Below are 57,671 nucleotides of genomic sequence, written 5' to 3'. Positions count from 1 at the left end.
CCGCCCCGCCACCCGCTGCTGCGCGCCCTCGCCCCCACCGTCGAACGCTGCGCCCTCCCCCCGGAGCCGTTCCTCGGCCTCGTCGCCGCCAACCGCCAGGACCAGCAGGTCCGGCGCTACGAGACCTACGACGACCTCCTCGCGTACTGCGAGCTCTCCGCCAACCCCGTCGGCCGGCTCGTCCTCGGCATCACCGGCACCGCCACCCCCGAGCGGATCCGCCGCTCCGACGAGATCTGCACGGCGCTGCAGATCGTGGAGCACCTCCAGGACGTCGCCGAGGACCTCGCCACGGACCGGATCTACCTGCCCGCCGAGGACCTCAAGCGCTTCCACGTCACCGAGGAGGACCTGGCCCGGCCCACCGCCGGCGCCTCGGTGCGCGCGCTGATCGCCTTCGAGGCCGACCGGGCCCGGGCCCTGCTCGACGCCGGACTGCCGCTCGTCGGCAGCGTCCACGGCCGGCTGCGCCTGCTGCTCGCCGGCTTCACCGGCGGCGGGTACGCGGCGCTGGACGCGATCGCCGCCGCGGGCTTCGACGTCCTGCCCGGGCCGCCCAAGGCCACCAAACCGAGTCTGATGCGCCGGGCGGGCGCCGTCCTGCTCACGGCGCGGAGAGAGGGGTGAGCCGGACAGTGGAGGGACAGCCGCAGCCGTCCGCGCCGGTCCAGGCCGCGTACAGCTACTGCGAGGCCGTGACCGGACAGCAGGCGCGCAACTTCGCCTACGGGATCCGGCTCCTGCCGACCGAGAAGCGCCAGGCCATGTCGGCGCTCTACGCGTTCTCGCGGCGGGTCGACGACATCGGCGACGGGTCGCTCGAGCCCGCCGAGAAGAAGGAGCGCCTGGAGGCCACCCGCGCGATCCTCGGCCGGGTCCGCGCCGGACAGGTCGCCGAGGACGACACCGACCCGGTGGCCGTCGCCCTCGCCGACGCCGCCCGCCGCTTCCCGATCCCGCTCGGCGGGCTCGACGAGCTCATCGACGGCGTCCTCATGGACGTGCGCGGCGAGACCTACGAGACCTGGGACGACCTCAAGGTCTACTGCCGGTGCGTGGCCGGCGCCATCGGCCGCCTCTCGCTCGGCGTCTTCGGCACCCAGCCCGGCGCGCAGGGCAGCGAGCGCGCCTCCGAGTACGCCGACACCCTCGGCCTCGCCCTGCAGCTGACCAACATCCTCCGGGACGTCCGCGAGGACGCCGGCAACGGCCGCACCTACCTGCCGGCCGACGACCTCGCCAAGTTCGGCTGCGCCGACGGCTTCGCGAGCGCCACGCCGCCCGCGGGCGCCGACTTCGCGGGCCTGGTCCACTTCGAGGTCCGCCGGGCCCGTGCCCTCTTCGCCGAGGGCTACCGGCTGCTGCCCATGCTCGACCGCCGCAGCGGCGCCTGCGTCGCCGCCATGGCCGGCATCTACCGCCGCCTCCTCGACCGGATCGAACGCGACCCCGAGGCCGTGCTGCGCGGCCGGGTCTCGCTCCCCGGCCGCGAGAAGGCCTACGTCGCCGTCCGCGGCCTCTCCGGCCTCGACGCCCGTCACATCTCCCGCCGCACGGTCAGGAGGCCCGCGTGAGGCCCGTACGGACAACCCGGAGCGCCCGTTCCGCGTCCCTGACGACGACGTTCCGAGGGGAGGGCGCATGACCACCGACGACACGCGGCTCACGGGGCCCGTGTCCCGGACCGGGCACGGGGGCCGTCCGCCGCACGCTGTCGTCGTCGGCGGCGGCCTCGCCGGTGTGACCAGCGCGCTCCAGCTCGCCGAGAGCGGTGTACGGGTCACCCTGCTCGAAGGCCGGCCCCGGCTCGGCGGCCTCGCCTTCTCGTTCCGCCGCGGCGACCTCAGCGTCGACAACGGACAGCACGTCTACCTGCGCTGCTGCACCGCCTACCGCTGGTTCCTCGACCGGGTCGACGCCGCCCACCTCGCGCCCCTGCAGCCCCGGCTCGACGTGCCCGTGCTCGACGTCGGGCACCCGCGCGGGCCCCGGCTGGGCCGCCTGCGCCGCACCGGCCTGCCCGTACCGCTGCACCTGGCGCGCAGCCTCGCCACCTATCCGCACCTGTCGCCCGTCGAGCGGGTGAGCGTCGGGCGGGCCGCGCTGGCCCTGAAGAAGCTCGACCCCGCCGACCCGGCCCTCGACGGCATCGACTTCGCCACCTGGCTCGGCCGCCACGGGCAGTCCGCCCGCGCCGTCGAGGCCCTGTGGGACCTGGTCGGCATCCCCACCCTCAACGCCAGTGCCCCGCACGCCTCCATGGGCCTCGCCGCGATGGTGTTCAAGACCGGGCTGCTCTCCGAGAAGGGCGCCGCCGACATCGGCTGGGCGCACGTCCCGCTCGGCGAGCTGCACGACACCCGGGCCCGCAAGGCCCTCGACTCCCTCGGCGTCCGCACCGAACTGCGCACCAAGGCCGAGCGGATCACCCGCACGGCCGACGGGCGCTGGACCGTCCAGATGCCGGGCGAGATCCTGGAGGCAGACGCGGTCGTCCTCGCCGTACCGCAGCGGGAGACCCGCGAACTGCTGCCCGACGGCGCCCTCGACGACCCCGACCGGCTCCTCGACATCGGCACCGCCCCCATCCTCAACCTGCACGTGGTCTACGACCGCAAGGTGCTGCGGCAGCCCTTCTTCACCGCGCTCGGCAGCCCGGTCCAGTGGGTCTTCGACCGCACCGACTCCTCCGGTCTGACCGGCCCGGGCCAGTACCTCGCGATCTCCCAGTCCGCCGCCCAGGACGAGATCGACGAGCCCGTCGCCGCACTCCGCGAGCGCTACCTCCCCGAGCTGGAGCGGCTGCTGCCCGCCGCCCGCGGCGCCGGGATCCGGGACTTCTTCGTCACCCGCGAACGGACCGCCACGTTCGCCCCGACCCCTGGCGTCGGCCGGCTCCGCCCCGGCGCCCGCACCCACGCTCCCGGCCTCTACCTGGCCGGCGCGTGGACCGCCACCGGCTGGCCCGCGACCATGGAGGGTGCGGTCCGCAGCGGCTTCAGCGCCGCGGGCGCCGCGCTCTCCGCCCTCGGCCGCCGCTACGAACATCCGCTGCAGGAGGCGGCATGAGTGTGAGTACCGGAACTAGAGGAGAGACCGTGCCGACTGTGCCCCCGGGAAATCCGGCCGTCGACACCGCGGACGTCGCCGCACTGCTGGAACGGGGCCGGACGCTGTCCACGCCCGTCATGCGGGCCGCCGTCGACCGCCTCGCAGCGCCCATGGACACCGTCGCCGCCTACCACTTCGGCTGGATCGACGCCCAGGGCAACCCGACCGAGGGCGACAGCGGCAAGGCCGTCCGCCCCGCGCTCGCGCTGATCTCCGCCGAGGCGGCGGGCGCCGCCCCCGAGGTCGGCATCCCCGGCGCCGTGGCCGTGGAGCTCGTGCACAACTTCTCGCTGCTCCACGACGACCTCATGGACGGCGACGAGCAGCGCCGCCACCGCGACACCGTGTGGAAGGTGCACGGCCCCGCCCAGGCCATCCTGGTCGGCGACGCCCTCTTCGCCCTCGCCAACGAACTGCTGCTGGAACTCGGGACCGTCGAGGCCGGCCGCGCCACCCGCCGGCTGACCACGGCCACCCGCAAGCTCATCGACGGCCAGGCCCAGGACATCTCCTACGAGCACCGCGAGCGGGTCACCGTCGAGGAGTGCCTGGAGATGGAGGGCAACAAGACCGGCGCCCTCCTCGCCTGCGCCGTCTCCATCGGCGCCGTCCTCGGCGGCGCGGACGACCGCACCGCCGACAAGCTGGAGGAGTACGGCTACCACCTGGGCCTCGCCTTCCAGGCCGTCGACGACCTCCTCGGCATCTGGGGCGACCCGGACGCCACCGGCAAGCAGACCTGGAGCGACCTGCGCCAGCGCAAGAAGTCGCTGCCGGTCGTCGCCGCCCTCGCGGCCGGCGGCCCCGCCTCCGAGCGGCTCGGCGAACTGCTCGCCGCCGACGCCAAGAGCATCGACTTCGACTCCTTCTCCGAGGAGGAGTTCGCGTTCCGCGCGGCCCTCATCGAGGAGGCCGGCGGCCGCGAGTGGACCTCCCAGGAGGCCCGCCGTCAGCACGCCGTGGCGATCGAGGCGCTGCACGAGGTGGACCTGCCGGCGCACGTCCGCGCCCAGCTCACGGCACTGGCCGATTTCGTCGTCGTACGGAAGAGATGATCACCATCGCTCTGATATGAGTTCGCAGTCGCCGGCCGGTGCCACCGGGCACCGGCCGACGGCAGACCCGAAGAAGCAGAAGTAGACCTACTGCACGAAGGGGAAGCCATGACAGCGACGACCGACGGAAGCGCCGGGGCCGTGGGCCCCCGGGCAGCCGCGGCCAGCGAAACGACCACCGTCAGCACCGGAGCGCTCGACGAGGCCGCCGCCAAGGCGGCGGAACGCTCCGTCGACCACCTCCTCGGCCGCCAGGACCCCGAGGGCTGGTGGAAGGGCGACCTGGAGACCAACGTCACCATGGACGCCGAGGACCTGCTGCTGCGCCAGTTCCTCGGGATCCTCGACCCGGACACCACCCGCGCCGCCGCCCTCCACATCCGCGGCGAACAGCGCGAGGACGGCACCTGGGCCACCTTCTACGGCGGGCCCGCCGAGCTCTCCGCCACCGTCGAGGCCTACGTCGCCCTGCGGCTCGCCGGAGACCCCCCCGACGCCCCGCACATGGCCCGCGCCGCCGCCTGGGTCCGCGAGCAGGGCGGCATGGCCGGGGCCCGCGTCTTCACCCGGATCTGGCTCGCCCTCTTCGGCTGGTGGAGCTGGGACGACCTGCCCGAGCTGCCGCCCGAGCTGATCTTCCTGCCCAGCTGGTTCCCGCTCAACATCTACGACTTCGGCTGCTGGGCCCGGCAGACGATCGTGCCGCTCACCGTCGTCTCCGCCAAGCGGCCGGTCCACCCCGCCCCCTTCGCACTGGACGAGCTGCACACCGATCCGGCCCGGCCGAACCCGCCCCGGCCCCTGGCCCCCGCGGCCAGTTGGGACGGCTTCTTCCAGCGCGTCGACAAGGGCCTGCACCTCTACCGCAAGGTGGCGCCGCGCCGACTGCGCGAGACCGCCATGGCCGCCGCCTCCCGCTGGATCGTCGAACGGCAGGAGAACGACGGCTGCTGGGGCGGGATCCAGCCACCCGCCGTGTACTCGGTGATCGCCCTCCACCTCCTCGGCTACGACCTCGGGCACCCCGTGATGCGGGCCGGCCTGGAGTCCCTCGACCGGTTCGCCGTGTGGCGCGAGGACGGCTCCCGCATGATCGAGGCCTGCCAGTCCCCGGTCTGGGACACCTGCCTCGCCACCATCGCGCTCGCCGACGCGGGCGTCCGGCCCGACCACCCCGCACTGGTGAAGGCCGTCGACTGGATGCTCGGCGAGGAGATCGTCCGCAAGGGCGACTGGGCCGTACGCAGGCCCCGACTCCAGCCCGGCGGCTGGGCGTTCGAGTTCCACAACGACAACTACCCCGACATCGACGACACCGCCGAGGTCATCCTCGCGCTGCGCCGGGTGAAGCACCCCGACCCCGAGCAGGTCGAGGCGGCCGTGCGCCGCGGCGCCCGCTGGACCGCCGGGATGCAGTCGCGGAACGGCGCCTGGGCCGCCTTCGACGCCGACAACACCAGCGCCTTCCCCAACCGGCTGCCCTTCTGCGACTTCGGCGAGGTCATCGACCCGCCGTCGGCCGACGTCACCGCCCACGTGGTCGAGATGCTGGCGTACGAGGGCAAGGCCGATCACCCCCGCACCCGCCGGGGCGTCGACTGGCTCCTCGCCGAACAGGAGCCCAGCGGCGCCTGGTTCGGCCGCTGGGGCGTCAACTACGTGTACGGCACGGGCTCGGTGGTCCCCGCCCTCACCGCGGCCGGCATCCCGCGCAGCCATCCCGCGATCCGGCGGGCCGTCGCGTGGCTGGAGTCCGTGCAGAACGAGGACGGCGGCTGGGGCGAGGACCTGCGCTCGTACCGGATGCGCCAGTGGATGGGGCACGGCACCTCCACCGCCTCCCAGACCGCCTGGGCGCTGATCGCCCTGCTCGCGGCCGGCGAGCGGGAGTCCGACGCGGTCCGCCGGGGTGTCGCCTGGCTCGTGGCGACCCAGCGGGAGGACGGCTCCTGGGACGAGCCGTACTTCACCGGCACCGGATTCCCCTGGGACTTCTCCATCAACTACCACCTCTACCGGCAGGTCTTCCCGCTCACCGCGCTCGGCCGCTACGTGAACGGCGAACCCGTGCTGCACGGCCGGGAGCGCGGCTGATGGCCCGGGACCCGGCCAGAGCGGCCGCCGTACCGCCGCTGCTCGTGGCCTGCGCGCTCGGCATCGAGAAGCTGGCCCTGCGCAGCGGCGACCGTGGCGGGGCGCCCGCGCCCGTCACGGTGGTGAGGACCGGGATGGGCCCGGCGCACGCGCGCCGGGCCGTCTCCCACGCCCTCGACCGGGAGCCCTGGCGGGACGCGGCCGTCATCGCCTCCGGCTTCTGCGCGGGCCTCGCGCCCGGGATGCACCCCGGCGATCTGATCGTCGCCGAGGAGACCCGCGACGCCGAGGGCGCCACCCCCTGCGTGGGCACCGAACTGCTCGTCAAGGCGCTCACCCGGGCGCTGCCCGGGCGCACCGTGCACACCGGCCCGCTGACCGGCTCCGACCACGTGGTGCGCGGCCCCGAGCGGGCCGCGCTGCTGGCCGGCGGGGCCATCGCCGTCGACATGGAGTCCGCCGCCACCCTGCGCACCGCCACCGCCGCCGGAGCGCGTCCGGTTGCGGCCGTACGAGTGGTCGTGGACGCTCCGGAACATGAACTGGTCCGGATCGGCACGGTACGCGGGGGAATATCGGCCTTCCGCGTCCTTCGTGCCGTCCTTCCCGCATTCTTCGAATGGCACCGTTCTTTGCTGCTCCCCAGGAGGTGAGCGAGTTATGGCCATGCCGCTCCGTCAGTCCATCCGGGTCGGGACCTACCTCTTCGAACAGAAGCTCCGCAAGCGGGACAAGTTCCCGCTGATCGTCGAGCTGGAGCCGCTGTTCGCCTGCAACCTCAAGTGCGAGGGCTGCGGCAAGATCCAGCACCCGGCGGGGGTGCTCAAGCAGCGCATGCCGGTCGCCCAGGCGGTCGGCGCCGTGCTGGAGTCCGGGGCGCCGATGGTCTCCATCGCCGGTGGCGAACCGTTGATGCACCCCCAGATCGACGAGATCGTGCGCCAGCTCGTGGCCAAGCGGAAGTACGTCTTCCTTTGCACCAACGCGATGCTGCTGCGCAAGAAGCTCGACGACTTCACCCCCTCCCGGTACTTCGCCTTCGCCGTGCACATCGACGGACTGCGTGAACGGCACGACGAATCCGTCGCCAAGGAAGGCGTCTTCGACGAGGCCGTGGCGGCGATCAAGGAGGCCAAGCGGCGCGGGTTCCGGGTCACCACCAATTCGACGTTCTTCAACACCGACACCCCGCAGACCGTCATCGAGGTGCTCAACTTCCTCAACGACGACCTCCAGGTCGACGAAATGATGATCTCGCCCGCCTATGCCTACGAAAAGGCCCCGGACCAGGAGCACTTCCTCGGCGTCGAGCAGACCAGGGAACTCTTCAAGAAGGCGTTCGCAGGCGGAAACCGGCGGCGCTGGCGTCTCAACCACTCGCCGCTCTTCCTGGACTTCCTCGAAGGCAAGGCCGATTTCCCGTGCACCGCGTGGGCGATCCCCAACTACTCCCTCTTCGGGTGGCAGCGCCCCTGCTATCTGATGAGCGACGGCTACGTACCGACGTACCGCGAGCTCATCGAGGAGACGGACTGGGACAAGTACGGCCGCGGCAAGGACCCGCGCTGCGCCAACTGCATGGCGCACTGCGGCTACGAGCCCACCGCCGTCCTCGCCACCATGGGCTCGCTCAAGGAGTCGCTGCGCGCGGTCCGCGAGACCGTCAACGGGAACAACGGGTGAGCGAGCGCGCCATGACCGGTGAGTTCGACCTGCGGGCGCTGCTCGCCGAACGCGGCGGCGAGCGCTACGAGCTGCACGCCCGCCACCTCAACCACCAGCTGCCGCGGATGCTGCACACCATCGGCTTCGACAAGGTGTACGAGCGGGCCGAGGGCGCCCACTTCTGGGACGCCGACGGCGCCGACCACCTCGACATGCTCGCCGGCTTCGGCGTCATGGGCCTCGGCCGGCACCACCCCGTCGTGCGCAAGGCGCTGCACGACGTCCTCGACGCGCAGCTCGCCGACCTCACCCGCTTCGACTGCCAGCCGCTGCCCGGTCTGCTCGCCGAGCAGCTGCTCGCCCACAGCCCCCACCTCGACCGGGTCTTCTTCGGCAACAGCGGCACCGAGGCCGTCGAGACCGCGCTCAAGTTCGCCCGGTACGCCACCGGACGTCCGAGGATCGTCTACTGCGCGCACGCCTTCCACGGGCTCACCACCGGCTCCCTCTCGGTCAACGGCGAGCAGTGCTTCCGGGAGGGCTTCGCGCCGCTCCTGCCCGACACGGCGATCGAGCTCGGCGACCTCGACGCCCTGGAGCGGGAACTGCGCAAGGGGGACGTGGCCGGCTTCGTCGTCGAACCCATTCAGGGCAAGGGGGTCCACGAGGCCCCGCCGGGCTTCCTGCGCGCCGCCCAGGAGCTGCTCCACCGGCACGGCGCCCTGCTGATCGCCGACGAGGTGCAGACGGGCCTCGGACGGACCGGCGACTTCTACGCGTACCAGCACGAGGACGGCGTCGAGCCGGACCTGGTCTGCGTCGCCAAGGCGCTCTCCGGCGGCTATGTGCCGGTGGGGGCGACCCTCGGCAAGGACTGGATCTTCAAGAAGGTCTACTCGTCGATGGACCGGGTGCTCGTCCACTCGGCCAGCTTCGGGTCGAACGCGCAGGCCATGGCGGCCGGGCTCGCGGTGCTCTCGGTGATGGAGGCCGAGGACACGGTCGCGCACGTGCGCCGGATCGGCGGCCTGCTCGCCGGGCGCCTGCGCGAGCTCGTACCGCGCTACGAGCTGCTGAAGGAGATCCGCGGCCGGGGGCTGATGATCGGCATCGAGTTCGGCCGGCCGACCTCGCTCGGCCTGCGCAGCCGCTGGACGATGCTCCAGGCGGCGCGCAAGGGGCTCTTCGCCCAGATGGTCGTGGTGCCGCTGCTCCAGCGCCACCGCATCCTCACCCAGGTGTCGGGGGACCATCTGGAGGTGATCAAGCTGATCCCGCCGCTGATCATCGACGAGGCGGACGTGGACCGCTTCGTGACCGCCTTCACGGCGGTCATGGACGACGCCCACGGAGGCGGCGGACTGATGTGGGACTTCGGAAAGACGCTGGTCAAGCAGGCCGTCGCACAGCGCTGAGGGCCGGCTGTCCGAATCCGCCCCCATGGTTTTGCCTCTGAGGCAAGAAACTTGCCTCAGAGGCATGACCCTGGCGGAATGGACGCATGGACCACGTCCCCGGGGACCCCGCCCCGGAACCCGCCGCCCCGGACGTCCTGCCGGACGTCGCCCCGCAGCTGCGGGCCCTGCGCCGCCGCAGGGGGCTCACCCTGGAGGCCGCCGCGCAGCGGGCCGGTCTCTCCCCGGCCCACCTCTCCCGGCTGGAGACCGGGAACCGGCAGCCCTCGCTGCCGATGCTGCTCGCCCTCGCCCGTATCTACGGTACGACGGTGTCCGAGCTGCTCGGCGAGCTGCCGCCCGAGCGTGACCCCGTGGTGCGGGCCGGCCGCTCCGAGCCGGTCGAGGCCGACGGCTGGATCTACCGCCAGGCCGGCGGCGCCGGGCGCGCGATGCAGTGCCTCCGCGTCCACGTGCCGTACGCGACCCGCGCGGACATCGTGCGGGTCCACCCCGGCGAGGAGTGGATCCACGTCATCGAGGGCCGGGTGCGGCTCGCGCTCGGCGAGGCCGTGCACGTCCTCGATCCCGGCGACAGCGCGCACTTCGACTCGCTCACCCCGCACCGGATCGGCGCCGCCACCCGCGCCGGGGCCGAGCTGCTCTTCGTCCACACCCTGATGCAGAGCCCCGTCGCCGAGCTGTGCCTCGGTGACGGGACCCCGCACCGGCGCTGACCATCCGAAAGGAACTGCTATGTCCGAGAAGTCCGTACCGGTGACCGGCGAGGAGCGCGGTGCCGGCAAGTTCCCCAAGGGCTTGGCGCTCCGCCTCTTCGCCTACCTGGTCGCGGGGCACCTCTTCGCCGGCTTCCTCTACCTGCTCTTCATGCTCGGCGGGCAGAACCAGTAGCCGGAACCGCCGGGACCGCCGGGACCGGGCTCCCGGGGTCCGCCGTGCCTAGATGTCCGTGAGCAGCCGCTCACGGAGCCGCTCCCGGCTCTCCGGGGAGAGCCCGAGGCCCTGGACGAGGTAGGCGTCCACCGAGCCCCAGGTCGCGTCGATCGTCTCGAAGGCGGCCCGCAGATACTCCACCCGCGCGTCGAAGAGCGGGCTCAGCAGCTCCATCACCTCGGGCGCCATGCCGTCCGGGGCGGTGGAGCTGCGCTGCACCTTGTAGCGGCGGTGCGGGGCGTTCGACTTCAGGTAGTCGGCCTCGATGGCCTCCCGCTCGACGCCGACGGCCAGCAGGGAGACCGCGATGGACAGGCCGGCCCGGTCCTTGCCGGCGGCGCAGTGCATGAGGGCGGGGACGCTGTCCTCGGCCATCGCGTGCAGGACGCGGCTGTGCTCCGCGGTGCGCTCGACCATCATCTTCCGGTAGGAACCGGACATTCGGGCCGCGGCCTTGCCGTCGCCCAGCAGATCGCGCAGCAGCGGCAGGCCGCCCTGGCGCACCATCTCCCAGAACTCCTTGCCGTCGGCCGGGTCGCTCAACGGTATGTTCACGTTCCGCACGCCCGGTAGCGGCACGTCGTCCCCCTCGAAGCGCCGGTCGGCGTCGTTGCGGAAGTCGAAGACGGTGTGCAGGCCCAGGGTGCCCAGGAAGGCGGCGTCCTCGGCGGTGGCGTGGGCCAGATGGCCGCTGCGGAACAGGCGTCCGGGGCGCACGGACCGGCCGTCCACGGTCGGCAGCCCGCCAAGGTCGCGGAAGTTGCGTACGCCGGTGAGCTCGGGCTCGGTCGTCGCTTGCGTCACGGTTGCTCCTGGTCTCGAGATCGGTTCCCGGGGCAATCATCCAGGTGAGGGGCCCCCCACGCACCCCCTCGGGAGGGAATGGGACATCTGTCCGAATTGAGGGTTTCGAGGTAACGCGCCCTGATTCCTTGGCAGATGGGAAGCGGGGCGTGAGCAGCGTCATACACGTGACGGACCGTGCCTGATCGTCTTTTTCAAATTCCCTTCTGGAAAGGCGGATCGAGGGACCGTCATCCACGGAGGGTGACCGGAATTCCCGCCGGATTTCCCGGAATGTGCGAGGGCGGGAAAACAGTGGCTTGTTCCCGTCGACCCCCCTCGTCTAGCGTCGCGCTCACTCCGGACGGACCGCCGAATCCTGCCGCCGCCCGGTTTCCGCACCCACCCGTACACGGCAGGAGCGGGGGACCCAGGTACTTTGCCGATCCCTCGAAGAAGGACGGCTCGGGGTGAAGCCACGCGTCGCGTGGCCGGACATCTCCAGTCCGAACCCGACAGCTCACCTCGCAGGCGACGGAGAGGAATTCGCCATGCCCGCGAAGGGTAAGCACCGCCGTCCCAAGGCCAACCCGATCACCCGCGGGTTCGTCGCCGCCGGCGCCGGAGGCGCCGTCGTCGCCCTCCCGCTCATCGGCGCGACCGGCGCGCACGCCGCCGAGCAGGCCGCCCCGTCCGCCGCCGCGCAGCAGGCCGTCGCCGTCGTGGCGCCCGCCGCCACCCCTGCCAAGGCCCCGTCCGCCCCGAAGACGTACACCGTCGTCCGCGGCGACTACCTGTCCAAGATCGCCACCGAGCACCACCTGGCCGGCGGCTGGCAGAAGCTCTACCGCGACAACCGCCAGGTCATCGGCGGCAACCCGTCGCTGATCCTGCCGGGCATGAAGCTCACCCTCGGCGGCAAGCACGCCGCCAAGGCCGGTCACGAGCACAAGGCCGCCGCCCCGAAGCGCGCGCACCAGAGCTCCGGCGACCAGCAGCGTGCCTCGCGTAGCAGCGAGCGCTCCCCGGACGCGGGCGCCACCGCCGCGACCACCGCCGCCCCGGCCGCCACCTCGTCCGGTGCGACCTCGTCCTCCGGCTGGGTCGCCCCGGTCAGCGGCGGCATCTCCACCCCGTACCGCGCCGCGGGCGCCATGTGGTCCTCCGGCTACCACACCGGCGTCGACTTCATCGCCTCCACCGGCACCACCGTCCACGCGGTCGGCCCCGGCACCGTCTACTCCGCCGGCGACGGCGGCGCCTACGGCAACCAGGTCGTCATCCAGCACGCCGACGGCACCTTCTCGCAGTACGCGCACCTGTCCTCGATATCCGTCTCCGCCGGCCAGACCGTCACCGGCGGCCAGGAGATCGGCCTCTCCGGCGCGACCGGCAACGTCACCGGCCCGCACCTGCACTTCGAGATGCGCACCGGGCCGGAGTACGGCTCCGACATCGACCCGCTGGCCGCCCTGCGTTCGCACGGCGTGAGCATCTGACGTCACGTCAGCGCCCGTCAGGCGCCCGGAGGTCCGGCATCCCTGTGCCGGGCCTCCGGCGTATTCCGGCTTGGGAGAATCTTTATCGGTGGCATATGTCACCCGGCGTCAACCCCTCCTTACGGTCGCGTAGGTCACACCGGGAGAGGAAAGATGTGCTCCCGTGGCAGACGATTCGAGATCAACAGACAAGAACGCATTCGGGTCGTACGCGGCGATCGGTGACAGCTTCACCGAGGGCGTCGGAGATCCCGGGCCCGACGGGGCGTACGTCGGCTGGGCGGACCGGTTCGCGGTCCTGCTCGCCGACCAGCTGCCGGAGCTCGACGGCTTCCGGTACGCCAATCTCGCCGTACGGGGGCGCCTACTGGACCAGATCGTCGCGGAACAGGTCCCGCGCGCGAAGGAACTCGCCCCGGATCTGGTGACGTTCTGCGCCGGCGGCAACGACATCATCCGCCCCGGCACCGACCCCGACGACGTGGCCGAGCGCTTCGAGCGCGCCGTGGCCGACCTCACCTCCGCCGTCGGCACCGTCATGGTGACCACCGGCTTCGACACCCGCGACGTGATCCTGCTCAAGCACCTGCGCGGCAAGATCGCCACCTACAACGGGCACGTCCGGGCCATCGCCGACCGGTACGGCTGCCCGGTGCTCGACCTGTGGTCGCTGAGGTCCGTCCAGGACCGGCGCGCCTGGGACGAGGACCGGCTCCACCTCTCGCCCGAGGGCCACACCCGGGTCGCGCTGCGCGCCGCCCAGGTCCTCGGCCTGCCCGTACCGGCCGACCCGGAGCAGCCGTGGCCGCCGCAGCCGCCGCGCGGCACCCTGGAGGTCCGCAAGGACGACATCCACTGGGCCAAGGAGTACCTGGTCCCGTGGATCGGGCGCCGGCTGCGCGGCGAGAGCTCCGGCGACCACGTCGAGGCCAAGCGCCCCGACCTCATGCCGCTCTAGCCGGCACCTCGACGGACCACCACGGCCCCGGGCGCACGCGCTCCCGGGGCCGTGGAGCGGTACACCCGAGGCCGCACCGGGCCCGTTGGGCACGGCCCGTCCCGGAGGCGCTCCGGAACCCTCCGACGGGTACGGCGATGCCCGCCGCGCCCCGAGCCGATCTTCCGACGGCCTGGTACGGAGAGGTGAAGGACCCGGGCCGCCCAGGAGTGGCGAGCGGATGCGGCGGGCGGCGGCTGGTGGGATGTGCCCGCCGGAGCAACAGCGCCCACCGTCGAAGGGAACGCCCATGACGCCTCGTCACCACCCCGAGGACCCGTCCGCATCGGAGGCCGGAGGACGGCCGGCCTGCCGCGCCGAGGGCCGGTCCCGACAGCCGCGCGCCGGCGGGCTGCGCGCCCTCGCCGTCGGAGCGGCGCTCGGCGGGCTGCTCCTCGGAGCCGCCGCGCCCGCCCTCGCCGACGGGCCCGGCCCGGCGGTGCGCCCCGCCGCCGTACAGCAGGAGGCGCCGACCACGGTGACGGTGACCGGGAACGGCACCTCGTCCGCCGCGCCCGATCTCGCCGTGCTCTCGGTCGGCGTCGAGGCGACCCGCAAGAACGCCAAGGAGGCGATGGGAGCCCAGAAGACCGCGGCACAGGCGCTCCTGGACGCGCTGCACGCGCAGGGCATCGAGGACCGGGACATCCGCACCGAGAGCCTGTCCCTCTCGCCCGTCTACACGCAGAACAAGGAGGGCGAGAGCAAGGTGACCGGCTACCAGGCCGGGCAGAGCTTCTCGGCGAAGGTCCGCGACATCGACCGGGCGGGGCAGGTCATCGGGGCGGTCAGCGACGCCACGGGCGACGCGGGCCGGATCAACGGCGTCACCTTCGACGTGTCCGACCCGACCTCGCTGCGCGCCAAGGCCCGGGAGGCCGCCCACCGCAACGCGCAGGACAAGGCCACCCAGTACGCCGAGCTCAGCGGGCGCAGGCTGGGACGCCTGATCTCCCTCACCGAGGGCGAGAGCGTGCGTCCCGCTCCCGGCACGGCCCCGGGAGCACCGGCCGACGGGGGCGGAGACCTGCCCCTCGCCCCGGGCGAGATCGAGGAGCACGTGACCGTCGTGGCGGTCTACGAGCTGCTCTGAGGGCGGCCGTGCGGGCGGCCGTGCGGGCGGCGGTGAGCGCCGCTCCGGTCGCCGTCTTGAGCCGTAGGAGCCGTAGGGGCCGTGGGGGTCGTAGGGGCGGCTTTGGGAGCGGTCGCGGCCGGCCGGGTCGTCGCGGGGGCGGGGGCCGCCGGCGGCGAGGGAAGCCCGAGCTCGCGGGTGAGGGCGGCGTCCGCCCACTCCAGCATGGTCGCGCGGGAGAGGGTGCCGGGGTACGCGGTCATCTGCACGGCCATGCCGTCCAGGAACGCGGTGAGCCGCCAGGCCGCGGCGGCCGGGTCGGCGCACGAGAACTCGCCGGCCGCCGCACCCTCGGAGATCACCGAGGTCAGCGCGTCCTTCCAGGCCCGGTCCAGCGCGCCGGCGACCTCCCGCAGCGCCGGTTCGCGGGGCGCCGCCGCCCAGCTCTCGATCCACAGCCGCCAGCCCTTGGCCTGGCCGGTCGGGGCGTACCAGCGGACCGCCGCGCGAAGCCGCCGCACGGCGGTGGTACGGCGGCCCAGGAGCGTGCGCAGCCGGGCCAGGTCCTGCTCGGCGGCGTGCGCGAAGGCGGCCGCGACCAGCTGTTCCTTGGTGGCGAAGTGGTAGAGGACCAGGGCGTTGCTCACCCCGAGCTCGGCGGCCACGTCGGCGATCCGCAGCGCCGCGACCCCGCGGGCCTCGATCCGGGCCACGGCCGCCCGCAGCAGGGCCTCCCGCCGCTCGGCCACGCTCCACCGCTGTCTCGCCACGCTCCGACCCTACACAGCGCATGACAAGGGCATGCCCATCCGAGACGGGCCGGGGAGGGCGTCCCCGACCGCTCGGTCGCCGGTCCGCTCATAATGAAGGGACCGTCGACTTCAGGAGGTCCTGTGACCGGCACTGGCTCCGACCACACGCTGCGGGCACGGCTGCGCGCGCTGCGCCCCGCGGCCTTCGGCGCCGACCCCACGGGGGAGCGCATGGAGCGCATCCGCCGATCCCCGAACTTCGCCGACGGCGTCTTCCGGAACCCCGAGACGGCCCGGCACCGGCCGTCCGGCTCCACCGTCGAGTTCGCGAAGGTCTACTTCGAGAAGGAGGCGCGGGCGCGCCGCGCCCCCCAGGGCACGATCCCGGTCCACCCCACCACCGTCGCCGACCTGGCCCGCCCCCCGGCCACCGGGCTCCGCATCACCTGGATGGGGCACTCCAGCGTCCTCGCCGAGATCGACGGCCGGCGGGTGCTCTTCGACCCCGTCTGGGGCGACCGCTGCTCGCCCTTCGCGTTCGTGGGCCCCAAGCGGCTCCACCCGGTCCCCGTGCCGCTCGCCGCCCTCGGCCCGGTCGACGTCGTCGTGATCTCCCACGACCACTACGACCACCTCGACCTGCCGACGATCAAGGCGCTGGCCGGCACCGAGACCCTCTTCGCGGTCCCGCTCGGCGTCGGCGCCCACCTGGAGCACTGGGGCGTGCCGGCCTCCCGGATCCGCGAGCTCGACTGGACCGAGTCGACCGAGGTCGGCGACCTGCGGCTCACCGCGACGCCCGCCCGCCACTTCTGCGGCCGCGGACTGCGCAACCAGCAGCACACCCTGTGGGCCTCCTGGGCGGTCGAAGGCCCCGAGCACCGGATCTACCACAGCGGCGACACCGGCTACTTCTCCGGCTTCAAGGACATCGGCGCCGCCCACGGCCCCTTCGACGTCACCATGATCCAGATCGGCGCCTACTCCGAGTACTGGCCCGACATCCACATGACCCCCGCCGAAGGCCTGCGCGCCCACCTCGACCTCCAGGGCGGCGCCCCGCACGGCGTGCTGCTGCCGATCCACTGGGGCACCTTCAACCTGGCCCCGCACCCGTGGGCGGAGCCGGGGGAGTGGACCCTGGACGCGGCCGGCGAGGAGGGCCAGGCGGTGGCCCTGCCCCGCCCCGGCGAGCCGTTCGAGCCGGGCGGGAAACTGCCCTCGGAGCCCTGGTGGCGCCCGATCTCCCGTCCGCTCGCTCACCCGTGGCGTAGGTCCCGACCGCTCGAGACTCCTGCCGAGGCCCCCCAGCGCGATCTCGACCTTGCGGGTGATCGGTGACGGCGTGTGTGGGCAAGCTGGGCAGGGTCGTGGCTCTGCCGGCTCGTCCTTCGGGTGACGAGCTCGTCCGAACACGCATCGGGGAGCGCTGAACACGCACCGAAGGAGCCCCGCCGGTTCGCCGGCGGGGCTCCTTCTCCGTGTTCGGTCGGCTCGCTCGGGTGGAGCTGAGTCGTTTTTTTCGTCCGCTGCCCCGCGGCAGCGGCGGCTCGAGCCGGACCCGTCGGCCGTTCGTCGGATGCCCGCCTCTCACAGGACGTCGTCGGGAACGACCGCCCTTGGTGGTGCGGACCCTAGTCCAGGGGGTCGGCGGCCAAGACCCATAGGTCACCGGTGCCGCACGTGATGCGGCGTCCGGTGCCGGCCGGTGGCTGCTCCAGCGTGGTGCGGCGCAGCCGCCAGCGTGTTCCGTCGATCATCGCTACCGGTCCCTGCACGCGGGGGTGGTGGCCCGCGATGTTCCACGCGCGCACCTGGGTGTGGATGTGCGCGGCCTGAGCGGACCAGTCCACTGTGGCGTAGTCCTCCGAGAAGAATCCGGCCCAGGTGGCCTCGCGCTGCGGCTGCGGTTCGCCTGCCTCGCCGCGCACCAGTCGCCGCAGCACCTGCGGAAGCATCTCCGAAGCGGCCCCCAGTACCAGGGAGTTGACTCCGGTGAACGACCAGACCTGTTCGTCCAGGGCGATCGTCGTACGGGCCAGTACGGAGCCGGTGTCCAGTTCCGCGTCCATTCGGTGCCAGGTCACGCCGATCTGACGCTCGCCGTTGCGCACGGCCCATCCGACCGGGTTCGGGCCCCGGTAGGAGGGCAGGTCGGAGGGGTGGCAGTTGATCGTTCCGAGGCGTGGGGCGGCCACGGCCGAGGCGGGCAGCCTCCTCGGGTAGCCGTAGCTGACGGCCACGTCCACCCCGTAGGCGTGCAGGAGCCCGGCAACGGATTCCGTCCGGGAGGGTACGGCCAGATCCACCTCCGGCGGCAGGTCGTGCTCGCTCAGTACGTGCCCGGGCCAGTCGGCGGGGCGCCGGTGGCCGATCACGACCGGGACCCGGTGTCCCAGGGTGCGCAGCGCGTCGACCAGTGGAGGAGCCGTCTGTGGCAGCGCCGCCACGACGGCGATGTTCAGTGCGGGGGCGTCCTGATCGGGCCGCGTCGCCGCCGGTGGTGTGTGCGGGGCGGTCATCGAGCGGCCTCGGCAGCCCGCAGGGAACGCGGCCGCAGGTCGGTCCAGGACCTCTCGATCCAGGCCAGGCAGGTGGTCCGGTCGGCGCGGGGGTGCACCTCGCGCCAGCCGTCCGGGACGGCGATGTGGGCGGGCCAGAGGCTGTGCTGATCCTCGTCGTTGGCGAGCACGAGAAAGGTGCCGTCGGGGTCGTCGAAGGGGTTCATGGGTCTCCTTGGCCGGCGGCGGCTCGATCCGCCGCCGGATGGTGCTCCGACTGGTCGAGGGAGGGGTGCTGGATGGAGTCGACGGGCGCGGCCGGTCCCTGCCGCTGCGGGCCGGGACCGGCCCTCCGTCAACGGCGTGCGGTTGCGGGTGCTCCGCCGGGACGGGGCGGCGCGGTGGGCGTGGCCGGTGCGGCGGGCGCGATGCCCGCGTTCGCCGGTGCCGGTGCCGGTGCCGGTGCCGGTGCCGGTGCCTGTGCCGGTGCGGGGAGCGCGGTGAGGGTGGCGGCCAGGGCGGCCGGTGTGGCCCGCCGCATCACCTGGTCCAAGGTGACTGCGGGGCCCACGTGTTCCCGCAAGCGCTGGAGCAGGCGGGCCGCGAGCAGCGAATGCCCGCCGAGGTGGAAGAAGTTGTCGTCGATGCCGACCCGCTCCAGGCCCAGGACGTCGGCGTACGCCTCGGTCACCACCCGCTCGGCCGGTGTGCGCGGCTCCCGGATGCGGGCCGGGGTCCGCTGCGGCTCGGGCAGGGCCCGGCGGTCCACCTTGCCGTTGACGGTCAGCGGCATGCCGTCCAGCACGATCACCCGGGCAGGCAGCATGAAGTCCGGCAGTACCTGGGTCAGCGCGTCGCGCAGAGCGCCACCCTCCAAAGGCGCGCCGGTCTCGGACGTGCCCACCGCGTAGCCGGTGAGCTCCTTGCCACCGCGGCCGTCCGGCCACGCCACCACGGCGGCCTGCACCACGCCGGGGAGCGCGGCCAGCGCGGCCCGCACCTCGTCCGGCTCGATCCGGTGCCCACGGATCTTGACCTGGTCGTCGTTGCGGCCGGTGAATTCCAGCGTGCCGTCCGGCAGCCTGCGGGCCAGGTCGCCCGTGCGGTACATCCGCGATCCGGGCGGCCCCCAGGGATCGGCGACGAACCGAGCGGCGGTCAGCCCCGGCCGGCCCAGATAGCCTCGGGCCACCTGGTCGCCCGCCAGGTACAGCTCGCCCGCCAGCCCGTCGGGGACCGGCCGCAGCCCCGCGTCCAGCAGCATCACCCGGGATCCGGGCACCGGGACGCCGATGCCGGGGCGCGCCGGCCAGTCGGCCGGCTGCCCGGCGACCTCGCCGGCGGTCACCACGTGCGTCTCGGCCGGGCCGTAGTGGTTGTGCAGGCGCTTGTCCCCGCGGGCACACAGGGCGCGCAGTTGCGGTCCGACCACCAGCGCCTCACCGGCCTGCACCAGATGCCGCAGGTCGGGCAGCGACTCCCGTTCCCCGTCGGCGAACTCGCACAGGGCGGCCAGCACGGGCGTCGGGGCGAACAGCTCGGTCACCCGGTGGGCCCGCAGCCAGGCGGTCCACGCGGCGGCGTCGGCCCGGGTGTCCGCGTCCGGGACGGCCAGCGTCCGCCCCGTGCACAGCGCGGTGAGGACCTCCTGGGTCGCGACGTCGAAGGCCATCGAGGTGAACTGGGCCGTCACCGCGCCCGGTTCGGCGGGAAAGCGGCGCTCGTGCCAGTCCACCAGCCGGTCCATGGCGGCGCCCGGCATCACCACCGCCTTCGGCGTGCCCTGCGTCCCGGAGGTGTGCACCACATAGGCCGGGTGACCGGGCAGCCGCGCCGGTCGTACCGAGCGGTCGCCGGGCAGCGGATCGGGCGACACATGGCGGGGCTCCAGACGCATCCGCGGCACGGCGGCGTCGACGAGAGCCAAGGCCTCGTCGAACTCCTGCTGCCGGACGAGGAGCGCGGGGCGCCCCTCTGCAGCCAGAGCCGCCACCCGGGGAGCCGGATGGCGCGGGTCCAACCACAGGTAGGCGGCACCGGCCTTGAGCACCGCGAGCATCGCGGTCACCGCGTACCGGCCGCGCCGCAGGCACAAAGCCACCACGTCCTCGGCGCCCACGCCCCGGGCGGCGAGCTCTTCTGCCAGCCGGTCCGAGGCCGCGTCCAGACCCCGGTAGTCCAGTACGCCGTCCCCGTCCACCACGGCCGCTCGCCCGGGGTCCGCGCGCACGTGCGCCGCGAACCGCTCCAGCACCGGCACCGCGGCGGGCAGCCGTTCGGCCGCCGGCGGCCGGCCCGCCGCGATCGCGGGCGCGACGGGGTGGGCGGCGGGCGCGGACAGGTCGCCGGCCAGCGCGTCCAGGGCTTCGGCGAACCGTGCGCCGATCTCCCGGGCTCCGTCTTCGCCGAGCTTCCCCGGCTGGTACTGCACCCGGAGCCTCATCCGCTCGCCGGGCGAGACCAGCACGCACAGCGGGTAGTGCGTGCCGTTCTCCACCCGGCTGGACGTCACCCGCAGATCCGTTCCCCAGCGCGTGGCGAACGAGTCGGTGTACGTCTCCAGCACCACGACGGTGTCGAAGAGCTCGCGCAGCCCAGCCGCCCGGATGATCTCCGCCAGGCCCAGGTGCTGGAAGGGCATCATCGCGGTCCGCTGCTCCTGGAGGGCCGTCAGCAGGCCGCCCCGGTCGGCGGCCGTCGTGGTGTCCACCCGTACCGGCACGGCGTTGTTCATCAGGCCGACCATGGACTCGACGCCGGGCAGGTGGGGCGGGCGGTCGGCGACGACCGTGCCGAACACCACGTCGGTGCGGCCGGTCAGCTGGGCAAGGACCAGTGCCCAGGCGCCCAGGACCAGGGTGTTCAAGGACAGTGCCCGCTCGCGGGCCTTCGCCCGCAGGGCGGCCGTGCGCTCGGCCGGCAGTTCGAGCAGCACCGTGTGCGGACGGGTCCGACCCTGGCCGCCGGGCGAGGTCAGCAGCGTCGGTTCGGTCGCGTCCCCGAGCAGGGCCTGCCAGTGCTTGCCGGCCAACTCCACGTCCTGATCGGCGACATGGCGCAGATAGGCTAGCGCTGACGGCCGGGCCGTGAGCCTCGGCACGGCGCCCGAGGCGGCCTGGCCGTACAGGTCGGCCAGGTCGGCCAGGGCCACCTGCATCGACCAGCCGTCCATGAGGATGTGGTGGTAGCTCAGCAGCAGCCGGGACCGTCCCTCGCCCAGGCGCAGCAGCACGGCCCGCAGCAGCGGCGGTACGGCCAGGTCGAACGGCTCGTCCCGGTCCCGGCGCGTCTCCTCGGCGGCGGCACGTTCCCGGTCCGGCTTCGGCAGGCAGGTGAGGTCGGCCTCCCTCAGCGGGACCTCGACCGTCTCCGGCACGGACTGCACGGTCCGCCCCTGGCAGTCCCACCGGAACCCGGCCCGCAGAGCCGGATGCCGGTCGGTGAGCGCGGCCAGCGCCACGCGCAGCGCGGCCGCGTCCACCGGCCCTTCCAGGTCGAGCACGGTCTGGACGTGGTAGGGGTCGGCGGCTCCGTCGCCCTGGTGGGCGTGGTACAGCAGTCCCTCCTGGAGCGGGGAGCAGGGCCACCGCTCCTCCTCGCGCGGCGCGGGCAGGGCCGGCGTACCGGTCCGCTGCCGCGTGCGGGCGTCCGCCGTGCGGGCGAGCGCGGTGAGGACGTCCGCCCATTCCGCCGCCAGGCCCGCCGCGTCGCCGCTGTCCACCAACCGAGCCGACCAGCGCCAGACAGCGGTCAGCAACGGCTCCCCGGTGCGCTCGTCGACGACGGCGTTGACCTCCAGCGGGTGGGACAGGGGCTGCCGGGCGGCCCGGTGGATGCCGAGGACGGGCGCCTCGGCGGCGTACGGCCACGGGTCGCGGCCCGGAACTGCGTACCGGCCCAGGTAGTTGAAGAGCACCGGCCGGCCCGGCGTGGCGGACAGCAGCCCGGCCGCCTGGGGATGCAGATGACGCAGCAGCCCGTACGACGCACGGTCCTGCGGCAACCGCCGCCACTGCTCCCGGACGGAGCGCACCGCCTCGGCGAGGGCCGCCTCCTCGGCACCGGGGTCCGCCGCCGGGCGGGCGGCCTGCGCGGGACACTCGAGGCGGACGGGGAACATGCAGGTGAACCAGCCGACGGTGGCGGAGACTTCGCTGTCCGTGGCACCCGCCACCGCGTCCCGGCCGTGCCCCTCGGTGTCCAGCACCAGCGTCCGGGAGCCGCCGCGGCGGGTCGCGGCCACGGTCAGCGCGGCCAGCAGGAGCTCCTGCGTCGTGGCGCCGTAGTGGGCCGGGGCCGTGGTGAGCAGGGCCCGGCCGACCTCGGCCGGGAGCACCGAATCCAGCGTGCGGGAGGTGGCGATGGTGTCCAGACCGGGGTCGAGCGGCCCGCGCGCGGGCCACGGCGTCGCCGCCGGGACGCTCGCCGCCCGCCAGTGCGGCAGCGTCGCCAGCACCTCGGCGCTGTCCGCCCGGGCGTTGTGCGTCTCCACCCAGCGGCGGTACGGGGTGGCCGCCCCCCACGCGCCCAGACTGCGCGGGTCCTCGGCGGCCCGGGCCAGGTCCTGGGTGAGCACCTGCCAGGAGACCCCGTCGACCACGAGGTGGTGCGCTGCCAGCAGCAGCCGGCCCGGTCGCGCGGGGCCGGCGTCCCACCACACCGCGCGGAGAGTCCGCCCCGCGGGCAGGTCCAGCGACCGCATCGCGCGCCCCACCGCCTTCCGGACCGTGCGGGCGGAGGGAGCGTCGGGCAGCTCCCGCACGTTCACCACCTCCAGGAGCGTGCTCGCCGCCACCTCGCCCGGCGGCAGTACGTCGGGTTGCCACACGGTCTCGGCGGACGGGTCGGGGAGCCTGGTGCGCAGGGCGTCGTGCCGGTCGAGCACCGCCTGCAGGGCCGTCAGGAGCGTTCCCCGCTCCAGACCGGCAGGCGTCTCGACCAGCACCGACTGGACGAACTCGGCGACGCCTTCGCCCTGTTCGCGCAGCCATAGCGCGATCGGCGGCAGGCCGAGGTCGCCGGTGGCGGATTGGTGCAGCAGGTCGGCGGCCGGAGCGGCCGCCTGCGCGGCGGCGGCCAGGGCGCCGGGGGTGCGCAGCCGGAAGACGTCCTGGGAGCTGATGGCCACGTTCTCCCGGCGTACCCGGCTGACCAGGCGCATCGCGGTGATGCTGTCGCCGCCGAGCGCGAAGAAGTCGTCGTCGGTGCCCGCCCCGGGCAGGCCGAGCACCTCCGCGAAGGCCGCGCACAGCGCCCGCTCGGCGGGGGTCCGGGCGGTGCCGGCGCCCACCCGCACGGCGGCGGGCGCGGGCAGCGCCGCCCGGTCCACCTTGCCGTTCACGGTCAGCGGGATGTCGTCGATCAGCAGCACGGCCGTCGGCACCAGGTACTCGGGCAGCACGCGGCTGAGCCGGTCGCGGAGGTCCTCCCCGGTGACGGCGGTCGCGTCCCGCTCGGGAACCGCGTAGCCGACGAGCCGCCCGTCCCGCGCGACCACGACCGCCCGGGCGACCCCCGGCAGGGCGGCCAGGGCGGCTCGCGCCTCGCCCGGTTCGACCCGGTGGCCGCGGATCTTGACCTGGTCGTCGTCGCGCGCCAGGTACTCGAGGGCGCCGTCGGGGCCGCGCACGGCGAGGTCGCCCGTGCGGTACATGCGGGCACCGGCCGGGCCGTACGGGTCGGCGACGAAGCGTTCGGCGGTCAGGCCGGGCCGGTTCAGGTAGCCCCGGGCGACCTGTTCCCCCGCGACGTACACCTCGCCGGCCTCGCCGGCCGGCACCTCGGCCAGATCGGGGCCGAGCAGCCGTACGGCGGTCCCGGGCAGCCCGGTGCCGATCGGCACCCGTCCCTCCGGTACCGGCCGCCCGGGCGGCAGGGGGTGCAGGGTGGTGAAGGTGGTGCACTCCGTCGGGCCGTAGACGTGACCGAGGGCCAGCTGCGGACAGGCTGCCCGGACCTGCGCGAACGCCCGCGGGTCGGCGGCCTCGCCACCGGTGAGGACCGTGTGCAGCCCTCGCAGGGCGCCCGGGTCGTCCGCGGCGATCTGGTTGAACCAGGCGGTGGTGAGGAAGACGCCGGTGACGTCATGAGCGGCGACCAGCGCGGCCAGCCGGTGCGCGTCCACCCGGTCCTCGCCCGGGACGACCACCGTGCCGCCCCGGGTGAGCGGCAGCCACAGGTCATGGCTGAGCGCGTCGAAACCGAGCGCGGAGACCAGCGCCGTCACCCGGTGCCCCGGCCCGTCCCAGTGCGGGTCGGCGGCGAAGCGCCCCAGGTTGCGGTGGGTGACCTGGACGCCTTTGGGACGGCCGGTGGACCCCGAGGTGTAGAACACGCAGGCCACGCGGTCGAGTTCGCCGTCCGGTACGGCCGGACACAGCGCCTCGGCCGCGAGGGACGCCGCACGGGGAGCAGCGGCCACGGTGACGGGCTGCGGACCGCCCGGGGGCGCGGTCTCCCCGGCCGGTACGAGCACCGCCACGCATCCCGCGTCGGACTCGACGGCCGCCAGCCGTTCGGCCGGCGTACGCGGATCCAACACCACGGCGGCGGCGCCGGTTTCGAAGACCGCGAGCAAGGCGACGACGAGCCGGGCCGAGCGCGGCAACCGCACTGCGACCGCGGCCCCCGGAGTGACCCCGGCCTGACGGAGCAGTGCAGCCAACTCGCCTGCCCAGCGGCTGATTTCACCGTACGACCAGCTCCTGCCGCCCTCTTCCACGACTGCGGGCCGGTCCGGTTCGCGGACGGCGGCTGTGGCGACGGCGCGGTGGACGGGCAGAGGAACACCGGTGTCGCCGACCGGATGGGCGGGTGCCCGCGTCGCTGCTGAAAAGATCATGGACGCCATCCAAGAGGCACCGAAGTGGCGCCCCGTCCGGGCGCCACCCGGATGGCGCAACCGGACCATCCGATCGGGTGCACAAGATCTTCGCGCCCCCCCGCTCGCCTAACTTCCCAGCTCAGACGAGAAGTTCGAAAGCATCGTGCTGGCCAGGGGGCGTACGGCCCCTATTGTGCGCCCCGGCCGCCGAGGAGGGCCGGGCGGTGGCCCTGCCCCGCCCCCGCGAGCGGTGAAGGGCGCATCCCGTGCGACGGCCCCGCCGGCCGGACCGACGGGGCCGTCCGCCGTCAGTTGACGACTCTGACCGAATCGCAGCCCAGGAAGGTGTACACCTGCCCGCCCGGGGCCCGGTACCTGCCCTTCAGGCAGGCCCTGGTGGAGCCGAGGGTCAGCCCCGACTCGCTCGGCTTGAAGTGCATCACGAGGTCGGTGTCCCGGTCACGGGTGCGCTCGTCCAGTTCGTAGGAGTCGGCGGGGTGACCGATGCCGTGCGTCTCCTTGGCGCCGGCGGGCGTGGCGGTGTTGAACAGCCGCTCCCGCAGGCCCCAGTAGGTCTGCGCCACGTCGATGGCCGTCGCGCTGAAGGGCAACGGCAGGTTGTACTCGCCGGCCCTGGTGGTCAGCGCGGCCACGGTGGCGTCGGTGTTGAGGTTGATGGAGTTCGGGAAGCCGCCCGGTCGGACGTTGATCGCGATCGGGAGCACGCAGTCGATCTGGAACGAGGTGGAAGCGGTGTTGTTCGCCGGGTTCGGATCGACGTCCTCGGCGTTCTTCAACGCCAGGGTGGAGTCGAGCCGTACCCGCTTGAGACCGGGTGACGTGCAGGCCAGTTGCGCGGTGTAGGTGGCCTTCTGCGGTGTGCCCACGCTCAGTGCCGTCTGCTGAACGGTCGCGGTCGCCGGGGTGACGGTCACGCCGGCGTCCGCGGTGGCCGCGGTGGTCAGCCGGGTGTCGATCGGGCTGGACGGCCCGGCGTTCGCGACCGTCACCTCCAGCGAGGCCGTGCCGGGCTCGCCGATGAGCACCTCCAGCGGGCTGGTGGCCCTGGTCCCGGTGATGCTCACGTCGGCCTTGGCGATGGCCCTGGTGTCCGCGGTGGCCGTGTTGTCGGCCGGCTGCGCGTCCGGGCCGACGCGGTTGACCACGGTCGAGGTGACGCTGATCGTCTTGGGTCCGCCGTTGCGGTAGACCAGGTCCGCGGGGACCTGGGCGCTGATCGTGTACTGCCTGCTCGCCCCCTGCGGCACCTCGCTCAGGTTGCAGGTGACCGTGCGGCCGGAGACCAGGCAGGGGCCGGTCGCGGACGGGTCCGTGACGTCGGCGGGCAGCTCGGTGGTGACCTCGGTGGAGGTGGATGAGTTGGGGCCGTTGTTGGTCACGCCGACGGTCCAGGTGAGGCGTTCCCCGGCGGCGACCGGGTCAGGTGCGTCGGTCAGGGCCAGTGCGAGGTCGGTGGTGTTGTTCAGGGCCTGGATTTGAGCGGCCTCCTCGCCGCTCGGGAGGGGCGGGCCCTCGCTCACGGGCGGCGCGCTGCCGGGCCTCGGGAAGCGGGACGGCATGTAGGCCTTGACCAGGCTCCAGTCGTCGTGGCCGGTGAGCTCGGGTCCGCTCGTCGTGTTGTTGTTGCAGTCGGGGACACCGATGTTCGTGCCGTCGTCGATGTTGACGATCTGGCGGGCGTCACCGTCGTCGCCGAAGCCCTTCGGGTTGTCGCCGTTCCAGTCGGGGTTCTCGTTCAGCGGGGTGGTGCGCCTCTTTCCCGCGCCGTCCGCGAAGACGAACTGGTTGACGGTGTCGCGCGGGTCGAGCACCCGGCTCTCGTGGAGGTCGTCCTCCTTGAGCGGGTCCAGTGGGGCCTTGGAACGGCCCGGCAGGTCCGGAGCGGGCGGCCTGCCGTCCATCGTGATGCGGGCCGGCGAGAAGTCGACGATCACCCCTCCTCCCCGGCGTGGGATGCCGTTGGTGAGGTTGTAGTTCATCACGCTCACGTAGTTGGGCTTGCAGTTGTGCTTCTCATTGCCGCCGTGGTCGAGCCCGAGGTTGTGGCCCAGTTCGTGCATGAGGCCCGCGGCCCTGGTGTCGTAGAGGACGATGTTGATTCCGCCGCCCCAGCCGCCGCCGTCGCAACCGGTGTCTGGACCGGGGCCGTCCGTGTCGAGATCCTTGGTCGTGTAGAGGACGTAGTTGAACACCTTCGTGCGCAGGAGCTGATGATTACGGGCCTTCGAGTCGGCGTATGCCTGGTCGAGGTTGCAGTTGCCCAGCGGGAAAGCGATCTGGTTGCCGCCGCCCAGGTTCTCGCCGACGATGCAATCCGGGTCCTCGGCGTCCTTCTTGCCGTCCCCGTCGTCGTCGGTGCCGTTTGCGCAGTTGGCCTTGAAGTCCTCGACGCCGATGTCGCGGAAGTAACAGTCGAAGGCGTCGGCGCCGTCCGTACCGTCCTTCCCGTCGTTGTCCACGCCGTCGGTGCAGGTGCCCCTGGGCGGCCCCTCCATGGCCGTCCTGTCCCACAAACCGCCTGAGTCGACGTGCAGGGTGATGCCGTCCCCGCCCTCGGGATTGGGCAGGGGAGCGAGCTCGAAGGCGTGCCGGACGGCCTCGACCTGCTCGTGCGTCGGCGCCTTGCCCACCGAGTAGTCCATTTCCAGGAACACGTCCTTGTGCAGCGGATTCGCCCCGAAGGCCGGCAGGTCGACGGCCATGGAGTTGTCCGGGTTGCGCACGCCGAAGCGCTCGTACCGGTCGGCGATGCCGTCCTCGTCGGCGTCGCTGTGACGGCTGGTGGTGATGGTCACGCCCACCGCGGCCCGCTTGCCGTCGCCGGCGTTGGGGAAGTTGGGGTCGCCGTCTCCGACGAAGCAGACCTGGCCCTGCGGGTTCCCCTGGCGGTCGTAGCACGGCGGGTCCGGAGGGATGAACCCGTACGCGAGCGAGTCGCCGGTCCAGGTGTCGTTGAGCGCGTTGTAGGTGAGGTTGAGGTCGATGTCCTGGTTCTGCGGGCTGATGTCCATCCGGTCACCCGCGAAGTTGGTGCCACCGTCGTCGTCCTTGATCTGGATCCCGACGGGGAACGTGGTCTGGCCCTCGGACAGGGTGACCCGCTCGGTGAAGACCCACGGATTCGGAATGGTGCTGGCGTGGAAGGCGTCGTCGGAGACGATCCGGCCGTGCAGCAGTCCGTGGTCCGCGATCCTCACCTCCGGAAAGAACTCGCCCTCCTCGTCGATGCCGAAGTCGGGGACCTCGAAGCGCTCGAACCAGTCGAGGCTGACGGTGACGTCGAAGGACACCGGTGGAGGATCGGCGGCATGCGCGGACCCCGGCAACCCGGGCGCCAGCCAAAGGCCCGGTAGCAGCAGGCCGAGCGCCGCGGCGACCGCGGCCAGGCGTTGTCGGACAGACGATCGGGTGGACCGTCGGGCGGAATTCGGCATCCTGCCTCCCACGTCACGCGCATCCCCGCTCGATGCACCGCAATCGGTACGAATGCAGAGCAAAGGACTCCATTGCTGCCGCATCGTGCCAGTTGGCGCGACGGCCCTTTCGGACGCCGAACGGAAGTTCCGCCCGAAGAGGTGAAGGTGCGGTTTATCCCATGAACCCGACGGACTGCGACCGGCTGCCCGGTGCGTTGCCGCGGACGGGCCCGGTGCCGCCGGAGCGGCGCCGGGCCCGTCTCGTCTCGCTTCGGCCTTCCGGCCGTGGGTCCGGTCAGGGTGACTGCAGGGCCAGCCGGACCGCGAAGCCGATCAGCAGGAGGCCGGTGACCTGCTCGATGCGGGCCCGGACGCGCGGGCGGCGCAGCACCCTGCCGAGGCGGTCGACGGTGAACACGTACAGGCTGAACCACAGCAGGTACAGCGCCGCGAACACCAGCGACAGGGCCATGGCCCTGGGGAAGACCCGGCCCTCGGGGGGCAGGAACTGCGGGAGGAAGGTCACGAAGAACAGCGCGACCTTCGGGTTGAGGGCGTTGGAGAGGAAGCCGTACCGCATGTAGGCGCCGCCGGTCACCGCTCCCTCGGGACCACCGGCCTCCTCGGCGTCCTCCGCCTTCTCCCGCAGGGTGCGGCGGGCGCCGCGCAGGGTCGCGACGCCCATCCACACCAGGTACACCGCGCCCACCACCTTCAGGACGGTGAAGGCGGTCGCCGAGGCGAGCAGCACCGCCGAGATGCCCAGGACCGCCGCCCCGACGTGGACGACCAGCCCGAGGACGCCGCCCACCATGGTCAGCAGGCCCGCCCGGCGGCCGCCCGCCAGGGCGCTGCGGGTGATCAGCGCCTGGTCGGGGCCGGGGATCATGATGAGGACCAGGGACGCGGCGGCGAAGGTCAGCACGGCACGTCCCTCTCCTTCGCGGCCACCGAGGCGAGGGCACCGGAGAGCGCCCTCAGGACGGGGGCGGGCCGGTCCCGGAGGTAGAAGTGACCGCCCGGGAAGCGGCGTACGGTCACCTCGGCGTCCGTCAGCTCCCGCCAGGCCTCCAACTGCTCGGCGGTGACCCGGTCCTCCGTTCCTCCCAGCACCGTGACCGGAACGGACAGGGGCGCCTGGGGCCGGTGCGTGTAGGTCTCGAGGACCTGGTAGTCGGCACGCAGGGCCCGGGCCGTGAGGGCCACCAGGGCGTCGTCGGCCAGGATCTCGGGCGGGATGCCGCCGTGCAGTTCCGAGGCCGCCCGGAGCAGCTCCCGGTCGCCCAGGAGATGCATCCCCGACGGGTCGCGCCGCAGGTGCGGGGCGGGGTAGCCGGAGACGACGAGGTGGGCGGGCTGGGGGCGCCCGGCCGCCCGCAGCGCGCGGGTGAACTCGAAGGCGACGAGCGAGCCGAAGCTGTGGCCGAAGAACACGAAGGGTTCCCCGGCCGGCCGGACCCCGTCGAGCAGCGCGTCGACGAGCGCGTCCATCGACGTGATCACCGGCTCACCGATGCGTGAGCCCCGTCCGGGCAGTTGTACGGCGTGCGGCTCGCCGGCCCTGAGGTCGCGGGCCCAGCGCAGGTACTCGGCGGCGGAGCCGCCCCCGTGGGCGAAGCAGTAGAGCTTGGGGGCGGCCGGCCGCGGCGCCCCGCCGAGGATCCAGCGGGGCGACGTGGGAGTGCTCACGCGACGCTCACGCTCCCGCCGGCAGCGGCGCCGTCAGGTGCCGGGCGAGGGCGTCGGCCGTGAAGTGGTCGAACACGTCCCGCGGGCGTACGGGGAGGCCGAACTCCTCCCCGAGGCCCGCGCACAGGACGAGCGTCGTGGCCGAATCGACGCCGAGCGCGTCGAGGGGGGTGGCGGGGTCGATGTCCACCGGCGGTACGTCGAGGATCTCGGCGAGGAAGCCGACGATCCACGCCTCGACCTCGGCGGTGGAGGGACGGCGCCCGGTGCGCACTGCCGTGGGGCCGGCGCCGGTCTGCTGGGTCTGGTTCATCACTTCTCCCCGGGGATGAGCTCGGACGGGCCGAGGAGCTGCTCGAGGTAGCCGTCGAGCGCCTCCACCGTCGTGTACTGGAGGACCGTGCCGACCGGCACGGAGACGTCGAACGCGGTCTGCAGGTGGGCGACGAGCCGCGCGGCGAGCAGCGAGTCGCCGCCCGCGTCGAGGAAGTCGTCGTCCAGGTCGACCTGGCTCAGCCCCAGGACCTCCCGCCAGATCTCGGCGAGCTTGCGCTGCCGGTCGGTGCGCGGCGGCTTGGCCGGCCTGCCGCGGGAGGCCCCGCGTGCCCCGGCCTTGGCGAGGGCCGCCCGGTCCACCTTGCCGGTGGCGTTCAGCGGCAGCTCCTCCAGGGCGAGGATCTGCGCGGGCACCATGTGCTTGGGGAGGCGCGCGGCGGCGAACTCCCGCAGGGCGTCGGGGGCGAAGCGGCGTCGGGCGTCGGGCGCCTGGGCGACGATCACGTCGAAGCCGACGGAGGCGGGGCCGCCGGCGGTGGTGAGGACCTGGCTGCGGACGAAGCCGGCGGCCGCGAGCTCGGCCGCCCACTGCTCGCGGTCGAGCAGGCAGTGGCGGCTGCGCAGTTCGGTGTCCTCGAAGTTGTCGAACCCCTGCTGGAGCCCCATGACGAGGTCGAACCACGGGTGGAAGGTGGTCTGCTCGACCATGAGCAGGATTCCGCCCGGCGCGGTCATCGAGCGGAGGTTGCGCAGGGTGGGGCGGATCCGCCGCATGTCGTGCAGCACGCTGGCGGCGACGACGAGGTCCGCGGCGTGATCGCCGAAGCCCTGGACGGCGGGCGGCAGGTCCAGGTCGAACAGGTCGAAGCGGAGGGCCGGGTGGTCCGCGAACACGGTCCTGGCCCGGTCGGTGAAGTAGCGCGAGATGTCGGTGAAGAGGTACTCGGCGCGGCCTTCGGGCAGCAGGGGCAGCAGGTGCTGGGTGAACGAGCCGTAGCCGGAGCCCACCTCCATGGCCTTGAGGGTGCGGTCGGCCGGCCACTGGGCGGTGAACGCGCGGACGGCCTCGGCGGCGGCCTCGTACGTGGGACCGAAGAGCCGGTCGTAGACGCCGGGCGTGCGGTCGGAGGCGTACAGCTCCGCCGAGTGGACGCTCTGGGTGAGGACGTCGGCGAGACCGTCGGCCAGGGTGAGCATCCAGTCGGTGACGTCCTCGTCGATGCCCAGGACGTCCTTGAGCACACGGCGGGCGCGAGCCTTCAGCTCGTCGGGCAGGGCGGCCGGCAGGGTGCGGGCGACGGTCGTCCCCTCGGGCCCCGCGGTCAGGAGTCCGGTCGTCTCCAGGCGGGCGACGGCGCGGCTCAGCCAGCGCTCGTAGCGGGGCGCGACGCCCACACCGCGCAGCGCGGCCGGGTCGAAGGCGGCACCCGGCTCGTGCGGGAGGCCGAAGGAGCGGAAGGCGGCGGCGGTGGCGCTCGTGTACACCTCGTCGAGCACGTCCCAGGCGGCGCGCAGCCGCTCGGGGGAGGGGCCCCCGCCGGGGTCGCCGGCCGTCGAGCCGAGGGCCTGCCAGAGGTCCCGGCTGGTGCCGGCGTCGGCGTGCTCGGTCACGAACAGCGTCTCGTCGCGGGGCGAGGGCACCACGTAACCGTGGAGCCGGGCGGCGCCGGCGCCGTCGGCGGACTTCACGACGACGGAGGCGTCCACCCCCGGGTGCTGGGAGAGGACGGTCTCGATCTCGCCGAGCTCGACCCGGTGACCGTTGATCTTGACCTGTCCGTCCCGGCGGCCCAGGAACTCGATGGTCCCGTCGGCGCGGTAGCGGCCGAAGTCGCCGGTGTCGTAGAGGCGTTCGCCGGTGCGCGGATGGACGACGAAGGCGGCCGCGGTGCGCTCCTCGTCGGCCCGGTAGCCACGGGCGAGCCCGACGCCCCCGATGTACAGCCGGCCGGCGGTCCACACGGGGCAGGGCTCCATGCGCTCGTCGAGCACGTGGAAGGTCTGATTGCGCAGCGGTACGCCGTACGGCACGCTCTTCGCGCCCTGCGGGACCTCGTCGACGGGGTGGTAGATCGACCAGATGGAGGCCTCGGTCGCGCCGCCCAGGCTGATGATCTCGGCGTCCGGCCACAGGTCGTGGATGCGGCGGGGCAGGTCGACCGGGATCCAGTCGCCGCTGAGGAGGACGAGCCGCAGCCGTTCGGGGACCTCGCCGCCCGCTTCGAGGTGCTCGACGAGCATCTGCATCTGCGCCGGCACGGAGTTCCACACGGTGACGCCGTGCTGCGCCATGACCTTGGCCCAGTGGGCCGGTTCCGAGCGCATGTCGGGGTCCGGCAGCACGAGCGCGGCGCCCACCGCGAGCGTGCCGAAGAGGTCGTACACGGACAGGTCGAAGCCCAGGTCGGCGAGGCCGAGGACACGGTCGTCGGGGCCGACGTGGAAGCGCTCGTTGATGTCGGCGACGGTGTTGAGGACGGCACCGTGCTCGATCATGACGCCCTTGGGCGTGCCGGTGGAGCCGGAGGTGTAGATCACGTACGCCAGGTCGCCGGGCCGGGCGGGTCCGGCGGGCAGACGGCCGGCGGGCGCGCTCCCGGCGGGGCCCTCGACGAGGAGGCGGGACACGCCGTCGGGCCACTCCAGACGGGCGTCCAGGGCGCGGTCGGTGACGACGGCGGGGGCCTCGCCGTCGGCCAGGATCCGGGCGCGGCGCTGCGCGGGGAGGGCGGCGCCGACCGGGAGGTACGCGGCGCCGGCCATCATCACGCCGTACGCGGCGGCCACCTGGTCCGGCCCCTTGTCGAGGGTGATGCCGACGAGCCGGTCGCGGAGCTCGCCGCCGTCGGCGACGCCCGCCACCTGCTGCCGCACGGCCTCGGCGCGGGCGGCGAGTTCGCCGTAGGTCACCTCCTCGTCGGAGGTCAGCACGGCGGGCCGCTCGGGGTGGGCGGCGGCCCGGTCGAGGAACGGCTCGTGGAGCAGCCCGTCGGGGAGCGGGCCCTCGGTCGCGTTGGCCCGCGCGCGCCCGGTCAGCTGGTGCGCGGGGAGGGTGACGGTCAGCTCCTCGTCCCAGGGGGCGTCCTCGTGGGCGAGCCTGGCGACGGTCGCGCAGTAGGTGGCGAACATGTCGTCCAGGAGGCCGTCGGGGAACAGCTCCTCCACGCAGTCCCAGGTCAGGTCGAGGGAGCCGGTGAAGTCGACGACCTGGTGGTCGAGCCAGACCTGCGGGGTCTGGCTGACGCGGTAGGAGATGTCGCCGAAGTAGCCCATGGCGTCGCTGACGTCGGCGGCGGTGCCCAGTCCGCTGGTGAAGACCACGGGCATCGTCTCGAAGCCGCTCTGCAGTCCGAGCCGACGCCGTTCGCGCAGCGTCTGCAGGGCGCTGACCTGTCGGTGGCGCAGGTCCTTCTGCAGCTGCGTCTGGGTGGCCTCGGCGCGCTCGCCGACCGTGTGGCCGGTCGAGGCGTCCATTTCGAGCAGGCAGATGGAGGTGAAGTCGCCGACCATGCGGCGCAGGTGCGGGTGGACCACGCGCTTCCCGGCCTCGTCGCGGTCGAGGAGCAGCGGCAGCCGGTTGAAGAGGGTCAGGTTCAGGGTGAAGCGGCGGGTGCCGCTCCAGACGGCGAGCACCTCGGAGAAGACCGCGGCGAGGACGGCGGTCGGCGTGAGGCCACGGTCCTCGCAGCGCTCCTGCAGCCGCTTCCAGTCCGCCTCGGGCAGGTGGTACTCGCGGTGGGTGAAGCGGGGCTTGTGGACCGCGACGGGCGACTTGGCGAGGGGGAGGTCGGGCGGCGGGGCGAGCGTGGTGGCGCGCGAGGTCCAGTACTCGAGGGCCTTGCGGTGCCGGGGCGCCTGGGAGCCCTGCTCCAGGGCCAGCGCGTAGTCGCGGAAGGTCACGTCGACCGGGGGCAGTCGGAGCTCTGCGTCCTGGCAGAGGGCGCTCCACTCGCTGAACAGCAGGGTCAGGCTGGCCAGGTCGACCATGAGGAGGTCGAGGCTGACGTGCAGCCGGTCGTGTTCCGGCAGGCGGGAGAGGCGGATGTCGAACAGGGGCCAGTCGGCCGCCGTGTAGACGTGGTGGGACATCTCCTCGCGTATGTCCGTCAGCACGCGTTCCGCCTCGTCCGGTGTCGCCGACCGGAGGTCGGTACATCGGACCTCGAATTTCGGTACGGAGGCGAGGACGCGCTGTTGTCCGTCCTCGTCCACGATCGCGCGCAGCATGTCGTGCCGCTCGATCAGGGTGCGCCAGCTGCGGGAGAGCACTTCGGGATCCAGCCGCCGTCCTTCGAGTTCGAAGTAGGCGTGCGGCGCCACGTTGCCGAGCACGAAATTGGATCCGCGGCCGACCCAGTAGGCGTACTGGATTTCCGTGAGCGGAAACTTTTCGAACCGGTCGCCGTTCCGGGGTGTCCGGGTCGTACGACTGCTGTCCGTCATCGATGTCCCTCTTCATGGTTGGTGTCCTCCGGATCGCGGCGGCAGGCCGCGACCCGGACCATTCGTTGAAGGCGGGAGAGTTGAAGGAGTAAGGAAAGGAATCCGGCGCCAGGTGGTCAACCCCTTGAAGGCGTGCCGGCGGTGCCGCGCAGGGCAGTGCGCTCTCCCCCCCGTTTGAGACCTCCTCGCAAGCCCCCGTAATGCCCTTTCGGACAGGTCGTCCGAATGGGCTCGCCAATTAGAACCAGCGCGAATGGAAGGGTCCACTGTGATGACCGTCACGTTTCGTCGTGGCGGTCCGATTCGCCCCCTCCTGTGCCCGGATCCGGGAATGCCGCTGAGGGGGAAATCGGCTGATGGGAAGGGCGGCACGGCAGTCGAGGAGAAATGAGATCGGCTGCTCGGCCGACCTGACAGGCATTCCGCATCGGAAAGCGGCGAGTGGAAGCGCTGGGGGAGGTGTTCGGGAGTGAGCGGGCCGGCGGGCGTCACCGCGCGGCCGGGCGCCGGCCGCGGGCGTCGGTCGGGCCCGACGGGCCGGACGCCGGGCCCGACGGGCCGGACGCCGGCGTCGGCCCGGGCCCGTAGCGCACCCGAAACGCACGCGAACGCGAATCCGCGCCCGATCCGGCCCGGGTTCGAGGGCGGAGCGGAGGGCTCGGCCGGCCCGGCCCGAGCCCCTGTCCGCCGCTGCCGGCGCGCCCCCGCGCCGGGATTCCGGTCCGGGGCGTCGCGCGTGGAGGGCGACGGCCTGCACGCCCCTCCGTACGGCTCCGCTCCGTCCTCCCCTTCTCCCCGTGTGACGACTTTCGGCCAACTGTTCTCGGCCTGTCGTGCGAAGCGCGATACCAGAGCGGGGCGGTCTACGGGTAAGTTTGCCAACTGCGCACCGGAGGTGAACGGTTGACGACTACAGTGGGTGCTCGGTGATCATCGGTAGGCTCATCACACCCACGTTCGACAACCCCCGTATCGCACCTCCCCCGTAGTGCACCCCCGTAGTACGCCGACCCCTGGGCACGTACCAAGGACACTCATGTCTCAACTTCGCGCACCCGCCGCGCGGTCCGAACGCCGCGAGGGCGGGCGGCACGGCCGGTCAGGCGCCCGCAGCGCCGCCGGCACGACCGGCGCCGGCTCCACTCAGTCCCCCGCGCCGCTTCCGACCGAGGCCCGCATACGCCCCCAACTCCTGCGTACCTCCGTCCTTCCCGCCGTCGCCGTCGCGCTCGGCGGCGCCGCCGCCGTGCTGTTCACGATCCGCTCCACCGGGGCCGAGGTGACGCCCGGCCTGTGGGCCGCGCTCACCGGCGCCGCCGCACTCACCGTCGCCTCGGTGGCCGCCGCCGCCCTCGGCGCGGACCGGGCCGCCAAGGCCGTCCTCGACCGCGCCAACGGGCTGCGCCGCAGCAGCGCCCGCGCACAGAGCGAACTGGGCGCCGTGGTCGAACAGTTGCGCAGGGGCGAGACCCCCGCGCCGCGTCCGGAGACCCCCGCCGGCTCCCCCTCCGGCGACGAGTTCGACCTGCTCGCGCAGGAGCTGACACGCTCTCACGAGGCCGCCGTCACCGCCGTGGTGCAGGCCTCCCAGCTCTCCAGCAGCGTCGGAAACGAACAGAAGGTCGAGGTCTTCGTCAACCTCGCCCGCCGGCTCCAGTCCCTCGTCCACCGCGAGATCCAGCTCCTCGACGAACTGGAGAACGAGGTCGAGGACCCCGAGCTGCTCAAGGGCCTGTTCCACGTCGACCACCTCGCCACCCGCATCCGCCGCCACGCCGAGAACCTCGCCGTCCTCGGCGGCGCCATCTCCCGGCGCCAGTGGTCGAACCCGGTCACCATGACCGAGGTGCTGCGCTCCTCCATCGCCGAGGTCGAGCAGTACCCGCGCGTGAAGCTGGTCCCGCCGATCGACGGCACGCTCCGGGGCCACGCCGTGGCCGACGTCATCCACCTGCTCGCCGAGCTGGTCGAGAACGCGACCCTGTTCTCCGCGCCGCACACCACCGTGCTGCTGCGCGCCCAGTACGTCACGGCCGGTCTGGCGATCGAGGTCGAGGACCGCGGTCTCGGCATGCCCGTCGCCGAGCAGAACAAGATGAACGCCCTGCTCGCCGACCCCGACCAGGTCAACGTCGCGCATCTGCTCCAGGACGGCCGCATCGGCCTCTTCGTCGTCTCGGCGCTCGCCCGGCGCCACGGCATCGCCGTACGTCTCCAGTCGAACATCTACGGCGGCGTGCAGGCCGTGCTCGTCCTGCCCCAGGGACTCCTCGGCGCCGACCCCGAGGGCATCGCCCGCCGCGAGGGCCAGGCACAGGCCACCGCCCAGGGGCACGCACCGGCCCAGGCCGCGGTCCCCGGCAGGACCGCCGCACAGCCGGCGCCCCAGGTCACCTCCGCCCCGCCGGCCCCCGCCCCCGCGATGCCGGCCCCCGCCGCGCCCGCGCCCACCCCCGTGACGGCGCAGGCCCCGCAGACGCAGCCGTACACCCACGCGCACCTGCCCGCCCCGTCGGGCCCCGTCGCGCCCGCCGCGGCCGTCCCGGTCGCCTCCGCCGGGCAGCGGCCCGCGCCCCACCACGCCACCGCTCCCGGCGTCCCCGGCGTCCCCGGCGGCGGCCTGCCCGGCATGCCGGGTGGCCACGCCGACTCCGGCGTGCCCGGCCCGTCCGGCGCAGCCGGTGTGCACGGGGTGTCCGGCGCGTCCGGCGCGTCCGGGCTCTCCGGTGCGTCCGGTGCGTCCGGAGTCTCCGGTGCCTCGGGCGTGCCCGGCGCGTCCGGGCTGACCGGTCTCCCGCACCTGCCCGCCCCTGCCGAGGCCGCCCGGCCCGGCTCCGCTCACCCCGCTCCGGCCGCCGAGGTCCCCCCGGCCCCGCGCCCCGGAGTGCCGGGCAGGCCCGTCCTCCCCAAGCGTCGCGCCCAGGAACACCTCGTCCCGCAGCTGCGCGACGAGCCCGTGGCCCGCAAGCCCGAGGAGCACGCCCTGCACGACCCGGGTCTGATGGCCGCCTTCCAGCGCGGCATCGGTCTCGCAGAATCCCAGCCCGCCCCCCGCGAATCGCTGCGTCCCGGTGACGCGCACAAGGAGTAGATCACCATGGCGAGCAATGCGCCGAACGGCCATTCCTCGGATCTCGACTGGCTGCTGAGCGGCCTGGTCCAGCGGGTCCCCTACACCCGTAACGCCGTACTGCTCTCCTCCGACGGCCTGGTCAAATCCGTCCACGGCCTCGACACCGACGCGGCCGACCACATGGCCGCGCTGGCCTCCGGCCTGTACTCGCTGGGCCGCAGCGCCGGCGCGCGCTTCGGCGACGGCGGCGAGGTCCGGCAGGTCGTGGTCGAACTGGACTCCACCCTGCTGTTCGTCTCCACCGCCGGCTCCGGCACCTGTCTCGCGGTCCTCGCCGGCCGCGAGGCCGACGCCGCCGTCCTCGGCTACGAGATGGCCATGCTCGTCAAGAGCGTGCGGCCGTACCTGGTCACCCCCGCCAGACAGGCCGCCGGCGCGGCGGGCAGTGCGGGACAGTGACGATGGGCTCTCACAAGGAAGGGCCCTGGCTCGACGACGCGGCAGGCAGGCTGATCCGCCCGTACACCGTGAGCGGCGGTCGGACCCAGCCCACCGCCGCGCTCGACCTGCTCTCGATGGTGATGGCGACCGGCTCGGCCCCGCAGCCGCACATGGGTCCCGAGCACAGCCTGGCTCTCGGGCTGTGCGGCGGACCCACTTCGGTGGCGGAGATCGCGGCGCACTTACGGCTTCCGGCCGTCGTCACCAAGGTCCTGCTCTCCGACCTCGTGGACTGCGGGGCGCTCACCGCCCGAGCGCCCCGCTTCCACGCCAACCCAACCGACCGTTCCTTGCTGGAGGCAGTGCTCGATGGCCTACGACAACGGCTCTGAGCGCCACGACCGTGGTCCCGACAGCTTCGCGACCGACCCTTTCCCCACCGCCCTGAAGATCCTGGTGGCGGGCGGTTTCGGCGTCGGCAAGACGACCTTCGTGGGTGCGGTCAGCGAAATCGAACCACTGAGTACCGAAGAGCTGCTGACCTCCGTCAGCGCGGCCACCGACAGCCTGGAGGGCGTGGAGTCCAAGACCACGACCACGGTCGCGATGGACTTCGGGCGCATCACCCTCGACGACCGCAACGTGCTGTACCTGTTCGGCACCCCCGGCCAGGAGCGCTTCTGGTTCATGTGGGACGAACTCTCCGAAGGAGCTCTCGGCGCGGTCGTCCTCGCCGACACCCGCCGTCTGCAGGAGTGCTTCTCCGCCGTAGACTTCTTCGAACGGCGGGGCATCAACTTCGTGGTGGCGGTCAACGAGTTCGACGGCGCCTTCCGCTACGACCCGGACGAGGTACGGGCTGCCCTGGACCTCAAGCCCACGGTGCCGGTCGTGCTCTGCGACGCCCGGATCTCCAGCTCCGGCATCCGCACCCTGCTGACCCTCGTCCAGCATCTGCTCACCACCATCCCGGCCGCCGTGCCGACCTACGGAGCCACGACATGACCTACGACCCGACCGGTCATCTGCTGCTCACCCCCGTCGACCATGAGGCGCCCGCCCGGGTGCGCCGCCTGCGCGAACTGGGCCTCGGCGAGCAGCCCGACCCGGCCTTCGACGAGTTCGCCCACCGGCTCGCGGAGGTGACCGGCGCCCCGTTCTCGATGGTCAACTTCATCGACGAGAACCGGCAGTTCTTCGCGGGACTGCACACCCCGGCCGGCAGCCACTCGGGCACCGACCTGGGGGCGAACGCCGCCTCCGGCGGCGTCGGCCGCTTCATGGCCCGGGACCACGGCTACTGCCCGCACGTGGTGGTGCGCCGCAAGGCCCTCGTCCTGGAGGACGTCTGCGACTACCCCCGCTTCGCGGGCAACCCGGTCGTGGACGAGATCGGCATCCGCTCGTACATGGGCGCCCCGCTGATCGACCGCACCGGGGTCGCGCTCGGCACGATCTGCGTCGTCGACACGGACGTACGGCCGTGGGGGCGGGCCGGCCTGGAGACGATCAAGGCGATGGCGGCGGAGCTGGTGGAGCAGATCCACCGCCGCGAGGACGGGATGTTCTGACGGGTCCGACGGCCTTGACGGCGGCCCTGGCGGTGCCCCGGTGTTCGGCTCCTTGGCCGGACTCCGGGGCACGGTTCTTTCGGGGGCTAGGACAGTCAGGGCTACGACAGTCAGGGCTACGACAGTCAGGGCGGCAACGCCCGCGGCGGCGACTGCGGCGGCCACGGCCCAGTTGACCGGACGTCAGACGTGGGCGGGCTCCATGCGGACCAGGTCGGAGAGGCGTTCCGACCAGCTGCCCTTGTCCTGGCCGAGGGCGACCTCGGCGAGGCGCAGGAGCTGGATGTCGGAGGTGCCCGCGGGGGCGAAGATGTGGTGCGCGTCGCGGAGATAGCGCTCGATGGGCCGGTCGGTGAAGAGGCCGGCCGCGGCGTGGATCTCCATGGCGTTGCGCCCGGAGTCGATGGCGGACTCGACGTTGACCAGCTTCGCGTTCATGAGCTCGGTGTCGCAGGACATGCCCTGGTCGAGCAGGTGGACGGCGTGGTACGCGGCGAGCCGGGCCGTCATCAGGCGCGACTGCATCTGCCCCAGCTTCAGCTTGACGGTGGGCAGTTCGGCGATCGGCTTGCCGTAGCGGATGCGCTCGGTGGCGAAGCGGGTGGTCTCCTCCAGGATGGCCTGGTGGATGCCCAGCGACACCGCGGTGAGGTTGGCGCGGCCGTAGAGCACGCTGGAGGAGTACGCGACGGCGAGGCCGTCGCCCTCGTCGCCGAGCCGGTTGGCGGCCGGCACCCGGCAGTTCTCGAAGATGAGCTCGCCGAAGCTGAAGCCGTGCAGGCCCATGGCCGGCTGCTGGGGACCGGTCCTGAACCCCGGGCGATCGGATTCGACCAGGAAGGCGGTAAGTCCTTTCGATCCGGGACCCGTTCGGACCACGACGCCGTGGAGGTCGCCCACGTGGCTGTTGCCGACGTACACCTTGCTGCCGTTGAGGATGTAGTCGTCGCCGTCACGCACCGCGCTCGCGGTCATGCCGAGGACATGGCCGCCGGACTCGGGCTCGGTCACCGCGATGGTGGGCAGGCACTCGCCGGCGGCGATGGCCGGAAGCCACGTCTTGCGCTGTTCGTCACTGCCGAAGTGGACGATCTTCGCCGTACCGAGCTGCGAGGCCTGGACCATGGCGCCCATCGCGCCGCTGACCCGCGAGAGCTCCTCGATGATGATCGTCTTGGCCAGGTGGCCGGCGCCCATGCCGCCGTACTCCTGGCTGATAGTCGCGCCCAGCCAGCCCTGTTCGGCGATCAGCCGGGACAGCTCGTGGTGCACCGAGCGCGACTCTTCCATCTCCGCTATGCGTGGCCGAACCTCACGCTCTGCGAAGTCCCGGACCGTTTCCCGCAACTGATGATGCAGCCGACTGCTGAAGTAGCCGTCCATCCGAGCCTCCTCTGCGAAACGCCTGCTCGTCGAGTGGTCCGAGCAGGTGGTGCATCGGCAGTGGTCCCGTCCCGAACAGGCCGACCACTTCATGGTGTTGATCTTTCTGGGACGGATCAATATCGCCACCAACTTTGGCCGAAAGCGGAACGGTTGACGTTTGTTTCTGACTGTGTTTCGTGTGGTCTCGGCGTATCGGCTCCGCCACGCAGGGCTTTCGCCGGGGGCGTGTTTCTGCCACATGCCAACGGCAAAGGGTTCCTGGGCATATGGCAACGAGAGGGCTCGGGTCGCCTCATGCGTCACTTCGTCACCGAAGAAGCGACATTCCGGAAGCGTCCCCCGCACCCGACGGCACCGGTGCGGCCCGGGCTCGGGGCGTGCGAGCGCCGTCGGGAGTACGCGGCGGGGGCGGACGCGGGCATGGCGGGGCGCAGAGGGAGCGTCACACAGAGTGAAGGGGCGCCGTCACGGAGCGTGCGCGGGCTCATGCGCTCTCCGGGCCGCTGCCTGTCCTCCGTCGGGAGGTGTGGTGGAGGCGTGGTGTCAGAGGGAGGCCGTAGCGTCGGACACATGGCTACCGCCGACGACATGCGCAGGATCGCCCTCTCGCTGCCCGGGGCGTTCGAGAAGCTCGCCTGGGGCATGCCCACCTTCCGGGCCGGGCAGGGCGGGCGCGTCTTCGCGTCGCTGGACGATGACGACCAGGTGATGGGCGTGAAGTGCCCCAAGGAGGAGCGGGCGGAGCTGATCGCCGCCGAGCCGGACAAGTTCTTCCTGCGCGAAGGGCACGACGACGCCTGGGCCTGGATACGGGTCCGGCTCGGCGCCCTGGACGACGAGGAGGAGCTGCGCGCGATCCTCGCCGATTCCTGGCGGCAGGCCGCCCCGCGCAAGCTCCTCGCCGAGCACCCCGACCTGGGCATGCCGGCGGCGGACGGCTGACCACCCCGGCTGCCGGCGCTCACCCCCGGAGGAGGGCCCTCAAGGGGGGAGGGCCCGCGCCCGCAGGGCCCGCGCCTCACCCCTCCAGGAAGGCGGAGATCCGCGCCTGCAGGCCCGCCGGATCGAGTCCCTGCCCGGTCAGGTGCTCCTCGATCGTGCCGTAGCGGCGCAGCTCGCCCCGCCCGATGCCCAGCCCGAGCACCCGGTGCGGCACCTCGGCGAGCGCGTCGTTGGCGGCGGCCGTCGAGGTCCCGGCCAGGTACGGCTCCACCAGGACGACGTCCGGCCGGGCCCCGGACGCGGCCCGGCGCAGCGTCGCGCCGTCGAAGGGCCGGACGGTCGTCGCGTAGAGCACGGTCACATCCAGGCCCTCGGTCGCGGCCAGCACGTTGTCGAGCATCGGCCCGACCGCGACGACGACCCCGCGGGAGCCCTCGCGCAGCAGGGTGAAACCGCTCCGGGTCAGCGGGTGCGCCGAGGCGTTGGCGTGCACCGACAGGCGCACGTACACCGACTCGTCGCCCGCGGCGGCCTGCCGGAGCAGCGTCTCCGCCTCGTCCGGATGTCCCGGCACGTGGACGGTCCAGCCGTCCAGGGTGTCCATGAGTGCCACGTCGCCCGGAGCCATGTGGGTGAAGCCGCCGGCCGGCCAGTCGTACGAGCCGCCCGCGCTCACGAGGACGCCGTGCACCCCCTGGTGCCCGAAGTCCAGCTTCAGCTGCTCGAAGGGCCGCTCGACGAGGAAGCTGGCGAAGGTGTGCATGATCGGCCGCATCCCGGTCAGCGCCATCCCGCCCCCGGCCCCGATGAGCAGCTGCTCCCGGATCCCGACGTTGATCACCCGGTCGGGGTGGCGCCGCAGCGCGGGCTGGAAGCCGTCCTTGCTGATCTCGGCGAGCAGGAGCGCGAGACGGGGGTCGTCGTCGAGCAGGCGGCTGGTGGTGGCGATGAAACGGTCACGCATGGTGTCCACGGAAGGATCTCCTCGAAGAGGCCGGCGGTGCGGGAAGGGGTGGATAGAAGGGGGCACTCACGAGTACTTGGGCTCGACGCGGGCAACGACCGCCCGTGGCCGACCCGGGTGCGGCGCGGTGTAGGCGGCGTACAGCGCCTCGTGATCGCGCCCGTCCACGGTCTCGGCGGACCAGCCGGCCGCCTCGAACCGGGAGGCGATCCCACCGGGCCAGCCGTAGCTGGCGGAGCTGTTGTCGATCACCACCGTGTGCAGCTGCTCCAGGCCGGCCGGCCCGGCGTACGCGAGCGCCTCGTGGTTGCTTCCCTCGTCCAGCTCGGCGTCCCCGATGAGCACCCAGACCTTCGGGTCGGTGAGCCCCTGAGCCCGCAGCCCCAGCACGCTCCCCACGGCCAGCGGCAGCCCGTGCCCCAGCGATCCGCTCCCGATCTCGGCCCCGGGCACGAGCGTCCGGTCCGGATGGTGTCCCAGGGGGGAGTCGTAGCCGCCGAACACGGTCAGCAGGTCCTCCCCGACGAACCCCTTGTCGGCGAGGACGGCGTAGTAGGCCATGGGTCCGTGCCCCTTGGACAGCAGGAACCGGTCCCGCCCGGGGGTGTCGACCGTCTCGGGCGACACCCGCAGCACCCGGTCGTAGAGCACCCAGAGGGCGTCGAGGGTGGAGGTGGCGGCGGGCGAGTGCTTCTCGTCCCCGGTCATCAGCCCCATCAGCCGCTGCAGCCGCTCGATGTCGCCTCGCGCGTCCGTCGTACCCGTCACATACGTCGTGTTCGTCATGCCACACACCGTGCAACCTCAAGTCCACTTGAGGTCAACCCGCAAACGGGTTCGTGACCACGCGGGGAAGTGCGGTATGGTTCTCATGCGCGTCCGGGCCGGGGAAACCCCAGGTCAGACGGGCAACGGGACGTGGCGCAGCTTGGTAGCGCACTTGACTGGGGGTCAAGGGGTCGCAGGTTCAAATCCTGTCGTCCCGACTCGAAGGAGTCGTAGATCAAGGGCCGTTTCAGAGGGATCTGAAACGGCCCTTCGATCGTTTTCGGGGCGCCCTTCGGCACCGTGCCGGTCAGTTCACCGGGGCCGCGCCGCGGCGAGCGTTCCGCCGGCTTCCGTTGATCCGGTCGTTGAACCGGTCGACGGCCCAGATGGTCCGCAGCCCCGGAGCACCCATCATCACGGGGCGCCCGAACGTGGGCTTCTTCACCCAGAGAGCCTTCAGGTCCTCGTGCCGTTCTCCGTCCACGATGTGGTCGGCGATGAGCGAGCCGAGGTACGGCGCCTGGGCCAAGCCGTGGCCGTTGCAGGCGAGCGAGTAGAAGATGTCGTCGTCGATGCTGCCGGCGAGCGGAAGCCACGACGTCGTGATCCCGATCCATCCGCCCCAGGCGCGGGCGGCCGCGACATCGGCCAGCGCGGGGAAGCGGGTCTCGAAGCCGCGCGCGAGGTCGGCGACGACCGCCTCGTCCGGCTTCCTCGGAGGGAGCGGGTAGCTCTTCCCCCGTTGGATCCGGCGGACGCCGAACACGATCGTGTTGCGCGGGGTGAGCCGGTAGTTCTCCATGAAGTTGTGCTGGGTGACCACCCCCGACCGGCTGGTCCAGCCGAGCGCCGCCAGGCGCGCGGGATCGATGGGTTCGGTCTCCACCTCGGTGACCCAGATGGGCACGGACAGTCGCTTCGGAGTGATCGCCAGCTCGCCGCCGAAGGCGTTCGTCGCGAGCACGAGCGTGTTGGCGCGCACCTCACCGCCGGGGGTCCTGACGGCGACGTGACCGACGTCCCGCGTGATGTCGGTGACCCTCGTCCCTTCGAAGACCCGGGCACCCGACGAGAGGACGGCGCGGCGGACGCCCAGGCTGAACTTGCCGGGGTTCATCATCCCGCCGACGGACTCGCGAAAGCCGCCGAGGAATCCGCGGGGGATGCCCAGCTCCGCACTCGTGCCGAGTTCGACCTTCGCGCCGGCCTTCCGAAGGATCCTGGTCACGCGACGCACGCGGCCCATCTGGCCACGGGACACCGCGGCGCACACGTTGCCGGTGGCCTCGTAGTCGCAAGCGATGTCCAGCCGCTGGATCAGGTCCTCCACGAAGTGCGCGGAGTTCTCGGCGAACCGGACGACGCCGGGAAGCCTCCTGGGGTGGAGGAGGTTCAGCATCTGGATGTCGCCGCCCGGGGCACCTGCCAGCTGTCCGGCGTTGCGCGAGGCGGAGCCGTGGCCGCAGAACTCGGCCTCCAGCAGCACCACGTCCTGGCCGCGCTCGGCCAGCCGCAGCGCCGTCGACATCCCGGCCAGGCCGCCGCCCACCACCGCCACCTCACAGGTGACGTCCTCTGCCAGGGCGGCCTGGAGGACGCCGGGCGGGTCGACCCAGCCGCTGAATGCGGTGTACTCGACGTTGTCCGTCTTCATCTCACGGTTCCTTGCTCGTGTGGTACGCGGCAGCGACTCGACGTCAGGCCAGCCGGCGCTTGAGGATCTTTCCGCTGCCGGTCATCGGCAGGCTCGACACGATCTCGACGATGCGGGGGTACTTGTACGAGGCCATCTGCTCCCTGCCCCAGGCGACGAGCTCGTCGGCGGTGAGGACGGCGTCCTTCTTGAGGATCACGAAGGCCTTGATCTCCTCGCCGTGACTGTCGTGCGGGACGCCGATGACCGCGGCGAGGCTGACCGCGGGATGGGTGTGGAGCACCTCCTCGATCTCGCGGGGGTAGACGTTGAAACCGCCGCGGATGATGAGGTCCTTGGCCCGGTCGACGATGTAGTAGAAGCCGTCCTCGTCGCGTCGTGCGAGGTCCCCGGAGCGGAACCATCCGTCGCGGATCGCCTCGGCCGTCGCCTCCGGGCGGTTGTAGTAGCCCTTCATGACGTTGTGGCCCTTGATCGCGATCTCGCCGACTTCGCCGGCCTCGGTGACCTCCGTCCAGTCCGGTCGGATCAGCTTCAGCTCCACACCCCAGATCGGGACGCCGATCGAGCCCGGTCGGGACTCGAGCCGGGGGTCGCTGAACGTGGCGACGGGCGAGGTCTCGGACAGCCCGTACCCTTCGAGCACGGTGACGCCGAGGCGCTGCCGGACCTGGTTGATGATCTCGACGGGCAGGGCCGCGCCACCGGAGATGCCGATCCGCAGGTTGTCGGCGATCCGGCGGACGTCGATGTCGTCGGTGAGGGCGTTGAGGAGCCCCCACCACATGGTCGGAACACCCGCGAAGAACGTGATGACCTCGCGGCTCATGAGCTCGACCACCTCACGGGCGGCGAAGCGCGGCACGAGGTGCAAGGTCGCCGCGACCGAGAACCCCGCGTGCATCTGCACCGTCGCGCCGAAGGTGTGGAACAGGGGCAGGCACACCGCGTGGCTGTCGGTGGCCGGTTCGTTGCGGAACAACCGGTTGTTGGCCAGCACGTTCATCATCGTGTTGGCGTGCGAGAGTTCGGCGCCCTTGGCCTGTCCCGTCGTGCCCGAGGTGTAGAGGATGACCGCGGTGTCGGTCGGCTCCCTGACCACCGACTCGAACGCGGTGCTCATGCCGGCGAGTGCCTGACCGAGCGTCTCGGTACCGGCGATCGGGCTGGGAGCTTCCTGGTCGGAGGTGATGACGAAGAAGTGCTCGACCGTCTTGACCCCGAGGTATCCCGCATGGCCCGCGGCGGCCATGGGGAGCTCCGGGGTTCCTTCGAAGCAGAAGTACGCCGAGACGTCCGCGTCGTCCAGGTGGTAGGCGATCTCGCGGCCCTTGAGCAGCACGTTGAGCGGGACCACGACCGCACCCGCCTTGAGCACGCCGTAGTAGACGACGGGGAAGGAGGGCAGGTTGGGGCAGCTGAGGGCGACCTTGTCGCCGGGCCGGATGCCCCGCGACACCAGCAGGTTGGCGACCTGGTTCGCCGCCGCGTCGACCTGGCGGTAGGTCAGCCGGGTCGAGCCGAGCACGAGGGCGTCCCGGTCCGGGAACGCGCGGGCGGAGTCTTCGAGGAGGATCGAGAGGTTCAGCAAGGTGGTTCTCCAGCGGCTCTGGGTTCGGTCATCGGGTGATCTCGAGGGCGGAGTCGGGAGACGTCAGCCCTCAGCCGCTGCGTCCTTCACCCGTGTCCCGGACACGACAGCGGCGCGTTTCACAGCGGAAGGTCCGGCGAGTCGACTCCGACCACCCGGTCGCCGCAGAACACGCGTACCGACTCGGCGGGGCCGTGACCGCCGATACCGGACGGTCCCCAGAAGCTCTGCGCGGAATCGTCACCGAGGTCGGCGATCTTGGCGCCGTTGACCCGCACCTCGCCGGCGAGGACGCGCGAGCCGACCTCGATCGCGCGCTCCGTGTCGCCGCCGAACACGTAGGCGTCGAGCCCCGAGGGATGGGCGTTCGCGATGCGCAGCGCCTCTTCGTCGGAATCGACGGCGTGCAGGGACACCAAGGGACCGAACAGCTCGGCGGTGGCCTTCGCCGGGTCGGCCCCGGCGGCGACGGTCGGCGAGAGGAAGAACCCGTCGAGCTCGGGCAGCCGGGCCGGCCGGTGGACGCTCGCTCTCAGGGCGCGCAGTCCGTCGATCCGGCTCTCCAGCGTCGCGAAATGCGGTGCGTTCGAGATCGGACCGAGCTCGGTGCTCTCGTCGAGCGAATGACCGATCACGACCTTGGAGATGCGCTCGGTCAGCGCTTCGAGCAGCGGCCCCACCAGGCTCCTGTGGGCGAGCACCTTGCCCGGCCCCTCGCACCACTGGCCGTTCAGCTTGGTCATGCCCTCGAAGATGCCGTCGGCGGCGACCTCGACGTCGGCGTCGTCCAGGACGAGCGCGGGGTTGTTGCCGCCGAGCTCCAGCTGAAGGACCTTGAAGTCCTCCGCGGCGGCCCGGGCGATCGCCTTGCCGGCCGCCGGACCACCGGTGAACGACAGCACCTTGACGCGCGGGTCACCGGTCAGCGCGGCACCCACGTCGCCCCGGCCGTGGACGAGCTGCAGCGCGCCGCTGGGCAGCCCGGCCTCGACGAAGCACTCGACGATGATCTGCGCGCTGCCCGGGGCGTGCTCCGAGGGCTTCAGGATCACCGGGCAGCCCGCCGCGACCGCGCTCACGACCTTCGCCGCGGGGATGAAGCTCGGGCCGTTCCACGGCGTGAGGATCGCGGCCGGCCCCCACGGGACCTTGTACAGGCGGACATCGCGGCCGCCCGCCGCCAGAGCGCGTACCCGGGGGATGTTCCGCAGGTCCGCTGCCGTCGCCCGGATCCTGGCGGGCAGAAACGCCGCCACCTTCCGCGTGACGCCGATCGGCACACCGCTGGTCAGGGAATCCGTCCGGGCGATGTCCTCGGCTCGGGTCTCGATGAGCGCGGCGACGCGTTCGAGCACGTCGGCACGCTCCTGGCGGGCCTCGTCGTCCCACCGGCCGACGCCGTAGACGCCCTCGGCATGCCGCAGCGCCCGTTCGACGTCCTCGTGTCCGGTCGTGACCGTGCGGTGCACCGGTTCCCGGGTGTTGGGGTCGACGTTCCATTCGCCCCGGATCGTCTCGCAGTCGCTCCAGGCGTCCGCGATGTAGTTCACCGGCTGGGGAATCTTCGCCTCGCCGCTCGACATGTGAGTCACCTCTGCATCCGTTGTTGGTCAGGCCTGGAGGTCGACGACGACGCGCGTCACGTCGCCGCCGCGCATCGCCTTGAAGCCTTCGTTGATCTCGCCGAACGGGATGACCTGCGTGACCATCTCGTCGAGCAGCAGCCGCCCCTCCTGGTAGAGGCGCGCGAGCTGGACGATGTCCTGACGCACCTGACCCGATCCCATGTACGAGCCGATGAGGCGCTTCTCGCCGAAGAAGAAGTCCGACGCGGGCACCTTGAGCTCGGTGCCCTCGGGGGCGATGCCCACCAGGCACGCGGTGCCGGTCGCCCGCACCACCGAGAGCGCCGTGGCCGCGGTGCGAGCCGAGCCGACGGCCTCGAAGGAGTAGTCGACCCCGTCGCCCAGCAGCTTCCGGACCTCCGCGGCGACGTCCTCGACGCCCCCGTTCACGACATGCGTCGCGCCGTAGCCGCGCGCGGCCTCGAGTCGCGCCTCGTCCAGGTCGATCGCGACGACGGCCGAAGCCCCCGCCAGTCGGGCTCCCTGGACGATGGCCGACCCGACGCCGCCGCAGCCGATCACCGCCACCGTGCTTCCCGGACGCACCCGGGCACCGCGGAAGACGGCGCCGACGCCGGTGATGACACAGCACGCCAGGAGACACCCCACGTGCAGCGGCACCGCGTCGTCCAGCTTCACCAGCGCGTTCTCCCGCATGAGGATGTGCCGCGAGAACGCGCCGACGTCGCCGAGCCGCTCGACCGGCTTTCCGTCCGGCAGCCGGAACGCGGGACGCGGGCGACGACGCACCTCCGCCACGCGCTGACACTGCGTCGACCGGCCGGCCTCACAGTTGACGCACCGGCCGCACGACGGCGTCAGCGCCCCGACCACGCGGTCGCCGACACGCAGTCCGGTCACCGCGGAGCCGGTCGCCTCGACCACACCGGCCACCTCGTGACCCACCACCACCGGCAGCTCGGTCGGCACCGTGCCGGTCATGTAGTGCAGGTCGCTGTGGCACAGGCCCACGTGCGAGACCGCGACGCGCACCTCGTCGGGCTCGGGATCGTCCACCTGGATCGTGGTCATCTCGAGCGGTTCGTTCACCGCGGTGAGCACCGCGGCCTCCGTGTCGATCACGTCTTCTCCTCTGTCGTTCGTTACGGAAGGGGCCGCACCGACCCGTTCCTCGGGGACGGGGCCGCACCGACCCCTGTCCGGAGCTACCTGCCGGTGCCCTTCGCGGTCCAGAAGCCTTCGACGCCCGCCCTGAACACCCCGCTCTCCCAGGTCTCCCGCGCGGCGGCGTCCTCACGGGCGAAGGCCTGCTCGATCTCGTCGAGCCGCGGCCGCAGGAGCGCCAGGTGGAGCGCCGTCGTGTTGTTCTCCGGCGTCCACTCGACGACCAGGTCGACCGCGCGGTCGACCAGTTCGCCGGGCGCGACGACCTCGTCCAGGAGGCCGATCCGCAGGGCCTCCTCGGCGCCGATCCGCGGCGAGCCGAGGACCATGCGCATCGCGTGGTTCCGGACGATCCGGGTCAGCAGCAGGCTCGACGCGTTCGAGATCGTGATGCCCCGGCCGTTCTCCGGCTGGTAGTACTCCGTCGCTGGACTTCCGATCCGTGCGTCGCAGCAGAGGGTGATCTCCGAGGCACCGCCCACCGCGAGACCGTTCACGGCCGCGATGACGGGGACCCGGGTCTCCACGATGGCGCGGGTGATGTCGTGGAAGGTCTCGAACGCCTCCCGCATCTCCTCGTACGAGGTGGGCGGCGCCTGGAGGTCCTCGCCGGCCGAGAACGCCCGGCCCTCACCCGTGAGCACGATGCCGCGCACGTTCTCGCCAGCCCCGAACTTCCGTATCACTGAAGCGAGTCGGCGTCGCATGGCGACGTCCATGGCGTTCAGCTTCTCCGGCCGGCGCAGGGTGAGCACCGCCACGCCCCGTACGACGTCGACGTCGAGGACGTCCGTGGACGGGGAGGAGGACGGGACGGTCGGCGCGGCGGCAGGGCCGCGCCGGGAGCCCAGATCGAACGTGACGCCGGGCTCGGCCGCGGCGCGCGCCTTGAGCGCCGGCTTGGACACGCGCTCGGACGGCGTCCGCGGGAAGTCGGCGACGAACTCCACGTAGCGCGGCACCTTGAAACGGGCGAGCTGTCGGCCGGCCCGGTCGACGAGCCGCGCGGCGGTCGTACGGTCCGCCGGCACCCCGGCGGCGAGCTGGACGAAGGCCTTGACCTCCTCACCGAAGGTCCCGTCGGGTTCGGCGACGACCGCGGCGGCCACGACCTCCTCGTCGCGTTCGAGGGCGGCCTCGACCTCGGCGCTCGCGATGTTCTCGCCGCCGCGACGCACCATGTCCTTGATCCGACCGACCAGCTGGACACCCCCGTCCGGCCGGCGGACGACGACATCGCCGGTGTGCAGCCAGCCGTCCCGGAGCACGCGGGCTGTGTCCTCCGGACGGTTCCAGTAGCCGAGCATCATCGGCCGGCCCGAGACGATCAACTCGCCGGGCTCGCCCTCGGGCCGCTCGACCCCCTGCGGATCGACCACCCGGACCCGTTTCGTCGGCACCGGCAGCCCCAGGCTCCCGCTCCCCACGGAGTTCGTGTCGTCGACGGCACCGAACAGGTCGACGCCGGTCTCGGTCATGCCGTAGATCTCCCGCCAGGGCGCGCCCCAGCGTTCTTCCAGCTGGGCGTGGATCCCGACCGGGATGCCCGAACAGAGCACCAGGCGCAGCTCGTTGTTCAGGTCGTCGGGGTGCGGCGGTTGCTTGAAGAGCAGCGTCGGCATGGACCCGAGCACGTAGAAGAAGGTGGCACGGTGGCGGCGGACGTCGGCGAAGAAGCCCGACGCGGAGAACCGGGGCAGCACGACCAGCGGGGCCCCGATCGTCAGGGCGAGCGCGGTGTTCCACTGCGGATCCATGTAGGAGAACGGCTGAGCGGTGAGCAGGACGTCGTCGGACCCGAGGCCGGTCACCGCGGCGCAGGTCCAGCCCAGCCGCACCCAGTAGTCGTGGGTGAGCATGCACGCCTTGGGGAAGCCGGTGGTGCCCGAGGTGTACTGCAGGTTCGCCAGGGTCCCGGCGGTGGGGCGCACCCCCGGAGCGGTCGCCGGGAAGGGCTCGGACCCGTCCGCGGCGACGTCGACGACGCGCAGGTCCGCCAGGTCGCTCTCGGTGTCGGCGACTTCCCGCAGGAGTCCTGCCCGCTCGTGATCGGTGAACACGACCCGGGCTCCCGAGTCCCGCAGGAGGAAGGTGAGATCGGCCCGCTTGTACGAGGAGTTGACCGGTACCGCCACCGCGCCGGCCTTCAGCGCGGCCAGCCACACGACCGGCCAGTGCACGATGTTCGGGAGCATGATCGCGACCCGGTCGCCGGGCCGGACGCCGTCCACCTCGATCAGCCGGTGCGCCAGCCTGGAGGTCCAGGCGTCGATCTCGGCAAAGGTCCGGGAGTCGTCGCCGAAGCGCAGGAACTCCCGATCGGGTGAGCGCTGTGCGCGCTCGGCCAGCAACTCGGTCAGCGTCGCGACGGGCGGGTCCTCTCCCATCTGCTCGGGCCTGACGGCCGGCCGCGGACGGCGAGGGGCTGCGTCTCCCTCTCGCTGAGGCGTTTCCTTCACGTCCACGACTGCTCCCCGGCCCCGGCGGGGGTCTGCTCGCGGCGGTTCGGCTCCGCGTCGGCCGACTCGTTGTGCCTGTGCAGGGCGCGGTAGGCGAAGTAGTAGGCGAACATCTGGAATCCCCAGGTGCTCAGCGCGCCGATGTAGAAGAGGGTGTGCGCCTCGTCGTCGCCCGGAACGTGGACGAAGTCGTACGTCCAGGCGATGACACATGCGGCGGCGGTCGCCAGGATCACGCCGAGGGCCGTTCCCTTCGCGCCGATCGACCAGAGCCGCCGCGCGAAGTAGATCAGGAAAACGGTGGTCAGGACGTTGACCACGATGAGGAAGATCGCGACCCCCACGCCGAGCCGCTCGCCGAAGAGCAGCAGGAAGAGTCCGACCGCGGCGGCGAACACGAACACCCCGACGTCCGTCGCCACGGACGGCTTGTACCGGTGCGTCACCTGCATCAGGCCCATGACGAGGATCAGCGTGATGCCCACCGACCGGGAGAACTGGTCGAAGAAGTACGCGACGGTGTACATGGGACTCTTCTCGTCGGCGCCCACGAGCGCGTAGACGAGGAAGTTCGACCCGGAGGTGGCGACGATGATCCATTCGAGGCCGAGAAGATAATTCTTGAAATTCCGAATGAATTTCCACCCGAAGGTGAATCCGACGACGATCATCCAGACGTCGGCGAGCAGGAAAAGCAGGTCTCTGAGTGCCATCTTTCCTCCTTGATCCTCGTCAGAGCATGGTGGGCAGGCCGGCGTCGAGGGAGGTGTAGTCGTCCCGCTTGAGCAGGTCCATGGGGTCGGACATCTGGCCGGCGACCTCGGCCCAGCCGAGGTAGTGCTCCGAGGACCAGTCGAGGGCTCGCTGGATCTCCTCCGGGAGCCTGCGGATCTGCTCCAGGCTGTACGCGAGGAAGTGGTTCTCCTCGGTACGCAGGAAGGCGAGGTCCCAGCCCATCGAAAGTCCGAAGCGATGGGTGTCCGCGGTCGTGTTCTCGCCGCCGCCGTGGTAGGTCGAGCCGATCCAGATGAGCGCGGAACCCGCCTTCATCTCGGTGGGGATCGCCTCCTCGCGCCGGGGCGCCCGGTGGTCGTCCCAGAGGTGCGAACCCGGGATCACCAGCGTCCCGCCGTTCTCGGCGGTGAAGTCGCTGACCGCGACCATGATCTGCACGCGGGCTTCGCGCCGGTAGTCGGGGTGTCGCCACAGCCAGACGGAATCGTCGCGGTGGAGCGGCTGCGCGCCCTGGCCGGGGCCGATCTTGATGGCCATGGTGGCGCCGATGTGCATTCCGGCGGGATTCGGCACCGCGTCCTCTCCGAAGAAGACGTCGATGGGCTTGTTGAGGATGAGCTCGGCGACGCGGTGGTACAGCGGGTTCAGCGCCACGGTGACCATGTGCTCGGTCTTGGCGAACAGGCCGCCCGCACGGCGCGTGCGGTTGCCGGCGAACACCTCGTCGTGGCCCGTGTCCACCGCGTCGAGCACGGGATCCAGGTCGGCCCTGAGGCCCTGGATCGTCGCCTCGTCGAAGAGTCCTTCGACGATCACCCCGCCGTCTCGCAGGATGATCTCGACCGCCTCTTCGGGGGACGCGTCGGCGGTGATGCGGGCCAGTGCTGGGTTCGGCATAGCCATTCCTCCAGTCGATGCCGGCGACGGCATCGGGGTCTTCGTGAGGGGATGAGGGTCATGCTGGTTCATCACGGTCATCCGATCAAGTCATCTGACCAAGTATTTCGGACGGGGCTGTGAAGTCAGTCGATGTGGACAAACCGCCTGGTAGCCTGGGTGGCGACTTGATCAAACGTCCAACTACGGCAGGGGGCAGATGTGGCACGCGTACCGGCGGCCGAGCGGCGCAACGACCTGGTGAACGCCGCCATCCAAGTGATCGCGAGCCACGGCGTCGACGGTGCGACGACCCGCCGTATCGCCGAGCAGGCGAACGCCCCGCTGGCCACGCTGCACTACTGCTTCCAGACCAAGGAGCTGCTGTTCGCGGCCGTTTTCGAGAGGTTGACGGAGCGGTACCGCGAGGTTCTGATCGACAACGATGTGCACGGCGACCTCGTCGCCACCGCGCGTGCGCTCCTCCGCGGACTCCTGGACTGGTATCTCGAGTCCGATCCGGAATTCGCGTCCGCGAGCTTCGAGCTGATCAGCTGGGCGCAACGCCAGGAAGAGCACCCGGCGGTGACGGTGTACAACGAGGCGTTCAACGTCGTGCGGTCGATCCTGGCGCGAGCCGCCGCCGGACAGGACGTCACGCCCGAGACGATCGACCAGATCGGCTATGTCCTCGGCACCCTGTCGGACGGCTTCGTCGTGAACTGGCTGACCTACGCCGACCGTTCCCGAGCCGCCGAGCAGGCGGAGATCGTCGTCGACGTGTTCGACGCATGGCTGGCGGCGAAGCTCGCCTGATCGCGGACCTCGCCTGATCACGGACCTCGCCTGATCACAGGCGTCGCCTGATCACGGACCTCGGACGGCTCCTGGCCGGACCCGAGCGGCCTCCGCGCGCCGTGACGCGCTGACGCGCTCGGGTCCGCCTCGTCACAGGCGTTTGACGGATTCCTCGACGATCCACGTCATCGTGGGATCGTCGCTCTCCATCCATTCCGGGTGCCACTGGACCCCCAGAACCGGTGCGTCCGGAAGCTCCACCGCCTCGACCACGCCGTCGACCGTCCGACCCGTGACGACCAGCCCCGTGCCGCAGCGATCGACGGCCTGGTGGTGCCACGAGTTGGTGACGGCCCGTGCTCCGAACAGTCCCGCCACGATCGATCCGGCCTCGAAGGCCACGACGTGGTCGTCCGTACCGTCGGTGAGCGCGGCCTCCCGCGACAGGTGCCGGACCTCACCGGGCGGAAGGTCGGCGACGAGCGTGCCGCCGAGCGCGACGTTGAGGACCTGCATGCCCCGGCAGACGGCGAGCACCGGAATGCCCCGGTCGAGCGCGGCGCGTACGAGCGCGAGCTCGTACCTGTCCCGCTCGATGTCGTGGACCATCGGGTCCGCACGCGGGTCGACGTCGCGGACCACGGAGGGATCCCCTCCCCAGCACGCCGGATGCAGGTCCTGCCCGCCGGTGACGACGACGCCGGCCAGCCAGTGGCAGACCGCCTCCGGATCCGTCTCGTACGAGAGGTGCACGGGCAGGCCGCCGGCCCGCGCGATCCGGGTCGCGTAGTCGGACATGTAGCTGTCGGCGCAGCGGTCGCCGTACCGGCGGTCCGCACCCTTGATGAGGTCCAGCCGGATCCGTCGGCCGGTGATGCCGATCAGCGGCCGCACCGCGGTCGGCGTGTCGTCCGTCGCGGTCACGGCAGTTCGAAGTATCGGGCGGACTCCCACTCGGAGAGTTCGGCGAAGGGGTCCCCGCCCGCGGTGTGGAACTGCATCCACTCCCACCGGCGCGATCCGACCCAGTAGTCCACGAACTCGGCACCGAGGAGGTCGCGAAGGATCGGGTCCGCCTCGAGCGCGGCGGCGGCCTTCGTGATGGTGTCCGGCAGCCGGGTGATCTCGCCGGGCGGCAGGCACCAGGCCATCTCGGCGACCGGCTCCGGCGGTTCGATCTTGCGCTCCAGGCCCGCGACCACCCCGGCCAGCACACCGGCCAGCGCGAGGTACAGGTTGGCGTCGGCGCCGGGGACCCGGTACTCCAGACGGGAGTACGACGGGTGCCCGCAGACCGCCCGGACCGCGGTGGTCTTGTTGCTGACGCCCCAGGTGGCGGTGACCGGCGGGCCGCTGAGGTCCACCAGGCGCCGGTAGGAGGTGATCTGCGGGAGCACGATGGAGGTGTTGCCCTCGATCGTCGCGAGCAGACCGCCGACGGCATGGCGCATCGCCTCCGACGGCCCCTCCTCCGCGTAGAACGCGTTGACGCCGTCGCGCTGGAGGGACAGGTTGATGTGCGAGGCCTGCCCGTAGCCCGCGGTGGGCTTGGCCATGAAGGTGACCGTGTGGCCGAGGTCGAACGCGACCTCGCGCATGATCTGGCGGGTCCGCGCCCAGGCGTCGCAGACGGTGATCGGGTCGCCGGGCGCCAGGTTGATCTCGATCTGGCCGGCGGCGTCCTCGTCGCTCCACGCCTCCCACTCGATGCCGACCGCGTAGAGCCGGTCGGCGACGGCGTTCATGTAGCCGGTCCAGTCCTTGGACTTCGCCAGGTGATAGGCCGTACCCGCACTCCCGCCGAGCGGGGTCAGGTCGCGGTATCCGCGGGCGCGCGCCTCGTGGATGGACTCCTCGAAGACGGTCGCCTCGATCTCGACGGCGACGGTCGCGGTGAAGCCGAGCGAGGCGAGCCGGTCGACCATCTTCTTCGTCAGGTTGCGCGGACAGATGGGGACCGGTGTGCCGTCCTTCAGCCAGTAGTCGCCGATCACGGCGTCGAGCCCCGGCTCCCACTCGACCAGGGTCGACATGTCGGGGCGGAAGTAGACGTCGTCCAGATGCCCGCGCCAGTCGGGATAGGCGAAGCCGAAGGCCGGGGCGTTGCCGAGGTCGAGGCCGAACAGGAGGTCGGCGAAGGCGAACCCCGAGTCCGTGCCCGAGGCGAACTTCTTCGGCGTCAGGGTCTTGCCGAGGAACGAGCCGTCGTGGTTCGTCGCCTCGATGCGGACGGCCCGGGTCGTGGCGTCGGGGGTGTCAACTCCCTTGGTAGATCGGGTGAGTTCAGACATCGTAACGAACCTTCCAGGAAGCGCCGACCATGACCGACAGCTGGGAGAGGGTGCCCTGGATCCCGAGCGCACCCGTGGAGAGAACGGCGAGAAGGTCGTCGGCTCCGGAGAACACGCCGGCGAGCGTCTCGGGGGCCCCGGCGATCAGGTAATGGGTCGCGCCCTCGCCGAGCACGACCTGCTCCAGGCCTTCGGGGCCTTCGGTGACCGCGATGAGCACGTCAGGAATTCCCGGTACGGAGCGTGCGGCGGTCCAGAAGTGCTCGGCGGCCGTCTGCCAGTCCGGAACCGGCGGCGACAGCGCGAGCAGCGCGTCCGCGGCGAGCTCGGTGTCGCCCGACGGGGCGTCGGCGGGGGCGAACCGGGCGTTCAGGTCGACGATGATCGTGGCATCGGGTTCGGCGAGGACTCCGCTCGAGACCTCGACGACACCTCCGTCGAAGGTGATCGTCGCCGCCTGCGGCGTCTCGTGGGACCGGATCGCCACCGTGGATGCCGGCTTCCGCAGCGCGTGGAGCGCATGGCCCGCGCGGGCGGAGTCACGCAAGGTGCGGCCGATCAGCCGGACGAGTGGAGTCGCGTCGTCCTCGATCCTTACGTCGACCTCTGTGGCCGTCGCTGCGCCGGACACCGCAGGGGCCGTCGTGGTTTCGGTCATCCTCCAGTCCTTTCGACTTCGGGAGATCACGCGCGCCGTGAATCGGCCGCTTCGGATCTCGGATGGACCGTGATCATCATGGTCAATTGACTAGATCAGGTGACTAGGATGGTGGGGTACAAGGCTCGACCTGTCAATGACTTCCGGGAGGCCCCGCAGTGAATGAAGC

At 72.1% G+C, this 57,671-nt stretch carries 45 protein-coding genes, 1 tRNA gene and 1 riboswitch (2 of these 47 cut by a window edge); of the genes, 23 read left to right on the top strand and 23 right to left on the bottom strand.

Annotated features, from left to right (window positions below):
- The 10 genes from hpnC to ACIGXE_RS31340 all read left to right on the top strand — a co-directional run.
- Positions 1-627, top strand: partial view of a squalene synthase HpnC gene (gene hpnC, locus ACIGXE_RS31385; RefSeq protein WP_399752667.1) — the 3' portion only. It extends 294 nt beyond the left edge of the window; the window shows 627 of its 921 coding nt (coding positions 295-921); its start codon lies off the left edge, out of view; the stop codon is at positions 625-627.
- On the top strand, positions 624-1,574 hold the full coding sequence (gene hpnD, locus ACIGXE_RS31380; RefSeq protein WP_399752665.1) for a presqualene diphosphate synthase HpnD: 951 nt from the start codon (positions 624-626) through the stop codon (positions 1,572-1,574). Before hpnC ends, hpnD begins: the two co-directional genes overlap by 4 nt.
- A gap of 67 nt (positions 1,575-1,641) precedes the next feature.
- The gene (gene hpnE, locus ACIGXE_RS31375; RefSeq protein ID WP_399752663.1) at positions 1,642-3,069 is read left to right on the top strand and encodes a hydroxysqualene dehydroxylase HpnE; all 1,428 of its coding nucleotides are present in this window, start codon (positions 1,642-1,644) and stop codon (positions 3,067-3,069) included.
- Positions 3,066-4,166: a polyprenyl synthetase family protein gene (locus ACIGXE_RS31370; RefSeq protein WP_399752661.1), complete on the top strand. Its 1,101-nt coding sequence runs from the start codon at positions 3,066-3,068 to the stop codon at positions 4,164-4,166. The genes hpnE and ACIGXE_RS31370 overlap by 4 nt, the downstream gene beginning before the upstream one ends.
- Positions 4,167-4,274: 108 nt before the next feature.
- Positions 4,275-6,260: a squalene--hopene cyclase gene (gene shc, locus ACIGXE_RS31365; protein ID WP_399752659.1), complete on the top strand. Its 1,986-nt coding sequence runs from the start codon at positions 4,275-4,277 to the stop codon at positions 6,258-6,260.
- Entirely contained in the window at positions 6,260-6,913 is a 654-nt protein-coding gene (locus tag ACIGXE_RS31360; RefSeq protein WP_399752657.1) for a 1-hydroxy-2-methyl-2-butenyl 4-diphosphate reductase, read from the top strand. The genes shc and ACIGXE_RS31360 overlap by 1 nt, the downstream gene beginning before the upstream one ends.
- A 7-nt stretch (positions 6,914-6,920) precedes the next feature.
- Entirely contained in the window at positions 6,921-7,943 is a 1,023-nt protein-coding gene (hpnH, locus tag ACIGXE_RS31355) for an adenosyl-hopene transferase HpnH (RefSeq protein WP_399752655.1), read from the top strand.
- A gap of 11 nt (positions 7,944-7,954) precedes the next feature.
- Positions 7,955-9,340, top strand: a complete 1,386-nt coding sequence (locus tag ACIGXE_RS31350; protein WP_399752706.1) for an aspartate aminotransferase family protein — start codon at positions 7,955-7,957, stop codon at positions 9,338-9,340.
- Positions 9,341-9,426: 86 nt separating this feature from the next.
- Entirely contained in the window at positions 9,427-10,056 is a 630-nt protein-coding gene (locus tag ACIGXE_RS31345; protein ID WP_399752652.1) for a helix-turn-helix domain-containing protein, read from the top strand.
- Positions 10,057-10,075: 19 nt separating this feature from the next.
- Positions 10,076-10,231: a DUF6126 family protein gene (locus tag ACIGXE_RS31340; RefSeq protein ID WP_399752651.1), complete on the top strand. Its 156-nt coding sequence runs from the start codon at positions 10,076-10,078 to the stop codon at positions 10,229-10,231.
- A gap of 48 nt (positions 10,232-10,279) precedes the next feature.
- Here the strand turns inward: ACIGXE_RS31340 and ACIGXE_RS31335 are convergent, their stop codons facing one another.
- Positions 10,280-11,077, bottom strand: a complete 798-nt coding sequence (locus ACIGXE_RS31335) for a tyrosine-protein phosphatase (RefSeq protein WP_399752649.1) — start codon at positions 11,075-11,077, stop codon at positions 10,280-10,282.
- Between the two features lie 339 nt (positions 11,078-11,416).
- A riboswitch (cyclic di-AMP (ydaO/yuaA leader) is annotated at positions 11,417-11,603 on the top strand.
- A 4-nt stretch (positions 11,604-11,607) separates the two neighbouring features.
- Here ACIGXE_RS31335 and ACIGXE_RS31330 point away from each other — a divergent pair.
- The 3 genes from ACIGXE_RS31330 (at position 11,608) to ACIGXE_RS31320 (ending at position 14,645) form a co-directional block, all read left to right on the top strand.
- Positions 11,608-12,555, top strand: coding sequence for a peptidoglycan DD-metalloendopeptidase family protein (locus tag ACIGXE_RS31330; RefSeq protein WP_399752647.1), 948 nt, complete (start codon positions 11,608-11,610; stop codon positions 12,553-12,555).
- A 163-nt stretch (positions 12,556-12,718) separates the two neighbouring features.
- Positions 12,719-13,513: an SGNH/GDSL hydrolase family protein gene (locus ACIGXE_RS31325; protein WP_399752645.1), complete on the top strand. Its 795-nt coding sequence runs from the start codon at positions 12,719-12,721 to the stop codon at positions 13,511-13,513.
- A gap of 289 nt (positions 13,514-13,802) precedes the next feature.
- Positions 13,803-14,645, top strand: coding sequence for an SIMPL domain-containing protein (locus ACIGXE_RS31320; protein ID WP_399752643.1), 843 nt, complete (start codon positions 13,803-13,805; stop codon positions 14,643-14,645).
- Here ACIGXE_RS31320 and ACIGXE_RS31315 read toward each other — a convergent pair.
- Complete coding sequence (locus tag ACIGXE_RS31315) at positions 14,630-15,394, bottom strand: TetR/AcrR family transcriptional regulator (RefSeq protein WP_399752641.1); 765 nt, start codon at positions 15,392-15,394, stop codon at positions 14,630-14,632. The genes ACIGXE_RS31320 and ACIGXE_RS31315 overlap by 16 nt on opposite strands.
- Before the next feature lie 123 nt (positions 15,395-15,517).
- On the opposite strand from ACIGXE_RS31315, the gene ACIGXE_RS31310 reads away from it, so the two are divergent.
- Complete coding sequence (locus tag ACIGXE_RS31310; RefSeq protein WP_399752638.1) at positions 15,518-16,717, top strand: MBL fold metallo-hydrolase; 1,200 nt, start codon at positions 15,518-15,520, stop codon at positions 16,715-16,717.
- A 293-nt stretch (positions 16,718-17,010) separates the two neighbouring features.
- On the opposite strand, the gene ACIGXE_RS31305 is transcribed toward ACIGXE_RS31310, so the two are convergent.
- The 8 genes from ACIGXE_RS31305 to ACIGXE_RS31270 all read right to left on the bottom strand — a co-directional run bounded on the left by ACIGXE_RS31305 (position 17,011) and on the right by ACIGXE_RS31270 (position 34,545).
- Positions 17,011-17,898: a methionyl-tRNA formyltransferase gene (locus ACIGXE_RS31305; protein ID WP_399752636.1), complete on the bottom strand. Its 888-nt coding sequence runs from the start codon at positions 17,896-17,898 to the stop codon at positions 17,011-17,013.
- Positions 17,895-18,104, bottom strand: coding sequence for an MbtH family protein (locus tag ACIGXE_RS31300; RefSeq protein WP_399752633.1), 210 nt, complete (start codon positions 18,102-18,104; stop codon positions 17,895-17,897). The genes ACIGXE_RS31305 and ACIGXE_RS31300 overlap by 4 nt, the downstream gene beginning before the upstream one ends.
- A gap of 128 nt (positions 18,105-18,232) precedes the next feature.
- Positions 18,233-24,718, bottom strand: coding sequence for an amino acid adenylation domain-containing protein (locus ACIGXE_RS31295; RefSeq protein ID WP_399752630.1), 6,486 nt, complete (start codon positions 24,716-24,718; stop codon positions 18,233-18,235).
- A gap of 290 nt (positions 24,719-25,008) precedes the next feature.
- The gene (locus ACIGXE_RS31290) at positions 25,009-28,011 is read right to left on the bottom strand and encodes a hypothetical protein (RefSeq protein WP_399752629.1); all 3,003 of its coding nucleotides are present in this window, start codon (positions 28,009-28,011) and stop codon (positions 25,009-25,011) included.
- A 421-nt stretch (positions 28,012-28,432) separates the two neighbouring features.
- Positions 28,433-29,062: a LysE family translocator gene (locus ACIGXE_RS31285; RefSeq protein ID WP_399752626.1), complete on the bottom strand. Its 630-nt coding sequence runs from the start codon at positions 29,060-29,062 to the stop codon at positions 28,433-28,435.
- The gene (locus tag ACIGXE_RS31280) at positions 29,056-29,826 is read right to left on the bottom strand and encodes a thioesterase II family protein (RefSeq protein ID WP_399752624.1); all 771 of its coding nucleotides are present in this window, start codon (positions 29,824-29,826) and stop codon (positions 29,056-29,058) included. The genes ACIGXE_RS31285 and ACIGXE_RS31280 overlap by 7 nt, the downstream gene beginning before the upstream one ends.
- A gap of 7 nt (positions 29,827-29,833) precedes the next feature.
- The gene (locus ACIGXE_RS31275; protein WP_399752623.1) at positions 29,834-30,139 is read right to left on the bottom strand and encodes an acyl carrier protein; all 306 of its coding nucleotides are present in this window, start codon (positions 30,137-30,139) and stop codon (positions 29,834-29,836) included.
- A complete protein-coding gene (locus ACIGXE_RS31270) occupies positions 30,139-34,545 on the bottom strand; it encodes an amino acid adenylation domain-containing protein (protein ID WP_399752620.1) in 4,407 nt (1,468 codons plus the stop codon). Before ACIGXE_RS31270 ends, ACIGXE_RS31275 begins: the two co-directional genes overlap by 1 nt.
- Before the next feature lie 1,036 nt (positions 34,546-35,581).
- Here ACIGXE_RS31270 and ACIGXE_RS31265 point away from each other — a divergent pair.
- From ACIGXE_RS31265 to ACIGXE_RS31245, 5 genes are read left to right on the top strand one after another with little or no spacing between them, the layout of a single operon-like run.
- Complete coding sequence (locus ACIGXE_RS31265) at positions 35,582-37,636, top strand: ATP-binding protein (RefSeq protein WP_399752619.1); 2,055 nt, start codon at positions 35,582-35,584, stop codon at positions 37,634-37,636.
- 6 nt (positions 37,637-37,642) lie between these two features.
- Positions 37,643-38,077 carry a roadblock/LC7 domain-containing protein gene (locus ACIGXE_RS31260; RefSeq protein ID WP_356888025.1) on the top strand — a complete coding sequence of 145 codons (435 nt, stop codon included), beginning with the start codon at positions 37,643-37,645 and terminating at the stop codon, positions 38,075-38,077.
- 2 nt (positions 38,078-38,079) lie between these two features.
- Positions 38,080-38,451, top strand: a complete 372-nt coding sequence (locus ACIGXE_RS31255) for a DUF742 domain-containing protein (RefSeq protein ID WP_399752617.1) — start codon at positions 38,080-38,082, stop codon at positions 38,449-38,451.
- Positions 38,429-39,064 (top strand): GTP-binding protein, encoded by a 636-nt coding sequence (locus tag ACIGXE_RS31250; protein WP_399752616.1) that lies wholly within the window; start codon positions 38,429-38,431, stop codon positions 39,062-39,064. The genes ACIGXE_RS31255 and ACIGXE_RS31250 overlap by 23 nt, the downstream gene beginning before the upstream one ends.
- Entirely contained in the window at positions 39,061-39,630 is a 570-nt protein-coding gene (locus ACIGXE_RS31245; protein WP_399752614.1) for a GAF domain-containing protein, read from the top strand. Before ACIGXE_RS31250 ends, ACIGXE_RS31245 begins: the two co-directional genes overlap by 4 nt.
- Before the next feature lie 183 nt (positions 39,631-39,813).
- Here ACIGXE_RS31245 and ACIGXE_RS31240 read toward each other — a convergent pair whose 3' ends face one another.
- On the bottom strand, positions 39,814-41,013 hold the full coding sequence (locus ACIGXE_RS31240; protein ID WP_399752611.1) for an acyl-CoA dehydrogenase family protein: 1,200 nt from the start codon (positions 41,011-41,013) through the stop codon (positions 39,814-39,816).
- 573 nt (positions 41,014-41,586) lie between these two features.
- On the opposite strand from ACIGXE_RS31240, the gene ACIGXE_RS31235 reads away from it, so the two are divergent.
- Positions 41,587-41,958: an MmcQ/YjbR family DNA-binding protein gene (locus tag ACIGXE_RS31235; protein WP_399752608.1), complete on the top strand. Its 372-nt coding sequence runs from the start codon at positions 41,587-41,589 to the stop codon at positions 41,956-41,958.
- A 76-nt stretch (positions 41,959-42,034) separates the two neighbouring features.
- On the opposite strand, the gene ACIGXE_RS31230 is transcribed toward ACIGXE_RS31235, so the two are convergent.
- Together ACIGXE_RS31230 and ACIGXE_RS31225 are read right to left on the bottom strand one after the other, a co-directional pair.
- A complete protein-coding gene (locus tag ACIGXE_RS31230) occupies positions 42,035-42,931 on the bottom strand; it encodes a transketolase family protein (protein ID WP_399752606.1) in 897 nt (298 codons plus the stop codon).
- A gap of 57 nt (positions 42,932-42,988) precedes the next feature.
- Positions 42,989-43,708, bottom strand: coding sequence for a transketolase (locus ACIGXE_RS31225; protein WP_399752604.1), 720 nt, complete (start codon positions 43,706-43,708; stop codon positions 42,989-42,991).
- Positions 43,709-43,834: 126 nt separating this feature from the next.
- On the opposite strand from ACIGXE_RS31225, the gene ACIGXE_RS31220 reads away from it, so the two are divergent.
- A tRNA-Pro gene (locus ACIGXE_RS31220) sits at positions 43,835-43,908 on the top strand.
- Between the two features lie 89 nt (positions 43,909-43,997).
- Here ACIGXE_RS31220 and ACIGXE_RS31215 read toward each other — a convergent pair.
- From ACIGXE_RS31215 to ACIGXE_RS31185, 7 genes are all read right to left on the bottom strand, one after another.
- On the bottom strand, positions 43,998-45,344 hold the full coding sequence (locus ACIGXE_RS31215; protein WP_399752602.1) for an NAD(P)/FAD-dependent oxidoreductase: 1,347 nt from the start codon (positions 45,342-45,344) through the stop codon (positions 43,998-44,000).
- A 43-nt stretch (positions 45,345-45,387) separates the two neighbouring features.
- Positions 45,388-46,935 carry a long-chain fatty acid--CoA ligase gene (locus ACIGXE_RS31210; RefSeq protein ID WP_399752599.1) on the bottom strand — a complete coding sequence of 516 codons (1,548 nt, stop codon included), beginning with the start codon at positions 46,933-46,935 and terminating at the stop codon, positions 45,388-45,390.
- Between the two features lie 119 nt (positions 46,936-47,054).
- On the bottom strand, positions 47,055-48,518 hold the full coding sequence (locus ACIGXE_RS31205) for an aldehyde dehydrogenase family protein (RefSeq protein ID WP_399752597.1): 1,464 nt from the start codon (positions 48,516-48,518) through the stop codon (positions 47,055-47,057).
- A 27-nt stretch (positions 48,519-48,545) separates the two neighbouring features.
- Positions 48,546-49,643 carry a Zn-dependent alcohol dehydrogenase gene (locus ACIGXE_RS31200; RefSeq protein WP_399752595.1) on the bottom strand — a complete coding sequence of 366 codons (1,098 nt, stop codon included), beginning with the start codon at positions 49,641-49,643 and terminating at the stop codon, positions 48,546-48,548.
- Positions 49,644-49,726: 83 nt separating this feature from the next.
- A complete protein-coding gene (locus ACIGXE_RS31195; protein ID WP_399752593.1) occupies positions 49,727-52,072 on the bottom strand; it encodes an AMP-binding protein in 2,346 nt (781 codons plus the stop codon).
- A 68-nt stretch (positions 52,073-52,140) separates the two neighbouring features.
- Entirely contained in the window at positions 52,141-52,857 is a 717-nt protein-coding gene (locus ACIGXE_RS31190) for a transporter (RefSeq protein WP_399752591.1), read from the bottom strand.
- 19 nt (positions 52,858-52,876) lie between these two features.
- Positions 52,877-53,776 carry a phytanoyl-CoA dioxygenase family protein gene (locus tag ACIGXE_RS31185; RefSeq protein ID WP_399752589.1) on the bottom strand — a complete coding sequence of 300 codons (900 nt, stop codon included), beginning with the start codon at positions 53,774-53,776 and terminating at the stop codon, positions 52,877-52,879.
- Positions 53,777-53,977: 201 nt separating this feature from the next.
- Between ACIGXE_RS31185 and ACIGXE_RS31180 the strand changes: the two genes are divergently transcribed.
- The gene (locus tag ACIGXE_RS31180; RefSeq protein ID WP_399752587.1) at positions 53,978-54,571 is read left to right on the top strand and encodes a TetR/AcrR family transcriptional regulator; all 594 of its coding nucleotides are present in this window, start codon (positions 53,978-53,980) and stop codon (positions 54,569-54,571) included.
- A gap of 132 nt (positions 54,572-54,703) precedes the next feature.
- On the opposite strand, the gene ACIGXE_RS31175 is transcribed toward ACIGXE_RS31180, so the two are convergent.
- Genes ACIGXE_RS31175 through ACIGXE_RS31165 form a run of 3 tightly spaced genes read right to left on the bottom strand, consistent with a single transcriptional unit; the run spans position 54,704 to position 57,502 of the window.
- A complete protein-coding gene (locus ACIGXE_RS31175) occupies positions 54,704-55,477 on the bottom strand; it encodes a gamma-glutamyl-gamma-aminobutyrate hydrolase family protein (protein ID WP_399752585.1) in 774 nt (257 codons plus the stop codon).
- Positions 55,474-56,844, bottom strand: a complete 1,371-nt coding sequence (locus ACIGXE_RS31170; RefSeq protein ID WP_399752583.1) for a glutamine synthetase family protein — start codon at positions 56,842-56,844, stop codon at positions 55,474-55,476. Before ACIGXE_RS31170 ends, ACIGXE_RS31175 begins: the two co-directional genes overlap by 4 nt.
- Positions 56,837-57,502: a hypothetical protein gene (locus tag ACIGXE_RS31165; protein ID WP_399752580.1), complete on the bottom strand. Its 666-nt coding sequence runs from the start codon at positions 57,500-57,502 to the stop codon at positions 56,837-56,839. Before ACIGXE_RS31165 ends, ACIGXE_RS31170 begins: the two co-directional genes overlap by 8 nt.
- A gap of 158 nt (positions 57,503-57,660) precedes the next feature.
- On the opposite strand from ACIGXE_RS31165, the gene ACIGXE_RS31160 reads away from it, so the two are divergent.
- Positions 57,661-57,671: the 5' portion of an alpha/beta hydrolase gene (locus ACIGXE_RS31160; RefSeq protein WP_399752578.1), read on the top strand. 961 nt of this gene lie beyond the right edge of the window; 11 of the gene's 972 nt are visible here — the first part of the coding sequence; its start codon is at positions 57,661-57,663; its stop codon lies off the right edge, out of view.

The sequence above is a fragment of the Streptomyces sp. NPDC053431 genome (assembly GCF_044544925.1).
GTDB lineage: Bacteria > Actinomycetota > Actinomycetes > Streptomycetales > Streptomycetaceae > Streptomyces.
This window is presented reverse-complemented; position numbering and strand designations above follow the sequence as displayed.

Coding starts and splice junctions, on each gene's coding strand:
- hpnE (WP_399752663.1), top strand. CDS start 1,642: ATGACCACCGACGACACGCGGCTCACGGGGCCCGTGTCCCGGACCGGG.
- ACIGXE_RS31370 (WP_399752661.1), top strand. CDS start 3,066: ATGAGTGTGAGTACCGGAACTAGAGGAGAGACCGTGCCGACTGTGCCC.
- shc (WP_399752659.1), top strand. CDS start 4,275: ATGACAGCGACGACCGACGGAAGCGCCGGGGCCGTGGGCCCCCGGGCA.
- ACIGXE_RS31360 (WP_399752657.1), top strand. CDS start 6,260: ATGGCCCGGGACCCGGCCAGAGCGGCCGCCGTACCGCCGCTGCTCGTG.
- hpnH (WP_399752655.1), top strand. CDS start 6,921: ATGGCCATGCCGCTCCGTCAGTCCATCCGGGTCGGGACCTACCTCTTC.
- ACIGXE_RS31350 (WP_399752706.1), top strand. CDS start 7,955: ATGACCGGTGAGTTCGACCTGCGGGCGCTGCTCGCCGAACGCGGCGGC.
- ACIGXE_RS31345 (WP_399752652.1), top strand. CDS start 9,427: ATGGACCACGTCCCCGGGGACCCCGCCCCGGAACCCGCCGCCCCGGAC.
- ACIGXE_RS31340 (WP_399752651.1), top strand. CDS start 10,076: ATGTCCGAGAAGTCCGTACCGGTGACCGGCGAGGAGCGCGGTGCCGGC.
- ACIGXE_RS31330 (WP_399752647.1), top strand. CDS start 11,608: ATGCCCGCGAAGGGTAAGCACCGCCGTCCCAAGGCCAACCCGATCACC.
- ACIGXE_RS31320 (WP_399752643.1), top strand. CDS start 13,803: ATGACGCCTCGTCACCACCCCGAGGACCCGTCCGCATCGGAGGCCGGA.
- ACIGXE_RS31305 (WP_399752636.1), bottom strand. CDS start 17,898: ATGACCGCCCCGCACACACCACCGGCGGCGACGCGGCCCGATCAGGAC.
- ACIGXE_RS31300 (WP_399752633.1), bottom strand. CDS start 18,104: ATGAACCCCTTCGACGACCCCGACGGCACCTTTCTCGTGCTCGCCAAC.
- ACIGXE_RS31295 (WP_399752630.1), bottom strand. CDS start 24,718: ATGATCTTTTCAGCAGCGACGCGGGCACCCGCCCATCCGGTCGGCGAC.
- ACIGXE_RS31275 (WP_399752623.1), bottom strand. CDS start 30,139: ATGAACCAGACCCAGCAGACCGGCGCCGGCCCCACGGCAGTGCGCACC.
- ACIGXE_RS31270 (WP_399752620.1), bottom strand. CDS start 34,545: ATGACGGACAGCAGTCGTACGACCCGGACACCCCGGAACGGCGACCGG.
- ACIGXE_RS31265 (WP_399752619.1), top strand. CDS start 35,582: ATGTCTCAACTTCGCGCACCCGCCGCGCGGTCCGAACGCCGCGAGGGC.
- ACIGXE_RS31260 (WP_356888025.1), top strand. CDS start 37,643: ATGGCGAGCAATGCGCCGAACGGCCATTCCTCGGATCTCGACTGGCTG.
- ACIGXE_RS31255 (WP_399752617.1), top strand. CDS start 38,080: ATGGGCTCTCACAAGGAAGGGCCCTGGCTCGACGACGCGGCAGGCAGG.
- ACIGXE_RS31250 (WP_399752616.1), top strand. CDS start 38,429: ATGGCCTACGACAACGGCTCTGAGCGCCACGACCGTGGTCCCGACAGC.
- ACIGXE_RS31245 (WP_399752614.1), top strand. CDS start 39,061: ATGACCTACGACCCGACCGGTCATCTGCTGCTCACCCCCGTCGACCAT.
- ACIGXE_RS31240 (WP_399752611.1), bottom strand. CDS start 41,013: ATGGACGGCTACTTCAGCAGTCGGCTGCATCATCAGTTGCGGGAAACG.
- ACIGXE_RS31235 (WP_399752608.1), top strand. CDS start 41,587: ATGGCTACCGCCGACGACATGCGCAGGATCGCCCTCTCGCTGCCCGGG.
- ACIGXE_RS31225 (WP_399752604.1), bottom strand. CDS start 43,708: ATGACGAACACGACGTATGTGACGGGTACGACGGACGCGCGAGGCGAC.
- ACIGXE_RS31215 (WP_399752602.1), bottom strand. CDS start 45,344: ATGAAGACGGACAACGTCGAGTACACCGCATTCAGCGGCTGGGTCGAC.
- ACIGXE_RS31205 (WP_399752597.1), bottom strand. CDS start 48,518: ATGTCGAGCGGCGAGGCGAAGATTCCCCAGCCGGTGAACTACATCGCG.
- ACIGXE_RS31195 (WP_399752593.1), bottom strand. CDS start 52,072: ATGGGAGAGGACCCGCCCGTCGCGACGCTGACCGAGTTGCTGGCCGAG.
- ACIGXE_RS31190 (WP_399752591.1), bottom strand. CDS start 52,857: ATGGCACTCAGAGACCTGCTTTTCCTGCTCGCCGACGTCTGGATGATC.
- ACIGXE_RS31185 (WP_399752589.1), bottom strand. CDS start 53,776: ATGCCGAACCCAGCACTGGCCCGCATCACCGCCGACGCGTCCCCCGAA.
- ACIGXE_RS31170 (WP_399752583.1), bottom strand. CDS start 56,844: ATGTCTGAACTCACCCGATCTACCAAGGGAGTTGACACCCCCGACGCC.
- ACIGXE_RS31165 (WP_399752580.1), bottom strand. CDS start 57,502: ATGACCGAAACCACGACGGCCCCTGCGGTGTCCGGCGCAGCGACGGCC.